Origin of the sequence: Thermococcus radiotolerans (assembly GCF_002214565.1) — an archaeon.
Taxonomy (GTDB): domain Archaea; phylum Methanobacteriota_B; class Thermococci; order Thermococcales; family Thermococcaceae; genus Thermococcus; species Thermococcus radiotolerans.
The window spans coordinates 1,702,810-1,759,804 of record NZ_CP015106.1; the positions used below are offsets into that span (position 1 = coordinate 1,702,810).

Sequence of the window (56,995 nt, forward strand, 5' to 3'; positions counted from 1 at the left end):
TATAAATGGCTGGCGATGGTTTCAATCGCGTTTGAAACAAAATGGGAAGAGGGGATCAGAGAAGAGCCAGGGCCGCCATGACCTTGGCGTCCTCGACTAGGTTCTTTATCCAGGCGTACTCGTTGGGCTGGTGGGCCATCTCGTCAAGCGTCGCCCAGACAACCGCTGGAATTCCGAGCTTTCTGAAGTATGCCGCGAAGGTTCCGCCGCCTATTCCTCCGACCTTGGCTTCCTTTCCGCGGAGCTTCCTGAGCGCCTCCTGGAGGAGCTTCACTATCTCGCTGTTCGGGTCGGTTGGCTCCGGGGCGTCCATGCGCTGGAGGATCTCGAACTCTATCTCCGGCAGAACCTTTCCATCGAACTCCTTTCTGTACTTCTCTTTGATCTCCTCGGCCAGCCTCTCGGCGTCTTTCAGAATTTCGTCTATGCTGTACCTCGGCAGAATCCTGCAGTCGAAAACTACTTCGTGCTCGCCGGGAGCTATGTTCGGGCTGTCGGCCGGGCCGTGAACCATCGTCGGCTCGAAGGTGCTCTCCGGTGGGTCGAAGAGCTCGTCTCTCTCGCCGTACTTCTCGTGGAGGAGTTTGTCGAGGTGGTAGGCGAAGTCAAGGGCGACGCGGTGGGCGTTCAGGCCTTTGTCGGGCATGCTGGCGTGAACCTGCTTGCCCCTAACCTTCACCCTGAGCCAGAGGATGCTCTTCTCGGCTACCTCGATGAAGGTTCCGTCCTCGTTTCCGCCGTCGGGCACCAGAACGAGGTCGTCTTTTCTGAACAGCTCCGGGTGCTCCCTCATGAGCCACTCGACGCCGTACTTGCTGCCGGTCTCCTCGTCGCTGACGAATGCCAGGATGACCGTTCTCTTCGGCCTTATCCCGAGGTTCATCATGGCCTTTACCGCGTAGAGTGAAGCCACCAAGCTCTGTCCGTTGTCCTCGCTTCCGCGCCCGTAGACCTTGCCGTCCTTGACGATCGGCTTGAAGGGCTCCGTGACCGTCCACTTGCTCATGTCCCCGGGCGGAACGACGTCTATGTGGGTAAGAATCCATATTCTCGGGCTCTTCTCGCCGTCCCGGCCGTAGTAGTAGGCCAAAATGCTCGGCCTGACGCCGTTCTTGGCCCTTTCATCGGGTGCGTTGTAGACCTCAACCTTGTCGAAGGGCCAGTCCTTGATTATCTCGAGCAGCTTCTGGGCCTTGTCGTACTCACCCTCATAGCCGTAGTCCGGGCTTATGGCGGGGATTTTAATCAGTTCGACGAGGGTGTTAACCATCTCGTCCTGGAGCTTCTCAATCTCCTTTGAGATTTTTTCAAGCTCTGTCATTCCTATCACCACCGTAGATTAGCTCGTTTCCGTTTTTAAACTCAACTAGGTACCTTTTCCCCAGTTCGAAAAGAAACGTTATCAGACGCTCGTAAAGAGGCTCAACTTCGTCCCCAAAGCGTGCCTTCAGGGCCTTTCCTATTTCTTTGACGGTTCTCCGCCCGTCGCAGAGCTCCCACGTGTAGGCCCCTATCTCATCGAGCTCTATCCTTCTGTGCTCGCCGTGGAGCTTCCTCGCCAGAAAGTCAAGCTTGGATTCCATCGGTATGAGAAGGTAGTACTTTCCCTCGATCTTCTTCAGCTCGACCTTCTCGTTGCGCACTGGCACGAGGTTCATGTATTCCTCCATGCTCATTCCTCCGGCGTTCAAAATTTAAAGGTTGGGAAAGGGAAAAGAAGAAATCACTTCTTCTTGCCGGTCATGTAGAGCCAGACCGCTATTCCGGCCAGAAGGACGACACCGAGGACGTTGCTGCTGAAGCCGAAGCTCGGTGCCACGCCTGCAACGATGAGGGCGGCGAAGAATATGCCCATGAGGGCCTCACCAGCGATGAGTCCGGCCGCGCCGAGGACTCCTGGGTCGGTCGGGCTCTCCTCGTCGCTGCCCCTGGCCTTGCCGACGAAGTGTCTGACGAGACCGCCGATGAATATCGGAACGCCGAGGCTGAGCGGCAGGTAGATACCGACCGCGACCGGCATGACAGGGGTCCTGAACTTGGAGCCCTTCATGGCGAGTATCTCGTCGAGGATTATGAGGATTATGGCTATTCCTGCGCCGATGTATATCATGTTCCACTCGAGGTTGCCGGTGAAGACACCCTCGGTGACCTTGGCCATGAGGAACGCCTGCGGGGCAGCCAAGGCGTTCTCCTTTGCCGTCGGGGTTCCGGCTATACCGTAGGCCTGGATGAGCAGGTTGAGCACCGGGGCCATGACGAGGGCCGCGAAGAAGGTTCCGACTATCTCGAAGACCTGCTGCCTCTTGGGGGTGGCGCCGACGAAGTAACCGGTGGCGAGGTCCTGCATAGTATCACCGGCTATAGCTGCAGCGGTACATATGACGGCCGCGACGAGTATGGTCGCTGCCATGCCCTCCATTCCGCTGAGGCCGAGCCCCTTGAGGACGAATGCCGTGAAGAGCAGGCTCATGATGGTGATTCCAGAGACCGGGTTGTTGGAGGAACCAACGACACCCGCGAGGTAGCCGGCTATCGAGCTTCCGAGGAAGCCGACTATGAGGAGTATCACCGCCATTATTGCCGCGATTCCGATGGAGCCGATGATGTGGAAGTAGAGCAGGAACAGCGGAACGACGAATGCTCCTATGAGCACCAGCACGTAGTTGAGCGGAAGGTCCTCCTCGGTCCTGAGTATGGCCTCTCCCGACTGCTTCCTCTTTGCAACCTCAAGGCCTGCCTTGATACCCCTCTTTATCGGGTTCCTGAGCTTGATGAGGCTCCAGAGACCACCGACGACCATCGCACCGACACCCATGTAACGGATCTTGGTGCTCCAGATGGTCCACGCGAGGTCAAGCGGGCTGAGGTCTGTGTGACCCATCTGGCCCGCGTAGAGCGGGATGGCTATGAACCAGGCTATGGCACCTCCGAGGAAGACGAGGAATGCTATGTTGAGGCCGACGATGTAACCGACGGCTATGAGCGCCGCTGAGAGGTCGCTTCCGAGGTAGTAAACGCGAGAACCGACCATCTTTGCGGCCTCGACGGTTCCAGACCAGAGGCCCGAGCTTCCGAAGAGCTTGAAGATGCCGCCGAAGATTCCACCGTAGAGTATCGGCTTGGCGTGGCTTCCGCCCCTGTCACCCGCTATGAGAACCTCTGCACAGGCGGTACCTTCAGGATATGGGAGCCTCTCCTCGACGATGAAAGCCCTCCTCAGCACGATGGTGAAGAGCGCACCGAGGGAACCGCCGAGCGCTGCTATCAGCGTCACGATGTAGTACGGGAAGGTCGTGTAGTAGCCGAGAACGACCAGCGCCGGGAACGTGAAGATTACTCCCGCCGCGAGCGACTCACCGGCTGAAGCGGCAGTCTGGACCATGTTGTTCTCCAGGATGTTTCTGTCCTTGAACGCGAAGAGTATGGCCATTGAGATGACTGCCGCTGGAATGCTGGCGCTTACCGTCATTCCCGCGTACATTCCAAGGTAGGCGTTCGCTGCGCCCATTACTATCGAAAGGACTATACCCAAAATAAAAGCCTTGACGGTGTATTCTGGGAGTGATTTTTCAGGTGGTATGTACGGTTTTAACTCCATAACCTACACCTCCCGAATGGTGGCGTAGTGAGTGAACACTTCTGATGTTAAAAATGTTTTGCTAAATCGGCATTTTTACAAGTTCTACAAAATATTTGTCATTGTAGTGTAACATTTAGTAATACAAGCAGATGTAGTCATGTATACCCTTGGACCAAATGTTATAATGTACTCATCTGATCCTAACTTATGTGTCAAAAAATTCATATTGGTCTCAGCGGCATGGGGTAATGCCTTATATACCCTCACTGTGATACCCCTACGTCTGCAAAAGAAATCGGGGGTGTATGGGTGATTGAGATAACCTTCCTCGGCAGTGGGGGCGGTAGGTTCATCACGATAACGCAGTTCCGCTCCACCGGGGGCTTCCACATCCGCGCCAGCAGGAACATCTACGTTGACCCGGGGCCTGGTGCACTGGTTCGCTCCTGGCGCTACAAACTCGACCCCAGAAAGCTCGATGCCATCTTCGTCTCCCACCGGCACGTTGACCACTGCAACGACGTTGAAGTTCTGATCGAGGCCATGACGGGTGGTGCACTCAAAAAGCGTGGCATGCTGATAGCCTCGAAGAGCGTCGTCTACGGCGACGATACTCATACTCCCGCGGTCAGCAAGTACCACATGGACGTCCTTGAGAGCATACACATTCCCGAACCTGGGAGCAAGATAGCAATCGGCGAGGAGGAGTTCATAATAACTCCAACCGTTCACTCCGACCCAACCACCATAGGCTTCCGCATGAAGACCCGCTGTGGGGATATATCGTACATCCCGGACACGGCCTACTTCGACGAGCTCTTGGAGTGGCATGACGGCTCAAGGCTGATAATCGCCGCCGTAACGAGGCCCAGGGACATGGGGATTCCATACCACCTGAGCACAGACGACGTCGTCACGATGCTCAAAAAGATGGAGGAAAAGCCTGAAACCCTGATCATGAGCCACATCGGCATGAAGATGCACTTCGCGAACCCCTACAAGGAAGCCAAGTACATCGAGACCGTCACCGGCGTCAAGACGTACGTCGCCAAAGAGGGCTTCAAGGTAATGGTGGAGAAGAACGAGATATCGGTGAGAACGCTGAGGCCGGCGAGGTTCGTTTGATTGTATTTGGCCGATACGGGGGTTCTTGCCTTCATTTTTCCTTTTCTCTCTTGTCCCTCGATTCCCCTCAGATTTTTAGAGTCGTTTTGATGCTCGAGACATGATCTACAAGTAAAAGAACAAAGGCTCAGCCCTTTCTCATGGCTTCCTCGGCGGCTTTTCTGACCGTTTCATAGGCCAGCTCGAAGAGCTCGTCGCGCCTCTTCTCGCTCGGCGCCTCGACGACGACGCGGATCTTCGGCTCCGTGCCGCTCGGCCTCACGAGGACCCACGAGCCGTCTTTCAGCTGGAAGCGGTATCCGGAGATCGTGAGAACTTCCTTCGTTTCATCCATGAGCCTCTCTTCGAGGACCTTGTAGGCCCTCTCCAGGGTAGCCTTCTTGAACTCGTCCGGGCACTTCACGTTCTTCTTTGTGAGGTAGTAGGTCGGTATCTCCTCCCGGATTATCTGGGAGAGCGGCTTTCCGCGCTCGTCTATGAGCTTTATGAGCAGCCCCATGGTCACGAAGCTGTCTATCCACGGCCCGAACTTCGGGTGGACCAGCTTCCACGGCTCCGCCGCGAATATGGCCCCATACTTCTTTATTCCATCGTGGGGCTGGCCGAGGGGAACCCTAACGACCCTCCCTCCAGCGTTCTCAACGACGTGGTCTATCCTTGAGCCCGTATCTATGGAAACGACCACCGTCCCCCCGCCGTGCTCCTCCACGTAGAGCTTCGCGAAAAGGGCTATGACGGTGTCCTCGTTCACGTACTGGCCCTTCTCATCGAAGATCGCTATCCTGTCGGCGTCTCCGTCCTGGGCGACGACGAGGTCAACGCCGAGCTCCCTCGCCAGCTCGCCGAGGTAGGCTATGTTCTCGTACCTCGGTTCGGGTTTTCTTCCAGGGAAGTGGCCGTCAACGTGGGCGTTCACGCTTATAACTCTCGCCCCCATCTCGCGGAGCAGGTATGGGGCAAGAACGCTTCCCGCGCCGTTGGCGCCGTCGTAGAGAACTTTGAGCTCAGTCTCGTGATTCACGAAGTCGAGAACGGCCCCAATGTACTCGTCGATCACATCGAGGGTTTTTACGGTCTTTATCTCATTCCATGCGGCCTTCCTGAAGTTTCCGGAGAAAACAAGTTCCTCAAGCTCCTTCTCCTGCTCCACATAGAACTCGGTTCCATCGCCATTGAATACCTTTATCCCGTTGTCGGTAGGCGGGTTGTGGCTCGCCGTAATCATCACGCCCGCGTCGCCGTTTTCCCTGGTCGCCCAAGCTAAAGCTGGCGTTGGGATTAAATCAGCATCGAGAACCTCCGTTCCCGTCGAGAGGAGTCCCGAGATGAGGGCGTTCTTGAGCATCACGCTGGATGTCCTTCCGTCCCTCGCAACGACGACGGTTTCTCCCTCGATGTACGTCCCCACTGCCTTTCCAATGTCCATCGCGAGATTCGGGGTGACCTTCTCCCACAGGGTGCCCCTAATTCCAGCGGTACCGAAGAGCCTCATATCACCACCATGACTACTTGGGAGGCGACTTAAATACCTTTAGCCACGTAGATTGCCAGCCCGCGGTAGTTCACCAGCCTCATCCCCCGGGGCATCGTATCGCCCGCCAGGGGCAGGATGTAGACGGGGAGTCCGAGCCTTTTTCCGAGGTTCAGGATTGGTCTCACTATCTCCGGCGTGGGTCTGACCGAGTAGAGGGCGTTGGCGTTCCTGTACAGCTCAAGCCTCGGGGTGAATAGGTCATCTCGAACCGCGTTTATACCCAGTTCCTCGGCCCTCTTAACCGACTCGGGGTTCCAGTCCACTGCCAGAACGTCGTATCCAAGCTCCTTTAATCTGAGTGCGACCTTGAACTGGAAGCCTATGCCCAGCTCCACAATCTTTCCCTTGGGCACTTCTCTCGCGAGAAACTCCGCGAAATTCTCAATGTGCATGGAAGAAAATGGGAGAGGAAGTTTAAAAAGCTTCAGAACACCGCTTTTCCGGTGTCTTTTTTGAAGACGTGGGCTTTGTTCATGTCGAAGACTACGTCGATCTCGTGTCCTTCCCTGACTTTTGACTCTGACCTGAATGCACCCAAAAACGTCACTTCCCCAACGTGAAGGTGCACAATTTTCTCGCTTCCCAGGTTCTCGATGATGTCAACCATTGCCCTAGTCATGTTCTCCCCCGGAATCTTGACCTGCGCGAACATTGCGTCATAAATGTCCTCCGGGCGAATTCCAAAGATGACCTCCTTTCCGATCAGGTTTTCTTCCCTCAAAACTTCAACCTGGTTCGGCAACAGTTTGAGCTTGAACTCTCCGAAGTCTGCAAAACCGTCCTCGGTGATTGTCGCGTCCATGAAGTTCATCGGCGGGCTTCCGATAAAGCCTGCAACGAAGGTGTTCGCCGGTTTGTCGTAAACTTCCTCTGGCGTGCCCACCTGTTGGAGGACTCCAGCGTTTATCACTGCGATCCTGTCGCCCATCGTCATTGCCTCGACTTGATCGTGGGTGACGTAGATGGTTGTGACCCCGAGTTGCTTCTGAAGTCTCTTTAATTCCGCGCGCATTTTCACCCTGAGTTTGGCGTCCAAGTTGCTGAGTGGCTCGTCCATGAGGAAAACCTGAGGTTTTCTCACGATTGCCCTGCCCAGGGCGACACGTTGCCTCTGGCCGCCGCTTAATTCTCTGGGCTTTCTCTTGAGGAGTTCGGTTAATCCGAGCATTTCGGCAACTTCTCTAACGCGCTGGTCAATCTCCTGCTTGGGGACTTTTCTCAGTTTAAGCGGGAAGGCAATGTTGTCGTAGACAGTCATGTGCGGGTATAGAGCGTAACTCTGGAAGACCATGGCGATGTCTCTATCCTTTGGTGGGATGAAGACACCTTTCTCCGGATCTGCGACGAGTTTATCCCCAATGTAGATTTGGCCTTTGGTTGGTTCTTCTAAACCGGAAATCATTCTCAGCGTCGTTGTTTTTCCGCAACCGCTCGGCCCGAGGAGGATCATGAACTCCCCATCCTTAACGTGAAGATTCATATCCTTAACAGCCGTGAAATCACCGAACTGCTTCCACACGCCGATGAGCTTTACTTCCGCCATGCTCTCACCCCTCAAAGGGAAAAGTAGGAGGTCAGCGCCTCCTCTTGAGGAGGAGCGGTATCAGGGCCAGGCCCGCTATGATGCCCGGACCGCAGATTCCTCCGCCCGGTGTGGTCGTGGTTGTTGAGCTCGAGCTGGTGGTCGTTGGAGCCGTGGTGGTTGTTTCGCTGGGAGTGGTTGTCGTCTCGCTCGAGGTAGTGGTGGTTTCCGTTGGGGTCTCCGTCGGCGTTGGCTGCTCACCGCCGGTTCCTTCAACGAGCGGTATCATGAGCACCGTCGCCAGGGTCTTCTTCTCAAGGTCGTAGCTGCTGAGCTGCTCCTCCTGAGTTGGCTTGAAGCCCTCCGGCACGAGTTCGTCAACGACCCTCGGTGCGAGGTTGTCTATGACCGCCTGCGGATCTGCTCCGCCCAGCTTCCACTGCTCTGCCTCAACAGCTACCGGCCTCCACTTGTCCGGACCGTAGCCGTCCTGGGAACCAACGATGACCGCGGTGTAGAGTCCGTAGTCGGATATGTTCAGGTACTTCTTCGGGACTTTTACTATTATGGCGTTCTTGACCGGGTCGGCCGAAATCTGCATCTCACCCTGGTAAACAGTTCCGTCAGGGAGGACTATCAGGTTTCCGTAGTCCCAGCCGGCTATTCTCAGCGCGAGGTCCCACGGGTGGTTCGGGTCGAGCTGGACGTTGCTTCCCGGCCCATCCGGGAACATCTTGATGGCGCTCGTGTTGCCGCCCTCCTTGAAGTCGAAGTAGGCCTCGATTATCTGGAGGCTGAAGCCGTTGGGTCCGTTCCACGGGTTGCCTCCAAGCTCTTTGAAGTAGAACTCCAGCGTCCAGTCGTCGCTTCCCTCGACCATCTTGAACTTGAGCAGGTCGAGGTGGCCCGGAACGAAGACCTTATCGGTGGCGTGGGTGTAGGTTCCCGGCCCGTGGTCGTCTCCCTCAGGGTCGTTCACGACTATGCCCTGCTTGAGAAGCGGCAGTGCCTTGACCGTGGCGAGCTTTATCTCGTTGGCGTCGTAGCTGCTCAACTGCTCCTCCTGGGTCGGTTTGAAGTTGACGGAAGCGAGGAGGTCCAAGACGCGCGGGGCAACGTTGTTGATTACAGCCTGTGGATCGGCACCTCCAACCTTCCACTGCTCGGCTTCGACTGCAACGGGCCTCCACTTGTCCGGACCGTAACCGTCCTGGCTTCCTGTGAGGACAACTCCCCAGAGACCGTAGTCCTCGTTTATCCCGATGTACTTCTTCGGGACTTTTACTATGATGGCATTCTTGACCGGATCGGCTGAAATCTGCATCTCACCCTGGTAAACAGTCCCGTTCGGCAGAACTATGAGGTTGCCGTAGTCCCAGCCCGCTATTCTGAAGGCGACGTCCCATGGATGGTCTGGATCGAGGTTAACGTTGGCTCCCGGTCCGTCGGGGAACATCTTGATGGCCGAACTGTTTCCGCCGTCCTTGAAGTCGAAGTAGGCCTCGATTATCTGCAAACTGAAGCCGTTCGGCCCGTTCCAGGGGTTACCTCCGAGGTCCTTGAAGTAGAACTCCATGACATAGCTGTCCGTCTGCTCGAGCATCCTAAAGCGGAGGAGGTCGAAGGCACCCTCAACGAAGACTTTGTCCGTCGGGTATGTGTACGTTCCAGGCCCGTGATCGTCGCCCTCCAGGTCCGTTATGTCTGCTATGACGACTCCCTTGACCTCGGTCGGGAGCTTGAGCTCCACCGGGGTGCTTATCACCTCAAGGTTTCCGTTCTTGACCGTCGAGACCGCGAAGTAGAAGTCAGAGGGGGTTTCTATGTAATCGAAGGGAAGGACAACTTCGATTCCCTCACTCGTCTCCTTAACTGCGGCATCCCCGAGCTTCTCGCCCTTCTCGTAGTCGGTCGCACCGTAGATTTCCGCCTTACCGTTTCGGTAAACGATGTGCTTGGTTATCATCAGGCCGACGCTGTCCTTTGAGAACGGGAACATGGAATAGCGCAACTCGCTCGGCTTCTCCTGGAGGAGCGTGAAGGTGTTTCCTGCCCTCTTGCCCTTCTCCCAGATGCTCACCTCGAACTTGTCCAGGCTGCCCTTAACGACGAAGTGCACCCCATCACCATCGAAGTAAACGCTCACGCCGCTTGAGCTTGGTGACATGCTGGAGAAGTTCTTTACCTCTCCCTCCTTGAGCCCGACCAGGCCCCTCGTGGTGTAGGGCTCGCCGTCCGGGAAGTAGTTTCCGAAGAGGTAGCTCGGCGGCTCGACTCCAGCCAATTTGTACATCTCATAGAGGTAGGTCTTCAGGTAGCGGTCGAAGGTGTAGTCCTGCCCGCTGTCCTGGTCGCTTCCGTACCACCAGAACCAGTCGCTCGCTTCAGCCCTCAGCAGGTACTCATAGGCCTTGTTCCAGTCGGCCTGGCTCATTTCCCCCTTGTTCTCCATCAGGGTCTTTCTCGCCAGGTAGAGCCAGTACCAGCCGTAGTTCTCCTGGGGCTCGCCTATCCACGTGGAGAGGGTTCCGTCTATCCAGCTGCTCTCGGGCCACTGCATCTCCTCCTTGACCCCTGTCATGTCGTAGAGCTCGCCGAGGCTCTGGGCTTTGAGGAGGGCGTTAACGTTGTCGCCCGTGAGGTTCAGCCTTTCCATCATCTGGGGCGTGAGCTTGTTGGCCTTGTCACCGTAGAGCTGGATGTACTCGCTCGGGGTGAGGGTTCTTATGAGGCCCTGCTCCTGGAGTTCGGTCAGCTTCTTGTAGAGCTCGGTGAGGAAGAGCTTGCCGTCGTACGGGTAGTGCTCCCACGGGTTCTCGCCGTCGAGCGTAACCACATAGACGAGGCTGCCATCGTAGTTCTGCTTCTGGAGCTTGAGGAGTTCGTTGACGAAGTCCTCAACGGCCTGGTACTGGTTCATTCCGCCGTAGGTGAAACCAACACGGTCGCTGAGCGCGTGGTCACGCGGGAAGAGGTAGATCTTCTTTCCATTGAACTCGGCCACCCAGGGCTTGTAGTAGTTCTCGACGGTTCCCTCGATTCCGAGCTTTCCGAGAACCAGCTGGTCGGTCATGACCCACTCCCAGCCGTTGTCGGCGAGTATTTCGAGGGTCTTGTCGTTGAGGGCGCTCTCAGCCGCCCATCCCCCCTTTGGAACCGCGGTTCCGCCGCCAAGGTACTGTTTGTACAGCTCGTCCGCCTTCTTGACCTGGTCGTTGAAGTCGCTCTCCCATCCGAAGTCGTTGAGTATCGGGCCTATCGGGTGCGCGTAGGGAACTACCGTAACCTCGACGTTGCCGTTTCCGAGGAGGAGGTTTATCTCCTCGTGCTCCTCGAAGGTGTGGTTGAGGAGCCACATCTGGGCGTCAAGAACGGTTTTGACGTCCGCCCTTGTATAGCCGCCCTCGTCAACCTTGTCGTAGAGGGCCTTGAGCTCGGGGTGGGTCATTATGTAGTTGTAGTCTATCCAGGCGAGGTTGAAGAGCACGGCGAGGTCTATGTAGTCCTGCTCTGTGAACTCGTTCGTAACTGCCACCTTCTGCTCCTCAAGTGGCAGATTGGCGTACTTTGCCTTCGCCTGAAGCATCTTGTTCTTCAGCTCGGTGTAGCGGTTCCAGAAGTCCCTTATCGGGTTGCCGTTGGGGTCGGTTATCGGCTCGCCGTTCCAGGGGATGGTGTGGTCGAAGAACCCTCCCGGTGCCTGGAGCATGAACCACTTCTCGTCAACCGTCAGGGGTTCTCCGTTGGCTATCTTCTCGGTGACTATCTGATAGTTGTCCTTGGCACCGTTCATGTAGTCCGCCAGCTGGGCTATGAGGGAGCCCGATAAATCAATCGTGGCGTGAACGTCCGGATACTGGCTGAGGTAATAGGCCATCTTCCAGTAGTTGTTCGCCGCGTGAAGCCTGACCCACGGTCTTGTATATATCCCCTGAATCGGGTCGTAGTAGTAGGGCTGGTGCTGGTGCCACACTATTATGACGTTGAGCGGCTTCGGCTCCGCCGCTCCAACGGTCTTAACGTTCGCTCCAACGATGCTTCCAAGCATCAAAATTGCAATAAAGAGGGCAACCACCCGTCTCATGATATCACCTCATTCCTTCAGGCCTCCGATCGTGAGGCCGCTCCTTATGTAGTTCTGGGCGAGCATGAACATCACGAACACCGGCAGGGCGAATAGCAGCGCAGCCGCTGCGAAGTAGCTCCAGTCTATTCCCCTGCCTATGCCGCCCATGAGCAGGTATATCCACACGGAAAGCGGCTGGTTCTTCTCCGTCAGGAGGAGGCTTGCCAGGATGAACTCGGTCCAGCCGCCTATGAAGGCGAATATTGCAACGGTCGCTATTCCAGGCAGTGCCATCGGAAGGAGCACGTGCCGGATTATCTGGAGGTAGCTGGCGCCGTCGACCAGGGCTGCCTCGTCGAAGTCCGGGCTGATTGAGTCTATGTAGCCCTTCAGGAGCCAGGTGTTGAAGGGAACGCCACCCGCGGCGTAGATGAAGGACAGCACCGGCAGCTTGTCGTATAGACCGAGCTTGACGATCATACCGTAGAGAGCTATCAAGCCCGCTATGCCGAGACCCCCGGCGACCTGGGTGAACATCAGGTAGAAGTACAGCACGTGGTCCCTTCCGAAGAACTTCATGCGCGAGAAGGCATACGCTGCCGGGACGACGAAGATGAGGGTCAGCAGTACCGCCAGGCCGGCTATTATGAGGCTGTTCTTGAGGTAGCCGAAGAACAATGAATTGACGAACATCCCTATATGGGTGAAGGTTACCTTTCCGGAGTTCCTGACTACGATGTAGTCCCTCCCGGTCGGTCCCTTGAGGAGTATCCCCGAGAAGGACGTTCCGTCGAGCTCGCCGCTCGTAAGCTCAAGGTTTCTGACGAGTCCAAAGCCGATGCTCCCGTCGTCGTTGACCTTGGTGAGTACGAAAAGTCCCTTAACGTTCCCCTTCAGCTGTCCCTGCACGTTTTCGCCCGCGGAGACCTCGAAGACCGCACTGGACAGCGGTATCTCAAAGGTAAGCCCCGTGAAAGGTCCGTATTTGACCTTCCCTATGAGCTTGCCGTTGATAACGTAGAGCTTCCCGTCCTCTATGTGGGCCGCCCCTTCGATGGTTCCCGTGAAGTTCTCGCTTATCCTGCTGCCCTTGAAGCCGAAGAGCACATCCCTGTAGGAGTCGAGGCTAACGTTCTGGGGTATGAGCCGGAACTCCGTTGTGGCCAGGGTCGAGCCCGGCGTTATTGAGACCACGAATATGTAGTAGACCGGGAAGAGTATTATGAACATGACGAACACTGCCAGTGCCGTGAGCACGAGGCTCCTCAGAGCCTCACCCTTTCTCATGCCCCTCATCCTTTGGCACCCTCCTGGAGCTTGGTTATCCTAACGTTGACGTACATGTAGACCGCCAGAACGAGGGTCGCTATTATCATGACTGCCGCTGCCCTTCCGTAGTGGGGCGTTGCGCCGAAGGCCTTCCTGAAACCGTAGAGCAGTATGAACTTGTCCTCGAAGAGACCGGCGTTGTAGATATAGGGCACCATGAAGTACTGGAAGCTTGCCGCGCTGGTGAGTATCGTCGCGAAGGCTATCGGTTTTCCAACTATGGGCAGAACCACGTGCCTTATTCTCTGCCAGTAGCTGGCGCCGTCTATTATCGCCGCCTCGACAAGCGTATCTGGAACCGACTGGAGTGCGGCGGTTATGACGGTTATCATGAACGGGTACGCCAGCCATACCTCGATGATGTTCAGGGCCAGAAACGCCCAGAGCGGATCGTTAATCCAGTTTGGGAGCGTTTGAACCCCCAGGGATTTGAGCATCTGGTTTATGGGTCCAAAAATGGGGTCAAACATGAACTTCCACACGGTGACGGAGAAGAGCAGGGGCAATGCCCAGGGAATTATCAAAAGCGAGCGGTATATCATCTTGCCCTTCACGTACTTGTTGTTGTAGAGCAGACTGAGGAAGATTCCGGCGAGGACCTTGAGGGTGACGCTCGTCAGCACGAACAGCCACGTCCAGAGGAAGGCGCTCCTGAACTTCTCATCGCTCAGTATCCACCTGAAGTTGTCCAGCCCCACGAAGGTCAGCTTCGGAGCCTGCGGCGCCTGAATCGGGAAGTTTCCGAGCTGGGCGTTAGTGAAGGCGAGGTATATCGAGTAGATTATCGGCCACAGGTTGAAGAAGAGGAACGCTGCTATTCCTGGCAGGATTAGAAACAGGGCAATCGTTGTGGTCTTTTTCATCCTCATCCCTCCAAAAAGGTAGGAAAAGGGAAAGGACTTCAGCCTCCGATGTTGTTCAGAATCTCCTGCTGGTACTTCTCGAGTATGGCAGGTATGTCAGCGTTCTCTGGGTCCTGGAGTATCTCGTTGATGGCCCCGTCAACGCCGCCCCAGACGGCGCCCATCTTCGGGCTCTTCGGCATGAGGTAGGCGTGCTGGACGGCCTGTCCGAAGCCGTAGATGACCGGGTCGTTCTGGATGTCCGGGTCGTTGAGCACCGGCGTGAGAACCGGGATGTAGCCGAGCTGGAGCGAGAGCTCCTTGATGACCTCGGGGCTGGTGGTGAACCACTTGACGAACTTCCAGGCGGCCTCCTTGTTCTTGATTCCCGCGGCGAAGTAGATGTCCTTGACTCCACCGTAGGGCCTCGGCCAGTACTCCTTGCCGTCCTTGGTTATGGGCGGGAGCGGGACGACGCCGAAGTTGATTCCCGCGTCCTTGACGCTTCCAATGCTCCACGGGCCGTTGACCATCATTGGAGCGCGGCCCTCGAGGAATATGCTCTGCTGGGTGTTGTAGTCAGCGGTCGGGGCCATGTACGGCCAGATGTTCTGGAAGAAGAACTCAAAGCCCCCTATGGTCTCCGGCTGGTCGAGGCCGGGCTGCTCGGTCTTGTCGTCAAAGTAGTAACCTCCGAAGGCCTGGGCCCAAGCCGAGAGGAAGTAGGCGTTGAGCGGATACGCTATTCCGTACTTCTCGTTGTCGGGGTCGTTGTACTGCTCCATTATCGCCTTCATCTCGTCGAAGGTCTTGGGCGGCTCGCTCACCATGTCCTTGTTGTAGATGATCGCGACGGTCTCGGCCGCGAAGGGCATGGCGTAGAAGTGGCCCTTGTACTGCATGGCCTCCTGGGCCATCGGAGCGAACTCGTTGAGGATGTCATCGGTAACGTAATCGTCAACAGGCTCTAGAAGTCCCGCATCGGCGAACTTTCCAATCCAGTCGTGGGCCCATATGAAGAGGTCCGGTCCCTGGCCGGCAGGAATTGCGGCCTTAAGGGCATCCTCAAGGTTGGGCTTCTGCTCGAAGACTATCTCGACGTCCGGGCACATGGCCATGTACTCCTCGGCCAGGCTCTGGAAGACCTGAAGCTCGTTGGGCTGCATGGCGTGCCATATGACGACCGTTCCGCTGCCGCACTCTGTTTCGGGCGGCGTTGTCGTTGTAGTCGTTGGAGTGGTTGTTGTTTCGCTCGGCGTGGTCGTTGTCTCGCTTGGGCTTGAAGTGGTCGTTTCACTGGGGCTGCTGGTGGTCGTGCTGCTCGGGCTCTCTCCTCCAGGGGAGATACAGCCGCTGGCCACGACGCTCAAAACCAAAACTCCAACCAAAAGCAGGGCAAATAATCCCTTCTTCATATCCTTATCACCCGCCTAGATTTTGGGTGATATAGTATCATCGGCAGTGATATATATACCTTGCGCTTTCCTGTTCAACCTTGTTGGGCATGAGCACGATGGGGCCTCAATGAAAAGATAGGTTCATTTGGTCAGCACGATGAACGACCATGGCGCCAGTTCTATGCGTTTGCTTCCGTTCTTCGCTGGGGTGTACTTCTCGGGGATTTCGATCGCTGCCCTCTCCCCCGAGTAGTTTATTCCCACGAGAACGCTATCGTCGCCGTGAACCCTCTCGTAGAGAAGGAGTCCGTTTTTGAAAGATATGGGCCTGAACTCACCCCGCTGGAGGGCTCGGCTCTCCCGCCTGAGCCTGATTAGCTCCTTCGTGGCCTTCAGTAGGCTGAGATTCCACTCTCCCTCGTCCCACTTCATCGGTGTCCTTCCGGCGCTCAGGCCCTCGCCGCCGCCGTTTAGGCCAATCTCATCGCCGTAGAATATAGAGGGAATTCCCCTGTACGTCATCAGAAAGGCCAGCGCGCAGAGGTATTTCTTTTCATCGCCGACTAAATCGATGAAGCGCTCTGTGTCGTGGTTGTCGAGGAAGTTGTACATCGCGTACTCCGCGGGCCCCAGGTGAACGCTCAGCAGCTCCAGCCCGTTGAGAAACTCCTCCGTGGTTATTTCGCCCTCCACGAAGAAGCGCAGAATGAGCTCGTAGAGTGGGTAGTTCATGGTGCCGTGAAAGACGTCAAAGAGCCAGAGCCTCGCGTCGTCCATGACCTCCCCAACGAGGTATGCATTTCCCGGCATGGCTTTTCTTATCTCCCTCCAGAGCTCGGGAGGAACGCCGTGGGCGACATCAAGGCGCCAGCCGTCAGCGCCCCTCTCGAGCCAGTGTCGCATAACATCTTCTACTAACTGTCTAACCTCCGGGTTGTCGTGGTTCAGCCTCGGCATCAGCCAGACGGAGTAGAAGCTCTCGTAGTTCCATTTCAGCCCCTTGAGCTTCCTGTACCTCTCCGGCCAAGGCTCGCTCGATTTCAGAACCTCCAGGAATTCCTCAGAGACAACAGGGAAGCCGGTAACCCTGTAGAAGTCCCGGTACCGGCTCTTTTCTCCGTTCAGGATGACGTCTTGGAAGTAGGGATGGAAGAAGCTCGTGTGGTGGAAAACCCCGTCGAGAATCAGCCTGATGTCCCTCTTTTTGAGCTCCTCCACAAGCTTCCTGAAAACTCCCCATCCGCCGAGCTTTCTGTCGACCCTGAAGTAGTCCGTAACGTCGTAGCGATGGTACGTCATGGACTCGAATATCGGGGTGAGGTAGAGCGCGTTTACGCCGAGACCCTCGATGTGGTCGAGCCTCTTTATTATCCCGGCCAAGTCTCCGCCGTGGAATCCCTCGCCCCTGAATGCCCTCCCCCTGGGCGTCCCAGGCAGGCCTCTATCGAACCGGTCGGGCATTATCTGGTAGAAAACCCGACCAAAAACCCATTCCGGAGTCTCGGACTTGTAGGGTTCGGCATCAAACGGGCCGTATTCGATGGTTTTTCCTTCGCATTCTACGAGGAAGGAATACTCGATTGGTCCCTCACCGGGTAGAACTGCCTCGAAGTACTCGAAGAGGTCATCGTGCGCCTTGAGCCTCATCTCGATTTCCTTGTCTCCGGTTCTTAGAACAACCCTTGGAGCCTTTCCCCTCAGTGCGCGGAAAACCACGTGGGTTCTCCCGGCGAAGGAGTAAAGATAGGTGGCGCTCGGCCTGTGGAAGAATTTCCCCTTCCCGATTATTCTCGCCACGCTTACTTTCTTCTCGAACTTGTACGAGAGGCGTCGGTAGGTTGCCTTCTCCGGATTTTCCGGGTCGGGCAGGAACTCCCCGTCCACCGAAAAGCCGTAGTGCCAGATTCCCTCGGGGAGCTCCAGCTTTACGCTCCATCTTTCCCCTTTCTGCCTCATTCGAAAGCTTCCCTCGTTGAAGGCGTTGAAGCTTCCCAAGAGATAGGTGTAGCTTCCCTTCGCGGGTATTGAGAACTCCACCTCGGCGACCCTGCCGAAGCGGTCGTCCGGTTTGAACCCGAAAATTTTATACACCTTCCCCACCCAAGTATCACTACTGATGAATAAACTATTGCGAGTGAAACTTAAAAGTTTGGAGGTCTCGGTATGAAGGAAGAGGAAATCATTGAAAAGCTTCAGAAGCTTGGTCTCACCAAGTACGAGAGCCTGGCGTACATAACCCTTCTCAAGCTCGGCCCGAGCAAGGCCACGGACATAACGAAGGAGAGCGGCATTCCCCACACGAGGGTTTACGACGTCCTGAGCTCCCTCCACAGAAAGGGATTCGTTGACGTCATGCACGGCTCTCCGAGGCTCTACAAGCCGGTTAACCCCGGGGTGGTCCTTGAGAAGATAAAGGAGGACTTTATAGAGGACATCGAGAACCTCAAGGTGGCTTTTCTCGACCTCTACCGTGAGGTTCACGGGGAGGAGCTGCCCGAGATTTGGACTATTCAGGGGTTCGACAACACCGTTGAGAGGGCCGAGTACGTCATAAGAACCGCCAAGCACGAAGTTCTCATAAACACGCCCTTCGAGTTCCTCAAGCTCCTCAAGGGCGAGATACGCGCAAGGAAGGACATAGTGTTCGTAATCATAAGCAACTTCGAGGAGATACCCGACTGGCTGAAGAGGGACAACATAATACTCGCCAGAACCGGCGGCGCCCCCTGGCTCATGGCCAGCTGGATAATCGGCGACCTAAACTACGCCCTCTTCTTCGGCGCCCTTCCGAGGGACAAGAGGCGCGAGAAGTTCTACTCCTTCTGGGCGAAGAGTCCCAAGATAATCCAGAACTACATGCACTGGTTCTACACCATTTACTTCGACAACAGTGAGATGGTTAAGCCAATCAACTACGAATCCCTGCCTAAGCCGCTCTCGCTCGTGAACATAAGGACCCTGATAACCCTCCTGAAGTTCGTTGAGCTCCCCAAGAGGGCGGAGATAGTCGGAAGGCTCGTGGACACCAAGGAGCCGGTAACCCTGGACGGGGAGATAATCGCCTACGAGTACACGCCGCTGATGGCCAACGTGACGGCCAGAGCCGACGGCAGAGAGTGGAAGGTCGGTGGCATAGGCAGCTACTTCGAGGACATCGAGGGGGAGAAGTTCATCCTCCTCGAGTGAAGTTCTCCTTTTCAATTCATTGATTCACGGGAGTTGGTGATGCCAATGCGGATTCTTATCCTTGGGTTTGAGTATTTGCCCGTTAAGGTTGGCGGCCTCGCCGAGGCTGTGACGAGCATAGCCGAGGGACTCGTTGAACTGGGAAACGAGGTCGTCGTTTTCACCCCCGACCACGGTAGAAACCTCGGTGAAGTCGCCGGCTCCTTCAGGGTCTTGGCCTTTGGGGAGCCTGTCACTGTAACCGTCAGGAAGAGGGAGCAGAACGGGGTGGTTGTCTACTCCCTCGGCGGGGGGCTTCTTAGTGAGGCCGATGTTTACGGCCCGAGCTGGGACGATCTGCTCAGGAAAACCGTTCTCTTTGGAAAGGCGAGCGTCGGACTGATGAACGAGCTTATCGAAACCTTCAAGCCGGATGTAATCCACTCCCACGACTGGCACACCGTCTTCGCCTTCGGCCTCTTGAAGAAGTACTTCGGTATAAGGGGCGTTTTCACGGTTCACAGGCTCAACAAGGCCAGGATTCCGGGCCACTACTTCCACGACGCGAATCTCGGCGAGCTTGCACCGTATCCGGACATAGACCCCGAGCACACCGCCGGGTACATAGCGGACGTCGTAACGACCGTCAGCAGGAGCTATCTGTGGGAGGAGTGGGATTTCTTCAGGCACTTCGAGGGCAAGGTTACGCACGTCTTCAACGGCATAGACTGCTCCTTCTGGAACGAGGAGCTCATGGAGACGAAGGACCTCCCCAGAGAGGAGAGACGGAGGCGCGTCTTGGAGCGCTTCGGTCTGAGCGATGGGAAGGCTTTCATGTTCATAGGGCGCTTTGACAAGGCCCAGAAGGGGGTTGACACCCTTCTAAGGGCGATAGAGGTTCTCTCGGCGGATCCGGCCTTTAGGGAGATGAGGTTCATCATAATCGGCAAGGGCCATCCCGAGCTTGAGGCGTGGGCGAAGGCCGTGCAGAACCGCTTCCCCGAGAACGTCAGGGTAATTACCGAGCTCCTCAGCAGGGAGACCGTTCGCGAACTGTACGGCTCGGTGGACTTCGTGATAATCCCGTCGTACTTCGAGCCCTTCGGTCTGGTGCAGCTTGAGGCCATGTGTCTCGGCGCGGTTCCCATAGGCAGCGCCGTAGGTGGGATAAATGACACGATAATAGACCTCAACTCCGATCCGGAGAACGCCACGGGACTGCTCGTTCCCCCGAGGGACGCCTTTGCCCTCGCCAGGGCGATGGTTCTCGCCAAGGAGCTGGACGATGCGACCTTGAGAAAGCTCAGGGAGAACGGGAAAAAGAGGGCAAGGAAGGACTTCACGTGGGAGAATGCCTGCAGGAGATACATGAAGGTTTACGAGGGGGCCGTTGACAAGGCCGTTCCTTTCCTCCGCTAACGCCAGCCGTACTCGGCTAAAAATTTCTTTTTCAGCCTTTTTATCGTTCCGGAAACACCGAGGGTTCTGAAGATGGCCCTTGAGCCGTTTATGTGGGTGACCAGCGTCAGGGCGAAGCGCAGCTCCTCCACGTGCTTCCTGTCGACTCTTACAATTCCTGTCTGGCTCTTCTCGTCGAACTTGATGAACCAGGGTTTTGCCCTCGCCGAGCCGAGGGTTCCCAGCGTTGAGAGGCTCGCGTCCCATATGGCCCTCTTTATCTCATCCTTCTTAAACGGCCTCTCCCCGATGACCTGAAAGGCTATGTAGCGGTGCTTGTCCCTCAGGGTGGGCGGCAGGTACTTCGGCTTTTCCCTCATAGGCATCTGGACAACTTTGCCCGCCAACCTTTTTAAGCTCTCCCCCGCGTTTAGGGTTAGCGAGGTGAGTCGATGGTCTGGGAGACGCCTTACTTTTCGTACGCTGTGAGAGAGCTCCCCAGGGGCTGCCAGCTCTGCGTTAGGGGTGAGAAGCTCGTCCTCTTCACGACGGGGGTCTGCCCGAGGGACTGCTTCTACTGCCCGCTGAGCGAGATGAGAAGGGGAGACGTTGTCTACGCCAACGAGAGACCCGTCAAAAGCCTGGACGACGTGATCGAAGAGGCCCTTCTGATGGAGGCCAAGGGGGCAGGCGTTACGGGCGGAGACCCGCTGGCGAGGCTTGACAGGACGGCTGAGTATATACGGGTTCTCAAGGAGGCCTTCGGCGAGGACTTCCATGTTCACCTCTACACCACCGGAGCTTTGGCCACGAAGAAAAACCTCGAAAAGCTCTACGATGCCGGCCTGGATGAGATACGCTTTCATCCTGATCTCTTCAACCCGAACTCGAAGCTCTTCAAAGTCGAGATTGAGAATATGAAAAACGCCTTCGACTTCGAGTGGGACGTCGGCGGCGAGATTCCATCGATTCCGGGGCAGTTCGAGAGGATGAGGTGGTATGCCGAGTTTCTCGATAATCTCGGAGCGAAGTTCCTCAACGTGAACGAGCTTGAGTTCAGCGAGACGAACCTGAGGGCTATTCTCGACAGGGGCTACAGGCCGATAAGCGACGAGAGCGCCGCCATAAAGGGTTCCCTTGAGCTGGGCCTGAAGCTCCTTGAATGGGGCGAGGAGAACACCTCGCTGAGCTACCACCTGTGCACGGCCAAGCTGAAGGACGCCGTCCAGCTCAAGAACAGGCTGAGGAGGATGGCCAAGAACGTGGCCAGACCCTATATGGAGATAACCGAGGACGGGACGCTCCGGTTTGGCATAGCTGAATACGACGACCTCGACGAGCTCTACGCGCTCCTCGTGGAGGAGGCGGAGGTTCCGCCGGAGTGGCTGTATATCAACAGGGCGAAGGGCAGGATAGAGATGCCGGAGGAGGTCGCTGTCGAGCTGGCTGAGGCAATAGAGGGCGATGTGAGGTTCTTCATCGTCGAGGAGTACCCGACCTTTGAGGGGATTGAGGTCGAGAGGATCCCGCTGCCTTGAATTTCTCTTGGTTTGTTCTTTTGAGTTGTTACTTATGGGGGCGTAAGTAACTTACGGGGGCATAAGTTCAGGCACCAAGTGCGATCCTGAGGTCTACTGAGGTAATACAGAAGAAGGAAATGAGAGGGCCTCAGCCCTCGACCTTCTCAATCCCTATCTTTGCCTGAACCTCGGGCCACTCGACGATGTAGCCCTTAGCCTGGCCGAAGATTACTTCCACAGCTCTCGTCTCCCTCATTATGTAGTTGAGGTTCTCCTCGAGCAGTTCGCGGTTCTCGTCGGTGGTCTCTATGGTGACGACTATCCTGTCGTTGACGTCGAGGTCGAGCCTCTTCCTCATCTCCTGTATCCTTCTGACGAACTCCCTGGCGAGTCCCTCGGCGAGGAGCTCCCTCGTGAGGGTCTTGTCCACGAAGACCCTTCCGCCCTCGAACTCTTCGCTCACGAAGAAGTCCGGCAGCTTCTCCTCTATGCTCAGGTGCTCCCTCGTGAGGTGGAAGGTCTTGCCCTCGATTTCCACGTCCATCTCGCCGGCCTCGTAGAGTTCCCTGCCGTGCTCGGCTATCCACTGGGACACGAGCCTGGCGTCGCCCTTGAACTCTGGGCCAACTTTCGCGAAGTTGGGCTTGATGAGGAGCTCGCGCTCGACTTTGCCGACGATTACTTCCTTGGCGTTGAGCTGGTCGCGCAGGATTCTGTTGAGCCTCTCGACGGCTTTTGCAACGGTCTCGTCCTCGGTCTCGACGATTATCCTCCTGACGGGGTAGCGGAGCTTTATCCTGGCCCTCTGCCTTGCTGAAGAGCCGGCCTCGACTATCCTCCTGACGTACTCCATCTCCCTCTCAAGCTCCTCGTCCCTTGCCTCTTCCTCGACCTCCGGCCAGTCGAGCATGTGGACGCTCTCCACGCCGAGGAACGGCCTGAGCATGTTCTGGTATATCTCCTCCGCTATGTACGGGGTAAACGGTGCCATGAGCCTCAGCAGGACGTCGAAGACCTTCCAGACGGTGTAATAAGCTGCCAACTTGTCCGGGTCGTCTCCTTCAACCCACATGCGCTTCCTGATGAGCCTCACGTACCACCTGCTTAGATCCTCAACGACGAAGTGGTATATCGCTCTCGTCGCCTTTGTGAGCCTGAAGGTCTCTATGCCCTCGGTGACGTCTCCCACGAGGCTGTTGACCCTGCTGAGTATCCACCTGTCCTCCTCGCGGAACGGCAGTTCCTCGGGCTTGAGCTTCGTCGGGTCAAAGTTGTCGAGGCTCATGTAGGTGGCGCTGAGAACGTAGACGTTCCAGAGTATGTTGAGCATCCTCTTGACTTGCTCAAGGCCCTTCCAGCTGAAGCGCAGGTTCTCCCACGGGTTGGTGGCCCAGAGCATGTAGAACCTGAAGGGGTCTCTTCCCTCCTTCTGGACGACCTCCTCAGGCCTTATGATGTTGCCGAGGCTCTTGCTCATCTTGTCGCCCTTTTCGTCGAGGACGTAGCCGTGCATAGCCACGTGCCTGTAGGGGACGGTGTCGAAGGCTATAACCGAGGCAGCCTGCTGGGAGTAGAACCACTTGGTGACTTGGTCCTCACCCTCAACTATGAAGTCCGCCGGCCAGAGCTTCCTGAAGTTCTCTTCCGTTCTCGGGTAGTCGAGGGAAGCCCAGCTCGCTATTCCGCTGTCGAACCAGACGTCAACGACGTCCTTTACACGGCGCATCTCCTTGTCGTTGACCTTTATGACAAAGGCATCGACGTAGGGCCTGTGGAGGTCCTCCGGGCCGAGCTTCTCCTCTATGACCTTGAGCTTCTCCTCGTAGTCCTCAGGGAGGTCTATCCTCTCGCCGTTAACCTCTATCGCAACGCTGAGCTCTACCAGCTCCTTGAAGCTTCCAACGACGTGTATCTCGCCGTCCTCGCTCTCCCATATCGGGAGAGGTATTCCCCAGTAGCGCTGCCTGCTTATGACCCAGTCGCCGGAATTCATGACGCCGTTGTCGTAGCGCACCTTGACCCAGTCTGGGTACCAGGTCACCTTCTCGTCGTTCTCCTTGATTATGAGGTCCTTCACCTTGCTGACCTTGAGGAACCACTGGTCTGTTGCACGGAATATGAGCGGGGTCTTACAGCGCCAGCAGTGTGGGTACTTGTGCTCTATCGTTCCGGCCTTCACGAGGTAGCCCTTCTCGCGAAGGTGCTCTATTATCTCCGGATCGGCGTCCTTGACGTAGGTTCCCTTCCAGTAGCCCTCGGTGTAGCGTCCCTCGTCGTCGACCGGGCTGTAGACCGGCAGGCCGTACTGTCTTCCTATCTCGAAGTCCTCCTCACCGTGACCTGGGGCGGTGTGGACAAGGCCGGTACCTTCTCCCAACGTCACGTGCTCGCCGAGGATTACGCGGTGTGCCCACTCGTACTTCTCGCGGAACTCCTTCTGGGTTGGATACTCGTCCATGAGGACGTGGACGTAGCGGAGCCCCTCAAGCTCCTCTCCCTTGAACTCCTCAACTATCTCGCCCTTAACTCCAGCTTCGCTCAAAACCCTTTCAACGAGGGCCTTCGCTATTATCCAGTACTCCTCTCCGTTCTCGGTCTCGACCCTAACCTTGGCGTAGTCGTAGTCTGCGTGAACGGTGACGGCAAGGTTGGCCGGGAGAGTCCACGGTGTCGTCGTCCAGATGAGAAGGTACTCGTTCTCCTTCCCCTCGACCGGGAACTTGACGTATATGCTCGGGTCCTCCCTTATCTTGTACTCGCCGCGGACCTCGTGTTCAGCCAAAGCCGTCTCACAGCGCGGGCACCAGTGGAGGACGCGCTTGTCCTTCTCCAGAAGTCCCTTCTCGTGGGCCCTCTTGAGCGTGAACCAGCCTGATTCGATGTACTCGTTCTTTATGGTCATGTAGGGGTTGTCCCAGTCCATCCAGACGCCGAGCATCTTGAACTGCTCCGTCATGACCTTGAGGTTGTTGAGAGCGAACTCCTTGCACTTCCTTATGAACTCGTCAACGCCTATCTCGGTCTCTATGTCCTTCTTTATCTTGAGCCCGAGCGCCTGCTCGACTTTGACCTCTATCGGGAGGCCGTGCATGTCGAAGCCCGGCTGTCTGCGGACGTTGTAGCCCTGCATGGTTCTGAACCTTATCACCATGTCCTTGATTATCTTGTTCCAGGCCGTTCCGAGGTGTATTGCACCGCTGACGTACGGGGGCCCGTCGAGGAAGTAGTACTTCGGTCCCTTTGCCCTGTTTTCCTTCACCTTCTCATAGGTGTTGTTCTCCTCCCAAAAGCGCTCGACCTTTTCCTCAAGCTTCCCTGGGTTATACTCCCTAAACTCCGGTTCCTTTATCATGTCAAAACCCTCCAGAAATGATCTTTAGGATGGACTACCCTAGAACAGGGGGACTCAAGCCGCGAAACGGGCGAAGCGAAGGATAAAACACTCCCCCCTCATGGGCATCGGGGCAAAATTGGGAACTTCCCTTATAAGGTTTTTGGGTGGGGTGTGCCCTCCCCGACCGACCCCAGGTCACTTCTCCCCGGGGCGTGAGGGGGAGGGCCCGGCTGAATTTAAGGTGAGGGTGATTTAAACCTGGCGCTCCTCCTCGGGCTCGCCTTTACGCCTGCTCTCGTTCTTTATGACCTGAATCACGTAGTCTATGAACTTCCTGACCTCCTCGAGGTCCTCCTCCGGAATATCCTGGATTTTCTTGTTCTTCGTCTTGTACGTCAGCAGCTTGAGGAGGGCCAGCCTTCCCAGCGCGGTCTTTGTTCCTATCTCTCCCTCCTTCCAGTCGTGCCAGATGGCGTTGGCTATGCCGTAGAACTCCGGGATGCTGTCGAGCCCGGGGTCACCGACGTCTATGACCTCCTTTCCGAGGTACTTGTAGCGCTTCTCCTTGTCCTCCTTCGAAAACTCCTTAGTCCTCTCCTTGATGTACGCGTGCACCATGGCCATCACCTCCGGGAGATAATTTTCCCCAAGAATTTATTAACTTTTTGTTTCTAAATCTTTCCCAAAGGCTTATATTCACGCTTAAATTGAAATATTATAAAGGGCCGTGGCGGGAACTGGCATGGGCATTGAGAATCTGATAGCCAAACTGCTTGCCTCCGGTGCTGACCTGAGCACGAGGAGTGCCGTCAGGGCGGTTCTGTCTCTCATGGGCGAGGATGAGGAGCTGGCCGACCAGATATACATCGAACTCAAAAACAGGGCCTACGCCGAGGATTTTGCAAAAGTTCCCCCTGAGAAGAGGGCTGTCTTCATTCCCCAGTGCCTCAGAAACTTCCGGGAGTGCCAAGCCGAGCTTGGGGAGTACGGCTTTGAGTGCGTGAAGTGCGGGTGCTGTCCGGTTGGTTCAATAATCGAGCTCGGTGAGAGGCTTGGTTACAAGCAGTTCTACATAGCCCCCGGAGGGAGCCTCGTCAAGAAGATTCTCAAGTCAAAGGTTCCGAAGGGAGAGATCAAGGCGGCGGTTGGAATCGCCTGCTGGCCGGAGCTTGCTGAGGCTGCCGAGAAGCTCTCCCATCTCAGAATCCCCCTCCAGGCAGTGCCTCTCCTTCGTGCCGGTTGCATCAGCACTCTCGTGGACGTCAAGCGCGTGGAGCAGACCCTCAGTCTTGGCATAGGGTCTGGGGTGCGGGGGAGTAAGGTGCCCTCCATCGAGTCCAACCCTACCCCTGGTTTCTAATCTCGTTCCAGATTCCCGCCATTATCAGCGCCGCACCCAGGTAGCCTTTGGCGCTTAGGATTTCCCCTATCGTTATGAACGCCGCTATGTGGCCGAATATTGGTTCCGCGGAGTAAATCAGCGCCGCCTTGTGCGCCCTCGTGTTCCTCTGGTGCTTCACCTGGAGTGTGAACGCTATCACCGTGGCGAAGATGGAGGTGTAGAGCACCCCTGCCCACGGCAGCGGGTCCGTGGGGAAGGTGAACGGCTCGGCTACGAGGGCGAAAACCAGCGAAAAGACGAAGTTCCATGTTATCTGCCAGAAGGCTAAGCTTAGGTAGTCCCTTTCCCCGAACTTCTGGACTAGGACTATCTGGAAGGCGAAGCTGAGGGCGCAGAGGACGGTGAGCATGTCACCGTAGTTGAAGTTCAGGCTCGCCCCCGAGATGAGGTAGAGGCCGGTTAGCGCTATTGCGAGTGAGGCGGCGTCCCTGAGCTTGAGCCTGTCCCTAAGCAGGAAGTAGGCTATGAAGGGCGTGAAGACGACGTAGAGGGACGTTATGAAGGCCGAGTTCGAGGCTGTGGTGTATTTGAGCCCGACTATCTGGAAGCCGTGACCGAAGAAGAGGGTAAGCCCGAGGATGAAGCCCTCCTTGAACGTTTCTCTCCTGAGGACCTTCGAGCGGAAGAGTATGAGCATCAGGAGGGACGCTATTCCGAAGCGATACGCTAGGAAGAGAATCGGGGGGAGGTAGTCGAGACTAACCTTCATAGCGGGGAACGTGAAGCCCCATATCGCAGTGATGCCGAGAAGCACTAGTTCGGAGCGGTTCATCGCATGGATTAAGGGAGAGGATTTAAAAGATTATTCACCTGGCCCGTTGACGCAGGACATGTTCATCGCCAGAAGGCTTTCCACGTACCCTGACTCGAGGTTTTCCTTTATTTTGTCGGCCAGTGCTTTGAACTCCTCGAGGGTGAGAGGTCTTTTGGTCTTCAGCCACTTGATCTTCCCGTCGTTCTTGTCAAGGATCACTATCTCCCCTTCCGTGATGAGGGGCACGTAGTTCATCTTTATCCCGTACAGCTCCTCGGCGAAAGCTAGCTTTGCCCTCATGAGCTCGAGGTAGTTGGCCAAGTCTTCGCCCAGAATCTTCCTGAATTCGCGCTCCATCTTCCCACCGTTGGAATCTTAATGCACAGGTTTATTAATCTATCGGACATATCTGGGTAAAAATGCCCTCCAATTTCTCCGAAACCCAAATAAGTGTCCGCGATGTATCACTCTCGGTGAGACAATGCGGATGAAGTACGCGCACCACTTCCACGCCTACCAGCCCGGTGATATCGTCTACGTTAAGGACGGCGACGGCTCAAAGCCGATAGAGTACGAGGAGAGGAAGAGCCCCGTCGCGATAAAGATCCGTGGAGAGGAGGTCAGGGGCGAGAACTGGACGAGGGCGATGCTCTATTCCTACGAGCACATAGCCGACACCCTCTCGCGCATGAAGGGGGTGAGCATGGACATAGAACCTTTCACGTTTCTGATGCTCCTCCGTTACCATAAGGGTGCATTTGAAGAGACCGTCGAGCTTCTCAGGAGGTTTGACGCCGTCCCCACAACGCCGTTCCACCCGATAGTTCCCCACCTCGACGAGTTCGAGCAGAGGATTCTGGCGAGGGTTTCCTTCGACTTCTACTCCCCGCTGATTGGGGACAAGCCCGTAATCGGCTACTGGCTTCCTGAGGCTGTGATAACGAGAAGAACCGCTCAAATAATTGAATCCTTAACGGACAAAAAGCTGGTATTTCTCCTCGATGAGAGACAGCTCCTTTACGACTTTCCCCAGGCGAAGCACTCCTGCAACCGCTATTCAAATTCCTTCGTCTTCGGAAGGGAGTGGGGCATAAGCGACGCCTTTGCCTTCAACACCCTCGACGTTCAGGGTTTGGTCTCGGCGACCCTATCCTACCGCGATGACCACAAGGAGAACCTCGGCGTTCCCTATCTAATCTTCACCGCCAGCGACCTTGAGAGCCTCCTCGGAAATCCGGCACAGCTCGACCGCTTCACCGCCTGGATGGAGGGGCTTGAGAGTAACGGCGTGGAGAGGATTTCCGCCATGGAGTTTGTGAGGAGGAAGCTCTCGGGCGAGTTCAAGCGCCTCGACGGCGAGTGCTCCTTCGAGATGGGGGTTAAGGACTACTCCTCCTGGAGCGACTACTTCGATTTAAGCCTCGACGGAAAGACGAGCGATTCCCGGTGGCTCGGCTACCGCAGGGCCGACGGGAAGGTTTTTGAGAGGAGAGTGAACGGCAGGAAAATCTCCCAGCTCTGGAAGGTGGCCTTCACCAGGCTCTTCGAGGAGCTCAACAGAACCATCCGCCTCGGCGTCCTGAAGGGCCTCGTGGAGCTTGGGGCCAATGCTAAGGAGTTCCTCGTCCGCTACGCGAGGGTTTTCTTCAGGGACTACTACGACTACTTCGGCATGGAAACGTCTCCCGATTACGTGCTTGAGCCTGCCAACGGCGAGGGGAAGGCCTTCAAGCTCGGCAGGATTTACTATCTTGCCCTCCTCGCCAACCACTCCTGCCCGCGCTTCTGGGAGAACTTAGATACACGCGTCGCCTTCGGCAACGTCTCGGTCATGGCGAAGGCCCTCATTGAGCTGATGGAGTACTTCGACGGCAGTGAACTTCAGAGCCTCTTCATCGAGGCCTATCTAAGGCTCCTCAACTTTGAGAACCTCTACCACCTCTGGAACCTCGGAGCAATGCCCTCCCTGCAGGGCTGGGAGACGGGCGAGAAAGCGTGGCTCGATGCGTTAAAGCCCGAGGTTCCCAACAGCGGCTACAACGTCGTGGCGAGGGCGGCCCTCTACGTTGGAGAGCGCGACCTGCGGGGTGAGCTGAGGAACCTGATAGGGCACTACAACCTCGACTGGGCCGTTGCGGATACCGGCCACATCCCGGGCGAGGTTCACGGTGACTGGGAGAATCGCAGGTGGTGTGAACACAGGGGATGATGTACTGTCCTTCCCGGGACGTTTGGTTATTTAATTTTGTTAGCCTAATCTTTAAAACTGGGCCAACCCCATACAGAAACGACCCAGAGATGGAGGGATGGGATTGGAGGAGAAGAAACGTCGTGAGGAGGAGTTGTCCATCCTTGGTCCCGTGTTGATGAAGCTCGGTGGGAAGGAGTACCTGAGGCTCAAGCGCATACTCGAGGACGCGGAGAAGAAAGGGGTGGGTAAGAAAACCCTCCTGCTAGCCCTTCAGATTCCACTTCTCTCTGCTCAGGAAGAGGTAGGCCTCGTCCTCCAGCTCCTTCGGGACGTAGTCTAGCATTATCTTGGCGTTCCTGATGTTTTCCCTAACGCTTTTCCCCATGGCAACCTGGTTCTTCTCCAGGAGTTCGAGGATAACCTCTGCTATGTCTTCCTTCACGGTCTTTTCCGCGAAGAGCCTCTTCCCGATGATCCACACCCTTTCGTTCTTCCTGTAGAAGTCCTGGCCCCTCTCGGTGAAGAACTCGGGTCCGGGCTTTATCCTCACCTTTTCCCTTTCCCTCCTGTCCACCTCGAGCATTATGAAGGCTTTGCTGCCCTCGTGCCCAACGTTCCAGCCGAGGACTTTGAAACCCTCCCTTGAGAGGGCCTTCTCAAAGCCCCGGGCGCTCCTCTCCAGCTGGGGGAGCAGAATGTCCTCCACAAGGTCAGGGGCCCCAAAGACCAGCGTCACGAGGTGGGTTCCCTTCCGCCTGAGTTCCGCGAGATAGCTTCCACTTTTCTTAGCTCTCCCAAAGAAGAACCCCTCGGATGGCTTCTCCAGGAACTGATGTGCCTTGAAGTAGAAAACCCCATAGCGCTCCCAGCTCAGGTTTGCCGCGACATTTCTCCTAGGGTCAACGGGGTCGATGACTATCAGAGGCCTATCCGCCTCGGCCTCGCGCCTAACGGTTCTCATGGCTACCTCGTGTTCATGCTTGAGCCAGTTTCCGGGGTCTATTATCTTCCGTCTCAGCATGAAATCGGCGTTTTTGAGGACTTCGAGGAATGAGCCGTACCTGATGACGAGGATCTCGGCAAGGTAGCCGGAGAAGCCGCGGATGTATATCTCGCTCCCGTAGGCGTTTATACCCTTCAAAAAGCGCTTGAGCAGTCTGACCTCGTTGTTCCTGCCCTCGAGGTTCTTAATGACCCAGCGGTTGTGGAGTATCGAGCGGTCCACGGCCGTCTTCACGTCCCTCCAGCTCTCCACGTCGTAGCATGGGACTATGTCGACCTTTACGCCCTTATATCTCGCCCTCACGTAGGGATGCTCGGCGTAGGCGATTTCGTAGGAGCCGAGCCTCTCGGCGATGGCCCTGCCGAGTTCCAGACCCTTCTCCCTGAGCTCTTCCAGTGGGGTATCGAGGGGAAAAGCTAGGAAGAGGTCAACGTCGTGGTCTCCGGCTAAATACGTATCCTTCGCGAGCGAGCCGACGAAGTATGGCTTAACGTCGAGGCCCAGGCTTTCGGTGGTCTCCTCAGCTATACCCCTCAGTTCTCCCATCAGGCCTTCCACGAAGGCCCTCTCCTCGTCCGTCGGGCGTATTCTCTGGAGAACTTTTTGAAGCACGGCCTCGACGTCCATTTTCACACCTCACTCGGCCAGCTCGAACCTCGCAACGGTTTCGTAGATCGGCCCCTTCGGCGTCAGCGTGCTCTTCTTCAGCTCTATGGCCTCAACATCGAACTCTCCGAAGTCCTCGTTGGCAAGGTCTTTGAGCGCCATCGCCAGCTCCAGTTTGTCCCTCACGAACTTGACGCGGCCGATGGTTATGTGGGCCACGAAGTCCTTCTCCTTCTTGAAGCCCAGCCTTCTCATCTCCCGCTCAACGTCGGCCGCTATCGCCTTTATCCCCTCGTCGTTCTCTATTCCAGCCCAGATTACGCGGACGTAGTTCGGGTTCGGAAAGACTCCTATCCCCTTAACCCTGGCGCGGTGCTTCTTGTGCTTCTTCGCTATCTCCTCCAGGGCCCTCTTGACTTCCTCTGCGGTGACTTCGTCGATCTCTCCGAGGAACTTGAGCGTGACGTGGAAGTTCTCGCGCTCGACAAACTTTATTTTGGCCGATTTGCTCCCTATCCTCTCCTGGGCCTTCAGAAGGTTGTCGCGGACTTCGTCGTTAACCTCAATGGCTATGAACGCCCTCATATCACCACCGAGAAAAGTTGGGGGAGGAGGTTAAAGAGGTTACTCCCTGACAACGACCGGGAACTCCTCCCAGGGGAAGACTATCCACTTGTCGGTGCGGAAAACGTAGAAGTCGGGAACCACCTTCGTCCAGGGCTTCATGCTGAGGCAGGCGATTCTGACGTCTTCCGCGCCGGCCTTCTTGACCTCCTCGATGACGACTTCGAGGGTCTTCCCCGTGTCGCTGACGTCGTCGACTATGACGACCTTCTTGCCCTCCAGCGAGCCGTGGAGGGGTATCGTTATGACCGGCTTCTCCATCCTCTCGTCGATGTCCTTGTAGAACTTGACGTCGATGACCTTGACCTCTAGGTCACCGAGGATGTGGCTGAGTCTCACTGCCGGAATCAGGCCACCCCTCGCGACTCCGACTATGACATCGGGCACAAAGTTCTTTCTAAGTTCGTCCGCGAGCGAGAATATTGCCCTGTCCACCTGCCACCAGGTGAGGTAAACTTTGTCCATCTCAACACCTCCGAATAGCGTGAGCTCTGAAGGCCACAACTTAAGGCTTTCGGCTGATGGGTAGAAGTTAAAGTCCTTCGCTTAAAAAGCCTCCGTTGGCAGAAAAATGTTAAAAGCATTGAATGAAAATATGAACTTGGGAGGCCTATGAGGGAGGGCATAGGTAGCGTGGTTGCTGTGTATCCCCTTCTCCTGGTGATTTTTACAGCGTATGTGATATTTGTCCCAACTGCGGAGAGATGGCCGGACGTTGGAAACTTTATGCTATGGGCCGTTCTTGCTGTTGTAATTGTGTACGTCGTTAATTCATTAAGGGACGATAAGCTTCACGGGGAACTCGCGGCAAAGTTTCGTAACAGTGAAAGAACTATGATTACTGGGGCGATTCTTACCTTCTTGTGGGCAATCCTTCCTATCCCTGCCAGATACTCGTTGCCCGTTCTTTGGACGTTGATCGCCTTTTCATTCTACAGGACTTATAAAATACGCCTCGAAGAAATGGGGTATAAAGGCTGAGGATGACCTCAGCTTATCACACACTTGCTCCAGCCGCAGCGCGGGCAGGTTGCACAGCCGCTCTCCATCCTCAGCTCGACGAGTTCTCCGTCCTGCTCGTAGCAGACCGGGCAGTAGGCAACGCCGAGGAGCTCCCTTATCTTCTCCTCGGGCACGTCCGGCTTCTCCGCGTGGTGCGGGTGCTCGTGCATCGGTTTTGCCGCGACGGGCCTGCTTATAGAGAAGGTTATGCCAACGCTCTCTGTTTTCTCCTTCCCGTTGGTGCCGTTGAGTATCGCCTCAACGTTGATGAACTTGGAGAGCCAGGGCTCGGCCTCAACAACTGCTTTGAGCTTCTCCACGGCGTACTTGCTCGGCTTGGCCTTGACGCGCTGCTTCTTCTCACCCTCGACGCTGTAGACCTGCACCGAGAGCGAGCCGTCGCGGTAGACGGTTATGCCCTTACAGCCGAGCTTGTAGGCGAGTAGATAGGCAGCTTTGACGTCCTCAACCGTTGCGTCGTTGGGCATGTTTATGGTCTTGCTCGCGCTGTCGGTCAGCCAGAGCTGGATGTTCGCCTGGGCCAGTATGTGGTCGAGCCAGTGGATGTCCATGGATGTGACGAAGATCCTCTGCATGTCCTCTGGAATCTCCTCAAGGCCCTGGATCGAGCCGTAGTTGTCGCTTATCTTCCTGAGTATCTCGTCGCTCCACAGGCCGCGCTTCTTCAGCTCGGCCTCGAAGACGGGGTCGACGTAGTAGAACTCTCCAACGGTAACGCTCTTCTTGTAGACGAGCGCGAATATCGGCTCGATTCCGCTGGATGTGTCGGCTATCATTGAAACTGAGCCCGTCGGCGGGCAGGTCGTGGTCATTCCGTTCCTGACCCCAAACCTCTTGACTTCCTCGGCCAGCTCGTCCCAGGGAAGGCTCCAAATCTCGCGGTGGTAGTAGCCTTCGACCGGGAGTTCGCCGTCTTTGTATGCAGACTTCTCGTAGAGCGGGAAGGGTCCGCGCTTTTTGGCGGCCTCGACTGAGTATTTGTAGGCGTAGAACGTGAGGTACTCGGTGGCCTTCCTCATGAAGTCGTAGCCCTCTTTGCTGTTGTATGCTATGCCGAGCTTGAATAGCGCATCGGCGAGACCCATTATTCCAACCCCGATGCGCCTCGTCAGCTTGGTGTTGCGGTCTATCTCCGGCAGCGGGAACTTGTTGACGTCTATGGCGTTGTCGAGGTACTTGGCGACCTTCTGAATGACATAGGCGTACTCGTCCCAGTCGAAGTATGGCTTGCCTTCCTCGTCGTACTTCACGAACTTTGCGAGGTTTATGCTCGCTAAATTGCACGATTCGTAGTCGTAGAGCGGCTCTTCTCCGCATGGGTTGGTCGCACGGATTTTTTCGCCCTTTGCGGGCTCAAGAACGTTCCTCTTGTTGATAACGTCGAAGAACACCACACCGGGGTCTGCCTTCGCCCATGCCATGTAGGCGAGCTCCTCGAATAGGCTCTTGGGGTCTATCTCCTTGACCCTCTCGCCGGTCCTCGGGTTGACGAGCGGGTAGCGCTTGCCTTCTCTAAGGGCCTCCCAGAAGTCGGCCCATATTCCGACGCTGATGTTGAAGTTGCTGAGCACGTTGGTCCCGATGTTCTTCTCCTTGGCGTGGATGAACTTCTCTATGTCCGGGTGCCAGACCTCGAGGATGCCCATGTTCGCTCCGCGCCTTACGCCGCCCTGCTTGATGACGTCGCTGACGGCGTCGATGAGGTGCATGAAGGAAACGGGACCGCTCGCGGCTCCGGTGGTGGTTCCTACGAGGTCTCCCTCCGGGCGGAGCTTCGAGAAGTTCAAACCGGTTCCGCCGCCCATCTTCTGTATCATGGCAACGTCATGGGCCGCCTTCATTATGCTCTCCATGTCGTCCTCTATCGGCACGACGAAGCACGCCGAGAGCATGCCGAGCGGCCTGCCGGAGTTGATGAGCGCCGGCGTGTTCGGCATGAATACCTGGCTCGTCATCAGCCTGAAGTACTCCTCCACCTCGTCCTCGTAGCGGTCGAAGGCGCCGTTTTCGAGCATCTTTATTACATCGTCTATTGGAACCTTCATCTGGCCCTTCTCGGCCAGCTCGCGGTAGAGGTTGAGGAGCCTCTCGAAGTGGTACCTGTTGAGCTTGAACCTTCCGATGGAGAGCTTCCCCTCGTACTCGTCGAGGGTTCTCAAGTACTCCTCCACCCTGCTCAAGTCCTGCTCATGGTTTCCGTCCCTATCAAAAATCCTCTCGTCGTAGAGCAGGTCAGGGATGACCGAGAGAACGGCGACGCGCTCGAAGAGCTCCCTGGGGCTCTCAATTATCTCTCCCTTCTCGTTCTTTATCAGGTAGCGGGAAGCCAGAACGCGGAGGGCGTTGATGGAGAAGCGCTTGTCTATCTCGTCCAGCTTGTCCTTGTTGAGGATTTTCTTCTTCTCTTCACGAATCTCGGCCTTCTTCTTGCGGTAGAGGATGTAGGCCTTTGCAACATCGAAGAGGCCTGCGCGCATGAGTTCAAGCTCGACTATATCCTGAATGTTCTCTATGTGTGGGGTTTGACCGTCGTAGAGTTCGTTGACCCTCCTGACGACCCTTCTAACCACCTTGTTGAGGAGCTTCTCGTCGCGGACGCCGACTTCAAGCATTGCCCTTTGTATAGCCCATTTTATACGGTCTTTATCGAACGGGACAATTCTGCCGTCCCTTTTCATCACTTTTTCAACCGGCATATAAACACCCCTGACATACAGCTGTTTATCGTTGCCCCCATTAGTAGAAGCATCAGCAGAACTCTATGCCGGCCACTCCTACATATACCTTACCCCGTTGGAAGTTGCCGGGGTGACGAATTTATGCCCCGAACTTTGCCTCCCGGGTAAAGGGGTAGAAAAGGGGAATGTCGGATAATTTATCCAAATGTCAAAGGCCCTCGTAGACCAACTTGAGCCTGTAGGCATGTTTGAGCTCCTCCCCAGCCATCATTTTGAAGATGTGCCCCAAAGATCCGTCCAGTATCTGGGAGAGCCTCGTGTAGAGCTCGTAGGCGTGTTTCTCCCTCACGAGGGCTTCGAGGACCAGCTCCTCAAGGGTCTTCGGCTTCGCCCTCTCGTCGCTCAGCATGGGTTCCAGGGAGAGGGATTCGAGGTAGTCTATGACCGCGGTTTCCTCCAGCGTTCCCTCTGAGAGCATCTTTTCAAGGGTTTTCCTGTGCCTCAGCTCCTCTTCGGCCATCAACTGGAATGTCTCGACGAGTTCGGGCCTCTCGAAGGTGGCGAAGGTCTCACCGAGCTTGTGAAGGTTGTAGAGCTCGTTCTCCTGCCATATCAGTCTCTCCAGGAGTTCTTGGAGCCTCATTCCGATGCCTCCATGAAGGTCTTCAGGTAGTCGAGCAGTTCCTTAACGCTGGGGAGGACGAGGTCGGGCTTTATCCTGGTTTCTTCAACGTCTTTCAGCGTGTTTACACCGGTTAGAACCATTACCGCCTTCATACCGAAGCGCTTGGCGAAGACCATGTCTGTGTCAAGTCTGTCACCGATCATCCAGATCTCATCAACGCCATCGAGCTTGCTCCTCGCTACCTCGTAGGCCGGTTCGTTGGGTTTGCCTATTATCAATGGCTCGACGTCCGTTGAGGCCTTCAGCGCGGCTATTATTGAGCCCGCGCCGGGGTAGATGCCCTCCTCGGCGGGATACGTTGTGTCCGGGTTGGTGCCGATGAACCTCGCGCCGTTCCTTATCGCCAGCGTGGCGTATTTGAGCTTCTCGTAGGTTAAACCGGGGTCGAGGCCGACGACGACGTATTTTACTTCCCTCCAGGCTCCTTCTCTGGCTTCGTCGACGTCAACGATTCCCCAGCCTAGGCGCTCCATCTCCCTGTGAAGCCCCTCGCCGCCGATGACGAAAACCTTCCCGGGCTCGAAGTGCCTCTCCATGTAGAGCCTCGTGGCGAGGCCCGAGGTGAGTATGACATCCTCCGGGACGTCGATGCCCATCGAGAGGAGCTTCTCGCGGTACATAGAGGGGTCTTTGGTGGAGTTGTTGGTTAGAAAGATGAATGGAACGCCCGCCTCCTTCAGAAGGTTTATCAGTTCCCTCGCTCCATCAACGGGCTCGTTTCCCCGGTACAGAACACCGTCCATGTCAAAGATGAGGGCGATTTTTCTCCGCATGGAAAAAGAATGGATGGAGGGTTTAAAAGTTCACTGCTCCGCGTTGAGCTTCATGTTGACGAGAACCCTGTCGGTCTGGCACTCGTTGCCGGCTTCCTTCGAGAACTCCACCGTCATCGTGACCCTGAGCGTTTCGCCCTCCTTGAGCGGCCTGTCTATGAGTTCTATTTCCTCTCCGCTGAGTTCCTTCAGGCTCTTTCCCTTTACCGAATCGACTGTCCATGAATCGTTGCCGAGGTAAACCTTCAGCTCCTTCACTATCAGGTATTCGCTGAGCTCCCCGACATCGGTCGTGTTGTCGACGGCCTTCTCCGCGGGACTCATCGTACCGTCCTCGAGGTCGCTGACGTGGAGAACCATCGTCAACCTGGAGACGTCTATGTCCCCGCGGTTCTTGACGTAGAAGCTGAAGGTTCTCTCGTCGCCCGGCTTGAGGTTCGAGAACTCGAAGAGTTTGGCATCGTTGTAGAACCTGCTCCCGTCCTTGCTTATGGCTATGTCGAACTCCCCGGAGCTTATCTCGTTGTTCTCCGAGAGGGCAACGTCGGTGAAGAGGGACCTGGCCGGCCCGGCGAGTATCAGGAGGGCCACAAGGAGGCCAATCGCTACAACTTTCACATGTTTCATATTACACCACCCAAGATAGTATTCTCGGAAGGATTACGCAGAAAGAGCTTATAAAATTTTCTCTCAAAATGGTAAAAATTGGGTCACGGTTTTACGTTGACGTTGAGCTTGAGGGACTGTATCGTCCCGTTAACAGCCTTCAGGATGAGGTTCTTGGCTTCAGTTTCCGCGTAGTTGCCGTCGGGTGGGGCAGGGGGCAGTTCCGGCGGTTCGTCCTTGAAGAGCAGGAACCACACCTGCCATTTTCCGGGCTTGTCTATGCTGAAGGTGTAGTTTGTCTCGAACTGGGGCGTCCAGTTGCCCTCGATGTTGACCGGAACGTTCGGCAGAGTCACGTTGAACCAGCCGGGCATCGGGTACATCTCGTGAATTATAGTCGTGTTGGTGGTGTTGTCCCACGTTAGGTTGACCAGCCATATCTGGACGTAGTAGGTTACGTTGCGGTGCTCGTGGTTGACTATGCCGATGATAACCGTCCCGTTCTGGCCGACTTTGAGGTCCGTCGGATAGTTGTCGGCTATTCCGTCCGGGCCGAGGATGTAGAACTCGGTGAAGGCCTCGCTGGGCTTTGGGTGCGTTACCACGTAGGCGAGGGTTCCGATGGATGTGATGATGGCGATTATCAGGATCACCGTTAGGGCCTTGTCGAGCTGACTTGAGCTTTCCCATTCGAGTTCTTCCTTGAGCCGTTTGACTGTTATCCAGGGTATCCACGGCTCGAAGGCCTTCGAACGGCGGTATATGGCTATTATCGCGAAGGCAACGTTGAATATTGTGAGGCTGACGAGTATTGGAATGAGCCTTATGCCCCAGGGGGTGTAGTTCAATCCGAGGCCTATGAGCGGGACTATCGCTATGCTCAGGCCGAAGCTGAGGGCGAGCCTTTCGAGGTTGTCCAGCTCCTTCTTTTCGGGGAATAGGGCGGTTATGAAGACGTAGCCTGGGAAGAAGAGTACGAAGGCCAGGCCGAGGGCCTTTCTCGCTAGACTGTCCGGAGCGTAGAATATGAGTAGGTCTAGGATTATTGAGAGCACTATGATTGTGAGCAGATCCCAGTGTTTCTTCCAGTTCATTTCATCCACCCGGTGATGATACTGCTGTTTCTTTCGACTTTAAAGCTTTATCTCGCCTCTGCAGAATTTCCAGAGGGGCACGAATCTGATCTTTTGACCTTCGATGGTTTCTTCTTCCTCGTAATCGTAGGTCACTACAGTGGTGCTTTTTGTTGGAACTAGTTTTGATGCCTTAATGAGTCCGTTGACTTCTCGTTTCCATGTGTCTGGTCCTTCGACTGTGTAGGATACTTGGATGAGGTTGAAGCCGTTTCCTTCTCTAACTGCGAAGTCAACTTCCCAGGTGGGGGTTTTAATGTAATAGACTTCCTTTTCAAGTCTTCTTAGGTGGAGGTATGTGAGGTTTTCCATGAGCCTCCCAAGCTCGCTCTTGGCTCTGGGGGTTGATGCTGTGATTATGCCGTTATCGATGATGTAGATTTTTGGGAGGCTTTTCTCGCTTTCCTTGATGGGGCCGAGTTTCTTGAGGGGGAAGACGAAGAATGCGTCCTGTAGGTATCTGAGGTAGTCGGATAGGGTGTTTCTGCTGACATCTACGCCGGTTCCCTTCATGTACTTCGCGGTTCTGCTGAGGGAAATTTCTCGAGCAAAAGAGCCGGTTAGGAGCTTGATAAACAGTTTCAGTGCGCGGAGGTTCTTGACGCCGTGCCTTTCCACGATATCCCTGTAGAGCATGACTCCGAGGTATTCCTCCAGCAGTTTTCTTTTTATTAGCCTGTTTTCTTCGAGGGCAACTTCAGGAAAGCCGCCCCAGAGGAGGTATTCTCCCATAGTCTTTTTAATTGCTGCTCGCTTTTTTGTTGATGCTCCAGGTTCAACCCCTTTGGCGTTAATGAACTCGTTGAAGCTGAAGGGAAACAGTTCAAAGTGAATTCCTCTGCCCCTGAGCTGGGTTGCTACTTCGCGCGAGAGCAGTTTTGAGGATGAACCGGATATGAAAACCGTGAATCCCATGCTAACTGCCCGTTTCACGAAGAGTTCCCACTTGTTTACTTCTTGGATTTCGTCTAATAGGAGGATGCCGCTTTTTTCTCCGAACTCCATGTGGAATAGGTCCAGGAGCGTGGAGAGTGTTTTGGTGTTTGGGGGGTACAGTCTGTCATCATCAAGGGGTATGTAGAGGGCTGGTTTTCCTTGGGAAAGCAGGTCCTTGTACATCTGGAGCAGATAGAATGTTTTTCCGGCTCTTCTTGGCCCTATAAGTGCTATGGCCTTGGGGAGGCTGGGAATGGGTATTTTGAGCTCTCTTTGGACTCCAGAAACTTTAACCTCCCTGTAGTCCTCGACGACTTCTCTTACCGTTTCAATCATGGCATTTGTTATGATGCAAGAATTTAAAAAAGTTGCTATTTTTAGAGTGCAAGTTTATCCACCAGTGATGATCGAGTACACCTTTCCCATTACGATTATCGCGAATATAACTATTAGGAGCTCGACGAGAGGCTTCACGCTCTCCTTCTGCTCCCTGCTGAGGAAGAGACTTCCCACCTCTATCGTTATCAGGAGGCCTATCAGCGTGAGGGTTAGGAATACGCCGACGCTCTTGGCGGCGAGTGCCGCTATGAGGACCCAGAGTGAGAGGAAGAGGAGCATGTAGTCCTCTACATCCATTCCTGGACTCCCCCGAGTTTTCTCGCGGTTATCTCGATGCCGTAGTCCTTTGCCTCCACCCTCTCCGTGAGCAGCAGCTCCCCCGTGGCCTTCGCGAGGGCCAGGAGCACGGAGGCGCAGAGGGGGCAGGGTGTTTTCTCGCAGTTCTCGGGCTCGCACTTGATATCGGGCTGGATGATGATTCTGAGCCCCTCACCCTTCTCTTCAATGTAAACCTTCTTTGCCAGCCCCAGTGCCCTTAGGACCGAACCCGCGGCGCTTTCGACCGTTGGTATGCCGGAGGAATCGAGGGGACCTTCAAGGTGTTCCTCGTACTTCTCGACGAGTGATGCTCCGAAGGGGCCGAGGAAGAGTCCCATTGCCTTTTCGTTTGGGACGTCTGTTAGGAAGACCGTTTTCTCATCCAGTCTCGCCAGATCTAACTCGAAGTTCTCGTGGAGGGGGATGAAGACTCCTCCCCTCGGGAGGTTCTCGTAGGGGGGTATGTAGACGGCGTTTCCGTTGAGGGCCAGGTTCTCGGAGAACGATGAGAAGACTCCGGCGTAGGGCTCCATGAGGTTCTCAATGGCTTCTTTTTTCACGTATTTGGATGATTTGAACGTGAAGACCACTGCCCCCAGGAACGCCCCGGCTATTCCTATGTTCATCAGGCTAGTGTTTGTGCTGAGGAAGCCGTGGAGTGCAAGTGCACCGCCGCCTAGCACCAGTGCAGCGCTAACTAGGTCCTTGATCTCCATCTTTACCCCGACTTCACAACGACCACTAACCTTATAAAAGATTTCCCCCGAGAAGGCCTTGATTGATATGAGGGGCTTAATTCCGTTGTTCTTGGTCTCGCTGCTCGTAACGGCGGGTTTACAGGTGGTTTCCGCCTCTGGAACCAATTACTACTCGGCTAGTTCGAACGATCATGGTGCCTACGTTTATTTCACGTCTCTCATATCCGACTTCGAGGCCCTCTACGATCAGGTTCTGGCCGAAAATGACTCGGCTTTAAACGTCTCCTCGCGGCTTTACGGGATTACAAACTCCACCTACGAGACGCTCATAGTCTATTCCTCAATCGGGATAAACGATAAAGTTCTCTCCCTGGCGTCCGAGTTTCAAAAGCTCGGTGAGTGCTCTTTCTACGTATCCTCAGGCAGCCTATCCTTCCGGAGGGGCATGGAGGAGGGTGATTACGTTTCGGCCAGAAACGCCCTCCTGCTGATGGAAACTGGCCTTTCCTCCTGTCGGGAGGCGGTTAACTCGATCTCGTCGGTGGAACTTGTCGGGGAGAACAACGAGAGCCTGAGGTTCGATGTAACCGGTTTATCCTCCAAGCTCGATGGGGTTGAAGACCTAATCGGGGAGTACAGACGTGCCCTCGATGCCGCGGAGGTGCCTTCGAACTTCTCGGTCTTCATCTCCAAGGAATCGCCTATGGTTCTGGACAACGTCACGATATTCGGATACGCCCCCAACATGAGCTCGGTTCTCCTCGTGGTGAACGGAACCCTCTACACGCCCGAGCTCGGCAACGGTACCTTCCGCCTCGTGTACTCCTTTCCCCGAACGGGCACCTACGAGATCTATGCGGTGGGTGTTAACTCCAGCGGCTCCTTCAGGTCGAACGTTCTCCTGGTTAACGTGACCAGAATTCCGACGAGGATAATCGCGGAGGAGAGCCGCGGCGAGGCGGTTACGGTTTCGGGATATCTCCTCGACTACTGGAGCAGAGGGGTAGATAGAGTGCCGCTAAAGCTTGTCGTTGGCGGTGAGGCTTACCCCCTCGTGACTGACCCCGAGGGGTTCTTCAACGCCACGGTTAACGTTTCCTCCGAGGTGAACGCGACCGTACTGTTCGCTGGAACCTCCCTCTATGCTCCCTCAAACGTCACCCTGCTTCTCCTTCCGGCCAAGCTGAGGCCCACCATAAGGCTCTTCTACGAGGGTGGGAGCGTCAAGGCCGGCGATACGGTCACGATAACGGGAACCGTTACCCCTGACCTATCGATCCCGCTCGTGATCTACGTTGATGACTCTCCTTACACCACAATCACCGCCCGCGGGGACTTCTCCTTCCAGGTTCAGCTTGGCGAGGGAACGCACGAGGTGTACGCGTACTTCCCGGGCAGCGATGAGCTCCAGGCGAGTGGATCCAACGTGATTCAGATAACCGCGGCTCCTATCAGTTACACCACCAGGATTCTGCTGTTGCTGGCCTTCCTTCTCCTTGCGGGGCTTGGATACAAGTTCCTGACCCGGGAGAAGGTGCAGCCTGCGGTGGAAGAGGTGGCCGGGGAAAGGCCAGTGGAGGCTGAATTCGGTGAAGCTCCCCCGGACGTCCTTGGAGCCTACAGGGTGGTCTACCGCTTCCTCAGGAGACTCTATTCGTTGCCCGGTTCGATCACCCCCAGGGAAATGCTCTCGAGGCTCAGGGGTGAGCCCTTCTACAACGACCTGGAAAAGCTGACGGTGATGCACGAGAGGGGTCTCTACGCGAGGATGAGGTTCGGGATTTCAGAGGCTCTCGGTGCAGTCAAGAGGGCCTCCCGCGTGATAATAACCGCCATCGTGAGGGATGAGCTTTGAACAAGGTGGCCTACGCGATACTGCTGATAATCGGGGTTTCCCTCCTGGTCATGCCCATGTCCGTCCCCCGCTTTAAGAGCGATGCCGCATACAGCGTGCTCAACACGGAATGGAACGGCCTGTCGAGCTTTGGAAAGCTCCTCTACAAGAGCGGGGAGATAACCCCGGTTCTCGTTCCCTACGATTCCCTCGGTCTCGGGAAGATGAACGGCACCCTCATCGTGGTGGGCCCCGATGTGGACTTCTCTCAGAGGGAAATAGAACAGGTTAGGACGTTCCTTGAAGGTGGAGGGACGCTCATACTGGCCGATGATTTCGGCACCGGCAATGAGTTGCTTGAAGGGTTGGGACTTCCCCAGCGCTTCTCGAAGAAGCCCGTGACGGGCCTGACCTACCTCAAGAACTACGAGTTCCCGGTAACGAGGGAAATAACCGACGACGCACTCTCGACGGGGGTTAACTACCTCGTGATGAGCAGGCCCGCGGTCGTCCTCAACGCCCAGAACCCCGCTGTCTACACGAGCAACGCTTCAATGCTCAACGGCGAATACGGTGCCTTTCCGCTAATGGACGTTGTTTCCTATGGAAAGGGCAGGGTGATCCTTATATCGGATCCCGACATCTTCACCAACGCCCTCTTCCCCCAGAACGAGCCGTTCCTCCGGAACCTCATTGGCTCGCTCCCCAAGAAGACCTTCTACGTAGACGAGGCTCATCATGCAGACTTCAATCCCTACTCAACGGGAACCATCGTCATCAGGCGGGCGGTCAACAGGGAGCTGGTGTTCTACTACGTGCTGTTCATAGCTGCTCTGGCTTTCTTCATCGAGAGCGGCCTCTTTGGCCTCCTGCTGGATAAGCTATTCGCCCTCTTGGGCCGCTTCTTCCGGGAGGAACGGCAGGGCCTCGACGAGATTATATCGAGGCTTGAGGAAAGCGGCCTCGATGGGGATAAGTTAAAAAAGATACTCCAAGAAATCGAGACTGGGTCGAAGCTGGGTGGTGGTCATGGACGGTAGGGAATTCATGGGGAGACTGAAGAAAGAGGTGGGCAAGGCCGTCGTTGGTAAGGAGGACGTGATAGAGCTCCTCACGATAGCCCTCCTCTCCGAGGGGCACGTGCTCATCGAGGGAATCCCGGGTGTGGCGAAGACGACCATAGCCAAGGCCTTCTCGAGGGCCATAGGGTTAAGCTTCTCAAGGATACAGCTCACCCCGGACCTTCTTCCGGCGGATATAATCGGCGTCTTCTACTACGACCAGAAAACAGGGGAATGGACGACGAAGAAGGGCCCGATATTTGCCAACGTTGTCCTGGCGGACGAGGTAAACAGGGCCCAGCCAAAGACCCAGAGTGCACTCCTGGAGGCAATGCAGGAGATGCAGGTAACCATCGAGGGCACCACTTTTCCCCTCCCCAGGCCGTTCCTCGTGATAGCCACGATGAACCCCTTGGAACATGAGGGCGTTTACGTTCTCCCTGAGGCCCAGCTTGACAGGTTCATGCTGAAGATCGAGATAGGGTTCCCCAGCAAGGACGAGGAGATGGCGCTCCTCAGGAGGAAGAGCCTCGGGGACTTCTCCGACGTCGAGCCTATAGTCACCCACGAGGAGCTAGTTGGGCTCATATCCGAAGTGAAGAAGGTTGAGGCCAGCGACGAGATACTGGAGTACATCTACTCGATAATCTCCGCCACAAGGAGCGATGAGAGACTTCTCTTCGGAGCCTCGCCGAGGGCTGGAGAGCACCTCCTCTACGCCGCCAAGTCATCGGCTTTCCTCGACGGCAGGAGTTACATCATCCCAGACGACGTCAAGAAGGTCGCTCTACCCGTGCTCACCCACAGGCTCGTCCTCAAGGTTGAGTACGAACTCGAGGGTGTGAAGGTCAGGGACGTTGTGGAGGATATCCTCAGAGAAACCGAGGTCCCGGTGTAGTCGATGACAAGGGAGGACTTTCTCTTCATCCTTGCCTTCCTCCTCATGGTCGAAGGTTATCTGGCCGAGACGGTGTTCCCGGCGGTTCTGGGCATGCTGATAATCCTCTACATCTACGGGGTTAGGAGCGTCGTGGATCTCTCAATCGAGGGTGAGGTAATCCTGCGGGAGGCAAAACTCGAGGAGGGGAAGTGGCAGGTAGCGGAACTTCACGTTAGGAACCTGGGCGGAGATGCAGTTGTGAAGCCCCTTGTGAAACATGAGGATTTTGAGGTCGAGGGTATTGAGCCGTTTTTCCTTCCTTCTGGGGAGGAGCGCCTCATCGAGTACCGCTTCAGGCCCCTCAGGAAGGGGAAGTTTGCCATTGGCCCGGTTGAGGTAATCGCTGAGGATCCGCGTGGGCTGTACGTTGAGAGGTTCTCCATAGGTCCTGAGGTAGAGGTTAACGTCTATCCCTCCGTGGAGAGCATAAAGGACGCCGCCAGGGTGGAGCACAACCTCCGCCTGGCCGAGATCTACCGGAAGGGCCAGCTCTTTGGAGCGGAGGGTCTCGACATCAAAGATCTGAGGGAGTACCAGCACGGCGACGACTTCAAGAGGATAGACTGGAAGGCCAGCGTGAGGCTCGGCGAGCTTATAGTCAGGGAGTTCATAAAGGAGGAGAACGCCGACGTTTACATATTCCTCGACAACACGAGGGAGATGCGCAAAGGGCTTAAGATGGCAAAGATAGACTACGCCGCGGTTCTGGCACTCCAAGTGGCCTCAAACCTCGTGAGGCGCTACCGCGTGGGACTGGTTGTCTACGACGATGTCAGCGCCGATATCGTGAGCGCTGGAAAAGGCCCCGCCCAGCTTGAGGCAATTAGGAGGAAACTCGGCCTTAAGGGTGAAAAAGGAGCCATGAGCCTCCGCTTCGAGACTGGCTTCTCGATCGGTGAGAAGGCGCAGGAGTTCCTCAGGAAGGTCCTTCCGCTGAGGAAGGGCAGGCAAGGACCCCTTGGGATCTTCGAGGCCCTGAGCCTGCTCAAGAATCCCTCCTTTATAATACTCATCACGGACCTCAGCAATCCAACCCAGACCTACCGCGCCGTGGCGAGGGCATTGAGAAGCCACAGGGTGCTGATACTCTCCCCGAATCCGGTTCTCTTCTACAGCGGCGAGCTGGACGAAACGACGCTCAGGAGACTGTACCGCGCGTACAGTGAGAGGGAAGGGCTCCTAAGGAAGTTCAACGCTCTAGCTCCTACCATAGACCTCGGCCCGAGCGACTACATAAGGGAACTGGCGAGGGTGGTGTGAATGATAGGTGTCGTGGCATCGATACTTGCGGGCTTTGTTGCCGGAACGTACATCACGCTGCTCGCTCCACTCGTCTACATCCTCGCCCTGAAGAACCGAGACCTTGGACTCGTGGCGTATTTGATATACATCCTCTACCTTGGAGGTTCCGTTGAGGCTTCGACACTCTACTCGTACTCCGGACTCGTGACGACACTGGCGCTTTCCCTGGCGTCGATACTGCTCCTCGACGACGTTCTTAAGAGAAAACCCACATTCGGGAGGGTAGAACTCCTGACGACCCTCTTCATGGTGGTCGGTCTAGTGGTGCCGGAGGCGTTCCTGGCAGGGGTTATGTTCTACTTCCTGCTCAGGTTCAGGCTGGGCGTTGGGATTTTCGCGTTCCTGGTCGCAATGGTTTCCGTCTTTCTGATCTTCCGTTCGTCCCTCGATTTCCCAGGCTCTGCGGCAACTCAGGCCTTGGTGGTGTCAGCGTTTGGAATATTTCTGGCCGTTTCGAGCCTCGTTTGGAAAAATCTTAAAAAGAGGGAGATGTTCAGATTATACCGGAACTTCGGGCATTAGACTAACCCTTAGTTTCATTCAACTAACTCGGTGATACCATGCGGACTCTGATAGTGATTCCGGCTTACAACGAGGAACTGATGAATACTCTACCTTGTGTCTGTCATTTGGAGGCGTGGTAGATGCCAGAGAAAAAATTAGACTCTCAAAACATTACGATACTGATACCCACGAAGAACGAAGAAGGGGCTATTGGCGAAGTTATAGATGGTTTTAAGGAGCTTGGCTACACCAACATTTTTGTTATAGACGGCCACAGCACCGACAGGACAAGGGAGATAGCAGAGAAAAAGGGTGCCACTGTCGTTCTCCAGAGCGGTAAGGGTAAAGGCCAAGCCGTTGCAGAGGCATTCAAGATGATTGATACCGACGTAGTTGTCATGATAGATGGGGATGGAACCTACGATCCTAAAGACGTTGAGAGGCTCATTCAGCCGATTGAAAGGGGAATAGCTGAACATGTTATTGGGAATCGGCTGGAAAACTTTGAGAAGGGCGCCTTTACAAAGTTGAATCTCGTTGGAAATAAAGTTTTCAATTTTCTCTTCCGTTTCATGTATGGTGTGGAGGTTCACGACCTCCTTACGGGGTATAGGGCCCTTACTAGGGAAGTTTATAAGAGTGCTGAGCTTGAGAAACATGGTTTCGAGGTTGAGACCGAACTGACAGTTGAAACGATTGCCAAGGGCTTCCGCATTGCAGAGGTTCCGATAAGCTATCGTAAGAGAAAGGGGAAGGCCAACCTCCACCCCATAAAGGATGGCTGGAGAATAGGGAAAACGATAATAGAGTTGATGGTGAGGTACAATCCTGGCAAATACCTATATCTCTTAGGTTTCCTCTTCTTGATGATTGGACTTGTTACGGGATTCTACGTTGTTGAGGAGTGGCAAAGAGGAGTTACCCACTACCTACTTGCCCCGCTCACGTCGATTTTTGTTATAACTGGAATTAACCTTGTTATATTCGGTTTCGTCCTAGGGTACATCTTCAAGAGCATGGCAGGGTTAAAACGGGAGTTAAGGAGTATTCAATACTGTACCAAAAGTCGAGAATCAGAACGAGAAAACAGGTGATGTGATGCAAAAGCCCAAGATTGCAATAGTTGGTCTGCGGGGAATTCCATCAAAATATGGGGGGACAGAGACATTTGTAGAAGAGCTAACTACCAGATTAAAGGACAGATTTCAATTCTACGTTATGCACGAGGACACCAAATTCTTCGAAGATGAATATGATGGGATAATAAGAGTGCATTCTCCCGCAGTTGAGAGCAAAAGCACGAGTATACCTTCCATCAATGATTTTCTTAACGCCGCATATACTCTATCAAAACACAGGGAAGAAATTGAACTGTTGTACTTTCTCGGACCCGATAGCTCGGTAGCAGCTATCTTAGCAAAGCTAGCAAAGAAAAAAATCCTTATAAATCCTGACGGCGTTGAATGGAGGCGTTTAATAAAAAGGAGCCAATTTGTACCTTTCCACATCTTCCCGGTGTATCTTGCGACGATGGTTTACATGTACCTGATGGAATACCTGTCCTGTAAGCTACCAGATATCGTGGTAGCGGATTCCATTGGGATCAAGAAACATCTTGAAAAACGCCATAATCCAAGAATGGTCGTCTACATCGCCTACGGTGCGAGGGAGCTTCTCCCTTCGACTCTTTCCACAGATGAAGAAAGGAATATTCTTGAGAAATTTGATGTGGAGCCCAACGGCTATTACCTGACGGTTGCTAGGATTGTGGCGGAAAACAACATTCACATGGAGATCGAAGGATTCCGCAAAGCCAAGTCTGCCAAGAAGCTTGTTATAGTCGGAAATTTCAATAGGAAAGACCCGTACACGAGATACCTCTTCAAACTGAAAGGTGACAGGGAGGATATACTTCTCCTCGACCCAATATATGACAGAGAAGTCCTTGGAGTCTTGAGGAAGAACTGCTTTGCTTACATTCATGCCTACGAAGTTGGGGGAACGAATCCCTCCCTGCTTGAGCAGATGCTGTTTAAGAGGCCGATACTGGCATATGATGTGCCGTTTAATAAAGAGGTTCTTCAGGAAGGGGGGGTATACTTTAAAGATGTTGAAGATTTAGCTGACAAAATGGAGATGCTTGAAAAAGGAGAGCTTGATTTAAGGAATATAAGGAAGACACAGGTCACGAGGATAAGGAGGCAATATAATTGGGAGAAGGTTGTAGGGGAATATGAGAGAGTGTTTAGGGTGTTGATTGGGAGGGGGTAGTAGTGAATATAGTTTCTTGTGATATTCTTATTAATCCCCTTAGGATACATAAAAATGAAGGAGCTTCCGAGTATTTAGTTAGAGTTATTAGTCATGTTTGTGGAGATAGCCCTAACTTGTTTGTTATTACTCCAACGGATGCTGTTGATGTGCCATTTGCAAGTACTATATTTCAATTTAATCCTCTTGGAGGAATTGGCATTGCCTTTTTAGAAGTCAATATAAGCTACTGGAAGTCGGTATTTAAGTTAATAAAGGAAACAATGGTCAAGTGCAATAACACTATACTTTTTCATAATTTCCATTTCGGATCAATTGGATCAATTATTCTTTCTAAAATCTTAAAAACAAGACTCGTTTATATAGCTCATGATGTTGAGGTGGACAGATATGCTCAGGACAGTATATCAATTGAAGAACAAAAAGTCGTGTCTGTACTTAAAATTCTGACAAAAGTGTATGAATTTTTTGCCACTCGCGCCGACAGGATAATATCTATTTCTCATAGTGACAAGCGTAGGCTATCAGAGTTATACGGTCTCCCCTTGGAAAAAATTACCGTAATCTCCCCAAAAATCTCAGATAGTAGAATTTCCCCCAAAAATGAAAAAAGGATCATGACTAAAAGATCTGATATAGCAGTTGTTTTCCATGGCTCATACAAATACCTGCCAAATAAAGAGGCTATGGAAATTATCCGGGGAGGTATATCCAAGAATATATCTTACGAAAATGTTCAATTTTTAGTTTTTGGTTCTGGCTCTCCGAAGGTTCATGAAGGAAAGTTTAGGTCATTGGGATTTGTTGATAATATTTACGAACTCTTATCCTCCTGCGATATAGCGATTGTCCCCTTGAAACGGGGCGCAGGAGTTAAGCTTAAGATGCTGGATTATATGGCTGCGGGATTGCCGATAGTGACGACTAAAAAAGGGACCGAGGGGTTAGATTTAGTGAATGGCAAGCATGCAATAATCGTGGATGATGTAGATGAAGGATTTGTAAAAGCAATTGAATACTTGATAGAGAATCCAAAAATAAGAAGAAAGTTGGGGCACAATGCAAGAAACTTAGCCAACATGAAATATTTTGAGGGGGAACAATAATGAGAAAAGACTTGTGGAAATTATTAATAGTAATTCTCCTCCTTATCAATACAATAACTATATGGACGTATCTCCTAAGAAAATATTATATAATATACTACAACCTTCAAATATACAATCTAATATCCCTTGTAACCTTTGTGCTTGTTGTGATGGGGATAATTGTTCATAAAAGAGACATTAAAGGCACTGGCATACTACTTGCGGGTGTTATGGGGATCTCTCTTCTTCTTGCTGTTCCACTTTCTTTTTATCCTTATGTAGTTAATAACCCCGACGTAATAAAAATGTTGCAATTGACTTCCCTCCTACTAAACAGAGAGTTTGAACTAGCGAGGCACATTGACTATAGTGCATTTCCAGGATTCTCATACATTGTTGGTACAATTAGCGTCATTATTGGGATGCCACTGAGAGTAAAACTTGCATCGCTCGTGTATATTCTTTCCTCTTTTGTCTTCCTGTTGACAGTAATTGCTCTTGGTAAGTACTCGAACTGGATTGGTATGTATCTTTTAGTTTTGTTTTCTTCAGGCTTTATATACTCCTTCGATTATCTTTCGCCTCAGCTGTTTGGTCAGATTCTGCTTATAACTTCCTTAATTATGATACTAAATAACAAACTCACAAATAACACCCGCTTTGTAATAATATTTCTGAGTTATTGCGGAGCAATCTTAACACATCCGGAAAGTACATTAATGTTACTTGTTGCGTTTTCACTGTATTTCGGGATCACTACTTTTACTACTGGAAAATCTGTGAGTATTACATTGATGGGAACAGTATTGTTACTCATCACGCTTATTGCGTATGCTACATTCTTTGTATCCTCAAGCGGTCCAGGATATATTTTAAAGACTGCTATGGCCTTTCTTCTGAATATAAACGAAATCATACTATACCTGTTTACACGAGGAAGCAAATCTGTTGTCACGTCTGCTTCAATAAAACCTCAGTCTATTATCGTGCTTTCTCAAGCTAATATTTTATATAACGCCTCTCTACTATTGCTCGCTATTTATGTTTTCTGGAAGCACAGAAGGGAATTCCTTGGTTATGGGATTTTAATGTTTTCCTTTATTATTTCTGCTGGCATATTCCTATTTATATTTGGTTTTTCATCTGGGCAGTTTGTTGGCAGATCCGCATTTGGTGTCTCTTTAATTCTGGCTATTTTAGTTGCTCGATATATAATAAAAAGGCAGGACAAAATAACAATACTCTTTACAATATTTTCAGTACTCATACTTCTTTTTGCAACATTTCCAGCTCGTGTCGCGCCACAAGAATGGAACGTTCATGCAGAAAATTATTATCCACCAGTATACTTTATCGTAAATCATTACACTAGAGAATACAAAACGATATACTATTTTTTATATCCCAACGTTGGTGTATCCATTCGAGAGGCAAACTATGTTATCCTACCTACTGGGCAAAAAGTATATGTCTCTGGAATGGGGAGGTACCTTGGATGGGATGCAGAAAAGATCATTCGTAGATTAACAGTTCAAAATAGTATTGTATATTCAAACGGATTATCTAGTATAATAATTTCAGAGCTTAAGTAATAAACAATCGGGGGGATATACGGTGAGATACACAAACAAATTGGCAACAATTAAAAGATACTACAAAGATTTCAACTGGTGGAAAAATACGTTCATATGGTATATAAGCCCCTTAGTTTACAGAAAAAACGAAGGATTTTCTGTAACATCGGAATACTGGGATTATTTAATAATTCTTGATGCGTGCCGTTTTGATATTTTTAAGGAAGAAATCAAAAAAACAGGGCTATATAATCAAGGTACACTTGAATACCGGATCTCCAGTGGATCAATGACAGCAGAGTTTCTACTAGAAAATTTTGAAAAAGGAGAATTCAAAGATATCGTGTACATAACTGCTAATCCCTTTGTTGACATGCTTCTTAAAGGGAAATTCTATAGGATAATCCCCGTCTGGAAGGATGGATGGGACAGCAAGCTGAATACTGTACACCCCAAAACAGTTTATCAGTACACATTAAGAGCATTAGAGAAGTACCCAGAGAAGAGATTTATAATACATTTCATGCAGCCACATTTCCCATATTTGACCTTTAGGCCACCTGGCGATACAGGATTTTCAAAACATAGAGAAGCCGCTCTAGCGGGGCAATCACAGTGGAGAGACAAAACTATCTGGGATCTCGTTATGGACGGCACAGTTCCTCTGGGCAAAGTCAAGGAAGCATACAGAGACAACCTTCGAATAGCACTAAAATACGTAGAATTGCTGGTACCTCATTTAGCGGGGAGGATAATAATCACTTCTGATCATGGGGAAGCATTCGGAGAGAAACTTCATCCGCTAATTCCGCTAAAAATTTATGGACATCCAAGACATGTACGGATACCTGCATTGATAAAAGTTCCTTGGTTTGTTATAAGTAAACCTCCTAAAAGAAAATGGTCCTCAACAGAGGAGATGAAGCTAAAAAGAACCATTAGCGCATTAAGACTAAAGGGTAAAATCTAAACAAACCTTCCCAAAATCTTCTTTACAACCTTCAACTCAACCCCCAATCTTTTCTCTATTACCAAAAGCAACTCAACATCTTCCATATCAATGCTCCCGCTCAGGAGAACCAGGAGCAGGTACACCCCAGTGAACACTACTAAAATAGGAATCGCACACCAGATACTTGAAACTCTCAAGTGCAATCCCAGAACCAGCCCCAGCAGAACAAAACCAATAACCAGCGACTTAAGATAGCTCTGGCCAAGGGGATGAATCCCAGTCTTCTGATAAAGCCTGAGGGAATTTAAAACGTTCATGGCAAAATATGAAGCGGTAGTTGCGACAGCCGCACCCTCAATACCATAGTGGGGTATCAGAAGGATGTTTAATGCCACATTTATTCCAGCTGAGATTAAAGTAGAATACATTATGAAATTGCTCTCCCTGATAACAATTAAACTCCAACCGTTCAGCCCCAAAAGCGTATGGAACATAAAGCCCAAAGCTAGAATTTGAAGCGCTGGAGCCGCCGAAATATATTTGGCTCCAAAGAAGAGGTTTATAGTGGCCGCAGGAAATAGAAAGATCAAAGCAAACAGCGGAAAAGTGCCCAGAAATATCCATTTAGTCAGAATTTGATACACCCTATTAAGCTCATTAATTTTTCCATGGGTATAAAGAACGGTGGCCAAAGGCGGAAAAATCAATCCTGCAGAATTCAAAAATATTGGCAAGAGCTTGGCGATCGGAGCGGCACCGTTATACAGACCAACAACATCAGAACCCAAGTAGTAACCGAGCATCAGAGTATCCGTCCACGTCATTACAAAACCAGCAATACCCGTCAGCATGAGGGGGATTGAGAATTTAACCAGCTCTTTCCCAAGATTTGAACTTAGGGAAATCCTGAATTTAAGCAGGTCATCTTTCCGGATACTAAACATTAAAGCCAGAAATGTCAAACCCCAAGCAGCAACGTGGGCACCAAAAACAAACGCAAACGGCAACTCCAAAAACGCTCCAACAACAACAAAGGCCATAAAAAGCATCGGATAAATTATGTTCTGGAAATATACCTGCTCCCTGACCCTTCCAAAGCCCCTCGATATCGAGATAATGACTCCGGTCAGTGCCCAGAAGGGAAGGGCAAAGACCGCGATTCTCAGCGCTCCCACCAATCTCTCATCGCCGAAGAGCCGAGAGATGCTTTCCACACCGGCGAAGAGGATGGCCGTCCAGACCAAGCTGTTTACCGCCACAATCATTAGTGCTGTTGAGGTCAAATCCCCGACCTTTGATGGCTCTCTCTCTTTGTAAAAAGCAACTTCCCTAGGCAGAGCATTCTGAAAGCCGAGCGTAGCTATGACGAGGACAATGCTCAAAACGGTTAATGCTAGGTTAAAAACCCCGTACTCTCCAGTAGAAAAATATCTTGCTATTACTGCCCTGCTCAGGAATCCAAAGAACATCGAGATAATAGTTCCTGCAAAGACAATCCCCGTCCCTCTGGCGATCTTTTGCAAAATCTGACTTGCCTCGCTCATTGTAGGCACCCGAAATGTAGCAACCCTTTCATGACAGGCCTATTATTCAGCATTCAAAGGGAGGTGTCCGGTCTCCCTTAGATACTCTTCCAATCCCTTTCTCCACTCAGGCATTCTTATGCCAAGTTCGTGAAGTCTCATGTTCTCCAACGCTGAAAACCTCGGCCTTCTAGCCAGCCTGCTTAACTCACTCGACTTAATTGCCCTTATTCTAACCTCCCAGCCCAGGATTTCGAATATCGCCCTAGTGAACTCGTACCACGAACAGTAACCCTCGTTCACCATGTGATAGATGGCCCATTCTGGCTGGATCTTCAAAAACTCCTTCAGAGTTCTGGCGACGTCCCTCGTATATGTTGGACTCATGAACTGGTCGTCGACTATCCTCAGCTCCTCCCCGCGCTTCGCCCTCTTGATGACCCAGTTCGCAAAGTTTCCACCCTTTCCGCTCGCTCCAGCTTTTCCATACAGGCTTGCGACTCGGATAATGTAGTACTTCTTAGAATAATTCTTTGTGAGGATTTCGCCTACGTACTTGCTTGCCCCATAAACGTTTATCGGATTCGGAACATCCTCTTCAGTGTAGGGTTCTCCCTTTTCTCCATCAAAGACGTAGTCCGTGCTGATGTACACATTGATGGCATCAATCTCGCTAGCAACCCTCGCAACGTTCAGAGCGCCAATAGCATTGACCACAAAAGCCTTCTCCGGATAAAGCTCTGCATCATCAACCCTAACATATGCGGCAGTGTTGATAATAACGTCGGGCCTCAACTCTCTCAGAACCTTCAGTGTCTCTGGAATCGTGACGTCTAAGTCAGCGTGAGTTAGAGGAATCACTTCAAACGAGAGGTCTTCCCCCAAAACCCTCACTAAGTCGCTTCCAAGCTGGCCGGTGGCACCGATTATTGCAACTCTCATTGAATCACCTCAGAAAGTCCATCCCTTTTCGATGGCCTCCCTCAGTGTTGGCCATTTCCTGTCCTTCTCAGAGACTGTGGGCTCATCAATCGGCCAGTCTATCCCTATCTCTGGGTCGTTCCAGATTATTCCGCCTTCATAGTCGGGGGCATAAACGTTGTCCACTTTGTAAACCACCTCTGCAACATCGCTCAGTACTAGGAATCCATGGGCAAAACCCCTCGGGATGTAGAGTTGGTATTTGTTGTGCTCCGAAAGTATCGCTCCAACCCACCTGCCAAAGGTCGGTGAATCCCTCCTCAAATCCACGGCAACGTCATAGATGACACCCCTAACAGCTCTCACAATCTTCGCCTGGGCGTAAGGTTCGCGCTGGAAGTGCAGACCTCTGAGCACGCCGTAGTTGGATTTCGAGTGGTTATCCTGGACGAATTCTCCTTTGATTCCGGCCCTTTCAAAATCCAGTTTCTTGTAAGTTTCCATGAAAAAGCCCCGCTCATCCCTGAAGACCTTTGGCTTGATTAAAATAACATCGGGAATTTCTAGCCTTTTAAACTCAAAGGGCATCATCACCACCCAGCTTCCAAGGCGTTGGGTGGAGAACCTTCTCGTTCACTAACGCCCTCCACCATGCCTCATTTTCGAGGTACCACTCCACGGTTAGTTTGATGCCTTTCTCAAAGTTGTACCGTGGACGCCACTTGAGATCCCGTGTTATCTTCCAAGAATCAAGCGAGTAACGGAGGTCATGGCCGGGTCTGTCCTCAACGAACTCGATGAGGGACTCATTCTTCCCAAGGAGCTTTAAAATCGTTTTAACGACCTTGATGTTGGTCTTTTCCTCGCCGGCCGAAATGTTGTATACCTCCCGTGGCTCACCTTTGAGGAGAACTGCTTCAACCCCTCTAACGTGGTCTTCGACGTAGATCCAGTCCCTCACGTTCTGGCCGGTGCCGTATATTGGAATCTTAAGACCCATGCTGGCCCTGATTATCGTCTTGGGGATTAGCTTTTCCGGAAACTGGTACGGGCCGTAGTTATTGGTGCACCTCGTTATGGACGCGTTAAGGGTGTAAGTTCTCGCCCAACCAAGGACGAGAGAATCCGCCGCCGCCTTGCTGGCAGAGTACGGGGAGGATGGCATTAAGGCGTCCCTCTCGGTGAAAGAGCCCTCAAGGATGTCACCGTATACCTCGTCCGTGCTTATGTGAACGAACCTGACCTCGGGATTGGATCTCCTGATGGCCTCCAGTATCGTGTAGACACCGATGACGTTGCTTCTCAGAAAGTGCTCGGGGCTGGAGATGCTCCTATCCACGTGACTCTCGGCGGCGAAGTTCACAACTGCATCGACTTTCTTCACGAGCGCCTTCATCAGCTCGAAGTCCGTTATGTCTCCCTTAATGAATGTATATCTAGGATCGCCTTCAATGTCTCTCAAATTCTCTGGATTTGAGCCGTAGCCGAGCTTATCGAGGTTGATTATCTCCCACTCCTCGTGCTTTTCCAAGGCATAGCGTATGAAGTTGCTCCCTATGAACCCCATTCCACCGGTCACTAAGAGCCTCATCGTTCCACCTCATAGGATTATGCGGGAGTTGTCTCCCACAACGAGCTTTCTACCGAATGGGTGGGAAGTACCATTTATTATCTTCACGCCTCTTCCAATGAGGCTTTCTACTATCCTTCCGGCGTTTCGTATCTCACTTCCCTCTAGTATAATGGAGTCCTCAATTTCGGTATTCTCAATGATGCAATTGTCGCCGACGCTAGTGTAAGGCCCAATATAGGAGTTCCTTATTACGACGTTCTTTCCTATTACAACGGGCCCTTTAATTACGGTATTGTCGTCTATCTCCGTTCCCTCTTCGATTACGACTCTCCCATGGATTCTTGCCCCTGTTTTTACCTTTATGTCTGCTTGTATGTCGTCTAGAATGAGTCTGTTGGCGTCGAGTATGTCCTCCGGCTTGCCAGTGTCCTTCCACCAGCCCGTTACCTTTGTCCAGCCAACGCGATAGCCATTGTCAATGAGCCATTGGATTGCGTCGGTTATCTCAAGCTCGTTCCTCCAAGAGGGCTTGATGTTTTCAACTGCCTCATGGATGACGGGCTTGAAGAAGTATATTCCCACCAAGGCAAGGTTGCTTGGTGGCACCTTGGGCTTTTCGACGAGCCTTTTGATGGTCTTCCCATCTTCGTTCAGTTCGGCCACTCCGAACTGCTGGGGATTGGACACCTCTTGAAGGAGTATGCTGGCATCAAAGTTTCCTTCTTTGAAGTGTTTCAGGTGCTTCACTATTCCTTCTCTAAGGATATTGTCGCCGAGATACATGACAAAGTCATCGTCATCGAGATAGTCCCTTGCGACCTTTATAGCATGTGCCAAGCCTTTTGGCTCTCCTTGATAAATGAACTCTATC

Annotated in this window: 50 protein-coding genes (1 of these 50 cut by a window edge); 18 read left to right on the forward strand and 32 right to left on the reverse strand. The window is 53.5% G+C overall.

The annotated features are described in order from the left end of the window. Positions 1-55: 55 nt before the first annotated feature. From A3L10_RS09420 to A3L10_RS09430, 3 genes are read right to left on the reverse strand one after another with little or no spacing between them, the layout of a single operon-like run. Positions 56-1,321: a M20 family metallo-hydrolase gene (locus tag A3L10_RS09420; RefSeq protein ID WP_088867370.1), complete on the reverse strand. Its 1,266-nt coding sequence runs from the start codon at positions 1,319-1,321 to the stop codon at positions 56-58. After that, positions 1,308-1,670: a PqqD family protein gene (locus tag A3L10_RS09425; protein ID WP_088867371.1), complete on the reverse strand. Its 363-nt coding sequence runs from the start codon at positions 1,668-1,670 to the stop codon at positions 1,308-1,310. Before A3L10_RS09425 ends, A3L10_RS09420 begins: the two co-directional genes overlap by 14 nt. Positions 1,671-1,723: 53 nt before the next feature. Beyond that, entirely contained in the window at positions 1,724-3,598 is a 1,875-nt protein-coding gene (locus tag A3L10_RS09430; RefSeq protein WP_088867372.1) for an OPT family oligopeptide transporter, read from the reverse strand. A 291-nt stretch (positions 3,599-3,889) separates the two neighbouring features. Here A3L10_RS09430 and A3L10_RS09435 point away from each other — a divergent pair, with 291 nt between their 5' ends. Then, positions 3,890-4,705: an MBL fold metallo-hydrolase gene (locus tag A3L10_RS09435; protein WP_088867373.1), complete on the forward strand. Its 816-nt coding sequence runs from the start codon at positions 3,890-3,892 to the stop codon at positions 4,703-4,705. 127 nt (positions 4,706-4,832) lie between these two features. Here A3L10_RS09435 and glmM read toward each other — a convergent pair whose 3' ends face one another. The 8 genes from glmM to A3L10_RS09475 all read right to left on the reverse strand — a co-directional run bounded on the left by glmM (position 4,833) and on the right by A3L10_RS09475 (position 17,486). Further along, entirely contained in the window at positions 4,833-6,197 is a 1,365-nt protein-coding gene (gene glmM, locus A3L10_RS09440; protein WP_088867374.1) for a phosphoglucosamine mutase, read from the reverse strand. Between the two features lie 29 nt (positions 6,198-6,226). Next, positions 6,227-6,631 (reverse strand): UPF0146 family protein, encoded by a 405-nt coding sequence (locus tag A3L10_RS09445; RefSeq protein ID WP_088867375.1) that lies wholly within the window; start codon positions 6,629-6,631, stop codon positions 6,227-6,229. A gap of 32 nt (positions 6,632-6,663) precedes the next feature. After that, positions 6,664-7,782 (reverse strand): ABC transporter ATP-binding protein, encoded by a 1,119-nt coding sequence (locus A3L10_RS09450; RefSeq protein ID WP_088867376.1) that lies wholly within the window; start codon positions 7,780-7,782, stop codon positions 6,664-6,666. Positions 7,783-7,813: 31 nt separating this feature from the next. Then, a complete protein-coding gene (locus A3L10_RS09455) occupies positions 7,814-11,845 on the reverse strand; it encodes a glucodextranase DOMON-like domain-containing protein (protein WP_088867377.1) in 4,032 nt (1,343 codons plus the stop codon). A 9-nt stretch (positions 11,846-11,854) separates the two neighbouring features. Continuing rightward, positions 11,855-13,123, reverse strand: a complete 1,269-nt coding sequence (locus tag A3L10_RS09460) for an ABC transporter permease subunit (protein WP_088867378.1) — start codon at positions 13,121-13,123, stop codon at positions 11,855-11,857. After that, positions 13,120-14,019, reverse strand: a complete 900-nt coding sequence (locus A3L10_RS09465) for a carbohydrate ABC transporter permease (protein ID WP_088867379.1) — start codon at positions 14,017-14,019, stop codon at positions 13,120-13,122. The genes A3L10_RS09460 and A3L10_RS09465 overlap by 4 nt, the downstream gene beginning before the upstream one ends. A gap of 38 nt (positions 14,020-14,057) precedes the next feature. Continuing rightward, positions 14,058-15,413, reverse strand: coding sequence for an extracellular solute-binding protein (locus tag A3L10_RS09470; RefSeq protein WP_088867380.1), 1,356 nt, complete (start codon positions 15,411-15,413; stop codon positions 14,058-14,060). Positions 15,414-15,536: 123 nt separating this feature from the next. Further along, complete coding sequence (locus A3L10_RS09475; RefSeq protein ID WP_088867381.1) at positions 15,537-17,486, reverse strand: alpha amylase N-terminal ig-like domain-containing protein; 1,950 nt, start codon at positions 17,484-17,486, stop codon at positions 15,537-15,539. A 72-nt stretch (positions 17,487-17,558) separates the two neighbouring features. Here A3L10_RS09475 and trmBL1 point away from each other — a divergent pair, with 72 nt between their 5' ends. Together trmBL1 and A3L10_RS09485 are read left to right on the forward strand one after the other, a co-directional pair. Beyond that, entirely contained in the window at positions 17,559-18,581 is a 1,023-nt protein-coding gene (gene trmBL1 / locus A3L10_RS09480; protein ID WP_088867382.1) for an HTH-type sugar sensing transcriptional regulator TrmBL1, read from the forward strand. A gap of 45 nt (positions 18,582-18,626) precedes the next feature. After that, a complete protein-coding gene (locus tag A3L10_RS09485; RefSeq protein WP_088867383.1) occupies positions 18,627-19,979 on the forward strand; it encodes a glycogen synthase in 1,353 nt (450 codons plus the stop codon). On the opposite strand, the gene A3L10_RS09490 is transcribed toward A3L10_RS09485, so the two are convergent. After that, the gene (locus A3L10_RS09490) at positions 19,976-20,338 is read right to left on the reverse strand and encodes a ribonuclease P protein component 2 (RefSeq protein WP_088867576.1); all 363 of its coding nucleotides are present in this window, start codon (positions 20,336-20,338) and stop codon (positions 19,976-19,978) included. The genes A3L10_RS09485 and A3L10_RS09490 overlap by 4 nt on opposite strands. Positions 20,339-20,410: 72 nt before the next feature. Here A3L10_RS09490 and A3L10_RS09495 point away from each other — a divergent pair, with 72 nt between their 5' ends. Further along, positions 20,411-21,496 (forward strand): radical SAM protein, encoded by a 1,086-nt coding sequence (locus A3L10_RS09495; RefSeq protein ID WP_088867384.1) that lies wholly within the window; start codon positions 20,411-20,413, stop codon positions 21,494-21,496. Between the two features lie 130 nt (positions 21,497-21,626). Here the strand turns inward: A3L10_RS09495 and ileS are convergent, their stop codons facing one another. Continuing rightward, complete coding sequence (ileS, locus tag A3L10_RS09500) at positions 21,627-24,830, reverse strand: isoleucine--tRNA ligase (RefSeq protein ID WP_088867385.1); 3,204 nt, start codon at positions 24,828-24,830, stop codon at positions 21,627-21,629. Positions 24,831-25,064: 234 nt separating this feature from the next. Next, positions 25,065-25,430, reverse strand: a complete 366-nt coding sequence (locus A3L10_RS09505) for a hypothetical protein (protein WP_088867386.1) — start codon at positions 25,428-25,430, stop codon at positions 25,065-25,067. A 124-nt stretch (positions 25,431-25,554) separates the two neighbouring features. Between A3L10_RS09505 and A3L10_RS09510 the strand changes: the two genes are divergently transcribed. Next, a complete protein-coding gene (locus tag A3L10_RS09510; protein ID WP_088867387.1) occupies positions 25,555-26,172 on the forward strand; it encodes a DUF116 domain-containing protein in 618 nt (205 codons plus the stop codon). On the opposite strand, the gene A3L10_RS09515 is transcribed toward A3L10_RS09510, so the two are convergent. After that, positions 26,156-26,986, reverse strand: coding sequence for a DMT family transporter (locus A3L10_RS09515; protein ID WP_088181581.1), 831 nt, complete (start codon positions 26,984-26,986; stop codon positions 26,156-26,158). The two genes, A3L10_RS09510 and A3L10_RS09515, sit on opposite strands and share 17 nt — an antisense overlap. A 30-nt stretch (positions 26,987-27,016) precedes the next feature. Beyond that, a complete protein-coding gene (locus A3L10_RS09520; protein ID WP_088867388.1) occupies positions 27,017-27,325 on the reverse strand; it encodes a hypothetical protein in 309 nt (102 codons plus the stop codon). A gap of 124 nt (positions 27,326-27,449) precedes the next feature. On the opposite strand from A3L10_RS09520, the gene A3L10_RS09525 reads away from it, so the two are divergent. After that, positions 27,450-29,177: a glycoside hydrolase gene (locus tag A3L10_RS09525; protein WP_088867389.1), complete on the forward strand. Its 1,728-nt coding sequence runs from the start codon at positions 27,450-27,452 to the stop codon at positions 29,175-29,177. A gap of 97 nt (positions 29,178-29,274) precedes the next feature. Further along, positions 29,275-29,499 (forward strand): hypothetical protein, encoded by a 225-nt coding sequence (locus tag A3L10_RS10305; protein WP_157726931.1) that lies wholly within the window; start codon positions 29,275-29,277, stop codon positions 29,497-29,499. Here A3L10_RS10305 and cca read toward each other — a convergent pair. The 3 genes from cca to A3L10_RS09540 are packed head-to-tail and all read right to left on the reverse strand — an operon-like array spanning position 29,422 to position 31,857. Further along, positions 29,422-30,789 (reverse strand): CCA tRNA nucleotidyltransferase, encoded by a 1,368-nt coding sequence (gene cca / locus A3L10_RS09530; RefSeq protein WP_088867390.1) that lies wholly within the window; start codon positions 30,787-30,789, stop codon positions 29,422-29,424. The genes A3L10_RS10305 and cca overlap by 78 nt on opposite strands. Before the next feature lie 9 nt (positions 30,790-30,798). Beyond that, entirely contained in the window at positions 30,799-31,353 is a 555-nt protein-coding gene (gene thpR / locus A3L10_RS09535; RefSeq protein ID WP_088867391.1) for an RNA 2',3'-cyclic phosphodiesterase, read from the reverse strand. Between the two features lie 39 nt (positions 31,354-31,392). Further along, entirely contained in the window at positions 31,393-31,857 is a 465-nt protein-coding gene (locus tag A3L10_RS09540; RefSeq protein ID WP_088181493.1) for a phosphoribosyltransferase, read from the reverse strand. Positions 31,858-32,004: 147 nt separating this feature from the next. On the opposite strand from A3L10_RS09540, the gene A3L10_RS09545 reads away from it, so the two are divergent. Continuing rightward, a complete protein-coding gene (locus tag A3L10_RS09545; RefSeq protein ID WP_088867392.1) occupies positions 32,005-32,373 on the forward strand; it encodes a hypothetical protein in 369 nt (122 codons plus the stop codon). Between the two features lie 8 nt (positions 32,374-32,381). Here the strand turns inward: A3L10_RS09545 and A3L10_RS09550 are convergent, their stop codons facing one another. From A3L10_RS09550 to A3L10_RS09585, 8 genes are all read right to left on the reverse strand, one after another. Further along, positions 32,382-35,111 (reverse strand): adenosylcobalamin-dependent ribonucleoside-diphosphate reductase, encoded by a 2,730-nt coding sequence (locus tag A3L10_RS09550; RefSeq protein WP_088867393.1) that lies wholly within the window; start codon positions 35,109-35,111, stop codon positions 32,382-32,384. Positions 35,112-35,301: 190 nt separating this feature from the next. After that, on the reverse strand, positions 35,302-35,736 hold the full coding sequence (locus A3L10_RS09555; RefSeq protein ID WP_088867394.1) for a ferritin family protein: 435 nt from the start codon (positions 35,734-35,736) through the stop codon (positions 35,302-35,304). Further along, positions 35,733-36,551 carry an HAD-IIA family hydrolase gene (locus A3L10_RS09560; RefSeq protein WP_088867395.1) on the reverse strand — a complete coding sequence of 273 codons (819 nt, stop codon included), beginning with the start codon at positions 36,549-36,551 and terminating at the stop codon, positions 35,733-35,735. The genes A3L10_RS09555 and A3L10_RS09560 overlap by 4 nt, the downstream gene beginning before the upstream one ends. 30 nt (positions 36,552-36,581) lie before the next feature. Then, positions 36,582-37,178, reverse strand: coding sequence for a TasA family protein (locus tag A3L10_RS09565; protein ID WP_088867396.1), 597 nt, complete (start codon positions 37,176-37,178; stop codon positions 36,582-36,584). 83 nt (positions 37,179-37,261) lie between these two features. Continuing rightward, a complete protein-coding gene (locus A3L10_RS09570; RefSeq protein ID WP_088867397.1) occupies positions 37,262-38,251 on the reverse strand; it encodes a DUF1616 domain-containing protein in 990 nt (329 codons plus the stop codon). Between the two features lie 39 nt (positions 38,252-38,290). Continuing rightward, a complete protein-coding gene (locus tag A3L10_RS09575; RefSeq protein ID WP_088867398.1) occupies positions 38,291-39,562 on the reverse strand; it encodes an ATP-binding protein in 1,272 nt (423 codons plus the stop codon). A gap of 54 nt (positions 39,563-39,616) precedes the next feature. Next, a complete protein-coding gene (locus A3L10_RS09580; RefSeq protein WP_088181499.1) occupies positions 39,617-39,862 on the reverse strand; it encodes a hypothetical protein in 246 nt (81 codons plus the stop codon). After that, the gene (locus A3L10_RS09585; RefSeq protein ID WP_088867399.1) at positions 39,853-40,599 is read right to left on the reverse strand and encodes a hypothetical protein; all 747 of its coding nucleotides are present in this window, start codon (positions 40,597-40,599) and stop codon (positions 39,853-39,855) included. The genes A3L10_RS09580 and A3L10_RS09585 overlap by 10 nt, the downstream gene beginning before the upstream one ends. A 58-nt stretch (positions 40,600-40,657) precedes the next feature. On the opposite strand from A3L10_RS09585, the gene A3L10_RS09590 reads away from it, so the two are divergent. The 10 genes from A3L10_RS09590 to A3L10_RS09635 all read left to right on the forward strand — a co-directional run bounded on the left by A3L10_RS09590 (position 40,658) and on the right by A3L10_RS09635 (position 52,125). Then, positions 40,658-42,436: an Ig-like domain-containing protein gene (locus A3L10_RS09590; protein WP_157726933.1), complete on the forward strand. Its 1,779-nt coding sequence runs from the start codon at positions 40,658-40,660 to the stop codon at positions 42,434-42,436. 5 nt (positions 42,437-42,441) lie between these two features. Further along, on the forward strand, positions 42,442-43,455 hold the full coding sequence (locus A3L10_RS09595) for a DUF4350 domain-containing protein (RefSeq protein ID WP_232461031.1): 1,014 nt from the start codon (positions 42,442-42,444) through the stop codon (positions 43,453-43,455). Then, entirely contained in the window at positions 43,445-44,374 is a 930-nt protein-coding gene (locus A3L10_RS09600) for an AAA family ATPase (RefSeq protein WP_088867402.1), read from the forward strand. The genes A3L10_RS09595 and A3L10_RS09600 overlap by 11 nt, the downstream gene beginning before the upstream one ends. 3 nt (positions 44,375-44,377) lie before the next feature. Beyond that, positions 44,378-45,676, forward strand: a complete 1,299-nt coding sequence (locus A3L10_RS09605) for a DUF58 domain-containing protein (protein WP_088867403.1) — start codon at positions 44,378-44,380, stop codon at positions 45,674-45,676. Then, positions 45,677-46,240 carry a hypothetical protein gene (locus A3L10_RS09610; protein ID WP_088867404.1) on the forward strand — a complete coding sequence of 188 codons (564 nt, stop codon included), beginning with the start codon at positions 45,677-45,679 and terminating at the stop codon, positions 46,238-46,240. 122 nt (positions 46,241-46,362) lie between these two features. Continuing rightward, complete coding sequence (aglJ, locus tag A3L10_RS09615; RefSeq protein ID WP_088867405.1) at positions 46,363-47,316, forward strand: S-layer glycoprotein N-glycosyltransferase AglJ; 954 nt, start codon at positions 46,363-46,365, stop codon at positions 47,314-47,316. Positions 47,317-47,320: 4 nt separating this feature from the next. Then, entirely contained in the window at positions 47,321-48,493 is a 1,173-nt protein-coding gene (locus A3L10_RS09620; RefSeq protein ID WP_088867406.1) for a DUF1972 domain-containing protein, read from the forward strand. 2 nt (positions 48,494-48,495) lie between these two features. Beyond that, complete coding sequence (locus A3L10_RS09625) at positions 48,496-49,599, forward strand: glycosyltransferase (RefSeq protein ID WP_088867407.1); 1,104 nt, start codon at positions 48,496-48,498, stop codon at positions 49,597-49,599. Further along, positions 49,599-51,173 (forward strand): hypothetical protein, encoded by a 1,575-nt coding sequence (locus tag A3L10_RS09630; protein WP_088867408.1) that lies wholly within the window; start codon positions 49,599-49,601, stop codon positions 51,171-51,173. Before A3L10_RS09625 ends, A3L10_RS09630 begins: the two co-directional genes overlap by 1 nt. Before the next feature lie 22 nt (positions 51,174-51,195). Then, on the forward strand, positions 51,196-52,125 hold the full coding sequence (locus tag A3L10_RS09635) for a hypothetical protein (RefSeq protein WP_088867409.1): 930 nt from the start codon (positions 51,196-51,198) through the stop codon (positions 52,123-52,125). Here A3L10_RS09635 and A3L10_RS09640 read toward each other — a convergent pair. The 5 genes in view from A3L10_RS09640 to A3L10_RS09660 are tightly spaced (at most 42 nt apart) and all read right to left on the reverse strand, a layout consistent with a single transcriptional unit that may run on beyond the window. Then, a complete protein-coding gene (locus tag A3L10_RS09640) occupies positions 52,122-53,651 on the reverse strand; it encodes a flippase (protein ID WP_088867410.1) in 1,530 nt (509 codons plus the stop codon). The genes A3L10_RS09635 and A3L10_RS09640 overlap by 4 nt on opposite strands. A 42-nt stretch (positions 53,652-53,693) precedes the next feature. Further along, positions 53,694-54,572 (reverse strand): dTDP-4-dehydrorhamnose reductase, encoded by an 879-nt coding sequence (gene rfbD / locus A3L10_RS09645; RefSeq protein WP_088867411.1) that lies wholly within the window; start codon positions 54,570-54,572, stop codon positions 53,694-53,696. A gap of 9 nt (positions 54,573-54,581) precedes the next feature. Next, the gene (gene rfbC, locus A3L10_RS09650; protein ID WP_088867412.1) at positions 54,582-55,139 is read right to left on the reverse strand and encodes a dTDP-4-dehydrorhamnose 3,5-epimerase; all 558 of its coding nucleotides are present in this window, start codon (positions 55,137-55,139) and stop codon (positions 54,582-54,584) included. Continuing rightward, on the reverse strand, positions 55,129-56,142 hold the full coding sequence (gene rfbB / locus A3L10_RS09655) for a dTDP-glucose 4,6-dehydratase (RefSeq protein ID WP_088867413.1): 1,014 nt from the start codon (positions 56,140-56,142) through the stop codon (positions 55,129-55,131). Before rfbB ends, rfbC begins: the two co-directional genes overlap by 11 nt. 9 nt (positions 56,143-56,151) lie before the next feature. After that, positions 56,152-56,995, reverse strand: partial view of a glucose-1-phosphate thymidylyltransferase gene (locus A3L10_RS09660; protein WP_088867414.1) — the 3' portion only. Its footprint extends 215 nt past the window's final position; only the last 844 of its 1,059 coding nucleotides appear in the window; its start codon lies beyond the right edge, outside the window; its stop codon occupies positions 56,152-56,154.

What these genes read in the sequence shown, in the direction of transcription:
- A3L10_RS09430 (WP_088867372.1), bottom strand. Translation starts at nt 3,598, where the DNA reads ATGGAGTTAAAACCGTACATACCACCTGAAAAATCACTCCCAGAATAC.
- A3L10_RS09570 (WP_088867397.1), bottom strand. Translation starts at nt 38,251, where the DNA reads ATGAACTGGAAGAAACACTGGGATCTGCTCACAATCATAGTGCTCTCA.
- A3L10_RS09515 (WP_088181581.1), bottom strand. Translation starts at nt 26,986, where the DNA reads ATGAACCGCTCCGAACTAGTGCTTCTCGGCATCACTGCGATATGGGGC.
- A3L10_RS09580 (WP_088181499.1), bottom strand. Translation starts at nt 39,862, where the DNA reads ATGGATGTAGAGGACTACATGCTCCTCTTCCTCTCACTCTGGGTCCTC.
- A3L10_RS09485 (WP_088867383.1), top strand. Translation starts at nt 18,627, where the DNA reads ATGCGGATTCTTATCCTTGGGTTTGAGTATTTGCCCGTTAAGGTTGGC.
- rfbB (WP_088867413.1), bottom strand. Translation starts at nt 56,142, where the DNA reads ATGAGGCTCTTAGTGACCGGTGGAATGGGGTTCATAGGGAGCAACTTC.
- A3L10_RS09610 (WP_088867404.1), top strand. Translation starts at nt 45,677, where the DNA reads ATGATAGGTGTCGTGGCATCGATACTTGCGGGCTTTGTTGCCGGAACG.
- A3L10_RS09520 (WP_088867388.1), bottom strand. Translation starts at nt 27,325, where the DNA reads ATGGAGCGCGAATTCAGGAAGATTCTGGGCGAAGACTTGGCCAACTAC.
- A3L10_RS09620 (WP_088867406.1), top strand. Translation starts at nt 47,321, where the DNA reads ATGCAAAAGCCCAAGATTGCAATAGTTGGTCTGCGGGGAATTCCATCA.
- A3L10_RS10305 (WP_157726931.1), top strand. Translation starts at nt 29,275, where the DNA reads ATGGGATTGGAGGAGAAGAAACGTCGTGAGGAGGAGTTGTCCATCCTT.
- A3L10_RS09470 (WP_088867380.1), bottom strand. Translation starts at nt 15,413, where the DNA reads ATGAAGAAGGGATTATTTGCCCTGCTTTTGGTTGGAGTTTTGGTTTTG.
- A3L10_RS09585 (WP_088867399.1), bottom strand. Translation starts at nt 40,599, where the DNA reads ATGGAGATCAAGGACCTAGTTAGCGCTGCACTGGTGCTAGGCGGCGGT.
- A3L10_RS09445 (WP_088867375.1), bottom strand. Translation starts at nt 6,631, where the DNA reads ATGCACATTGAGAATTTCGCGGAGTTTCTCGCGAGAGAAGTGCCCAAG.
- A3L10_RS09525 (WP_088867389.1), top strand. Translation starts at nt 27,450, where the DNA reads ATGCGGATGAAGTACGCGCACCACTTCCACGCCTACCAGCCCGGTGAT.
- rfbD (WP_088867411.1), bottom strand. Translation starts at nt 54,572, where the DNA reads ATGAGAGTTGCAATAATCGGTGCCACCGGCCAGCTTGGAAGCGACTTA.
- A3L10_RS09505 (WP_088867386.1), bottom strand. Translation starts at nt 25,430, where the DNA reads ATGGTGCACGCGTACATCAAGGAGAGGACTAAGGAGTTTTCGAAGGAG.
- cca (WP_088867390.1), bottom strand. Translation starts at nt 30,789, where the DNA reads ATGGACGTCGAGGCCGTGCTTCAAAAAGTTCTCCAGAGAATACGCCCG.
- glmM (WP_088867374.1), bottom strand. Translation starts at nt 6,197, where the DNA reads ATGAGGCTCTTCGGTACCGCTGGAATTAGGGGCACCCTGTGGGAGAAG.
- A3L10_RS09600 (WP_088867402.1), top strand. Translation starts at nt 43,445, where the DNA reads ATGGACGGTAGGGAATTCATGGGGAGACTGAAGAAAGAGGTGGGCAAG.
- rfbC (WP_088867412.1), bottom strand. Translation starts at nt 55,139, where the DNA reads ATGCCCTTTGAGTTTAAAAGGCTAGAAATTCCCGATGTTATTTTAATC.
- A3L10_RS09630 (WP_088867408.1), top strand. Translation starts at nt 49,599, where the DNA reads ATGAGAAAAGACTTGTGGAAATTATTAATAGTAATTCTCCTCCTTATC.
- A3L10_RS09550 (WP_088867393.1), bottom strand. Translation starts at nt 35,111, where the DNA reads ATGCCGGTTGAAAAAGTGATGAAAAGGGACGGCAGAATTGTCCCGTTC.
- A3L10_RS09495 (WP_088867384.1), top strand. Translation starts at nt 20,411, where the DNA reads ATGGTCTGGGAGACGCCTTACTTTTCGTACGCTGTGAGAGAGCTCCCC.
- trmBL1 (WP_088867382.1), top strand. Translation starts at nt 17,559, where the DNA reads ATGAAGGAAGAGGAAATCATTGAAAAGCTTCAGAAGCTTGGTCTCACC.
- A3L10_RS09540 (WP_088181493.1), bottom strand. Translation starts at nt 31,857, where the DNA reads ATGGACAAAGTTTACCTCACCTGGTGGCAGGTGGACAGGGCAATATTC.
- ileS (WP_088867385.1), bottom strand. Translation starts at nt 24,830, where the DNA reads ATGATAAAGGAACCGGAGTTTAGGGAGTATAACCCAGGGAAGCTTGAG.
- A3L10_RS09455 (WP_088867377.1), bottom strand. Translation starts at nt 11,845, where the DNA reads ATGAGACGGGTGGTTGCCCTCTTTATTGCAATTTTGATGCTTGGAAGC.
- A3L10_RS09560 (WP_088867395.1), bottom strand. Translation starts at nt 36,551, where the DNA reads ATGCGGAGAAAAATCGCCCTCATCTTTGACATGGACGGTGTTCTGTAC.
- A3L10_RS09605 (WP_088867403.1), top strand. Translation starts at nt 44,378, where the DNA reads ATGACAAGGGAGGACTTTCTCTTCATCCTTGCCTTCCTCCTCATGGTC.
- A3L10_RS09640 (WP_088867410.1), bottom strand. Translation starts at nt 53,651, where the DNA reads ATGAGCGAGGCAAGTCAGATTTTGCAAAAGATCGCCAGAGGGACGGGG.
- aglJ (WP_088867405.1), top strand. Translation starts at nt 46,363, where the DNA reads ATGCCAGAGAAAAAATTAGACTCTCAAAACATTACGATACTGATACCC.
- A3L10_RS09460 (WP_088867378.1), bottom strand. Translation starts at nt 13,123, where the DNA reads ATGAGGGGCATGAGAAAGGGTGAGGCTCTGAGGAGCCTCGTGCTCACG.
- A3L10_RS09510 (WP_088867387.1), top strand. Translation starts at nt 25,555, where the DNA reads ATGGGCATTGAGAATCTGATAGCCAAACTGCTTGCCTCCGGTGCTGAC.
- A3L10_RS09450 (WP_088867376.1), bottom strand. Translation starts at nt 7,782, where the DNA reads ATGGCGGAAGTAAAGCTCATCGGCGTGTGGAAGCAGTTCGGTGATTTC.
- A3L10_RS09490 (WP_088867576.1), bottom strand. Translation starts at nt 20,338, where the DNA reads ATGAGGGAAAAGCCGAAGTACCTGCCGCCCACCCTGAGGGACAAGCAC.
- A3L10_RS09465 (WP_088867379.1), bottom strand. Translation starts at nt 14,019, where the DNA reads ATGAAAAAGACCACAACGATTGCCCTGTTTCTAATCCTGCCAGGAATA.
- thpR (WP_088867391.1), bottom strand. Translation starts at nt 31,353, where the DNA reads ATGAGGGCGTTCATAGCCATTGAGGTTAACGACGAAGTCCGCGACAAC.
- A3L10_RS09575 (WP_088867398.1), bottom strand. Translation starts at nt 39,562, where the DNA reads ATGATTGAAACGGTAAGAGAAGTCGTCGAGGACTACAGGGAGGTTAAA.
- A3L10_RS09565 (WP_088867396.1), bottom strand. Translation starts at nt 37,178, where the DNA reads ATGAAACATGTGAAAGTTGTAGCGATTGGCCTCCTTGTGGCCCTCCTG.
- A3L10_RS09420 (WP_088867370.1), bottom strand. Translation starts at nt 1,321, where the DNA reads ATGACAGAGCTTGAAAAAATCTCAAAGGAGATTGAGAAGCTCCAGGAC.
- A3L10_RS09555 (WP_088867394.1), bottom strand. Translation starts at nt 35,736, where the DNA reads ATGAGGCTCCAAGAACTCCTGGAGAGACTGATATGGCAGGAGAACGAG.
- A3L10_RS09545 (WP_088867392.1), top strand. Translation starts at nt 32,005, where the DNA reads ATGAGGGAGGGCATAGGTAGCGTGGTTGCTGTGTATCCCCTTCTCCTG.
- A3L10_RS09425 (WP_088867371.1), bottom strand. Translation starts at nt 1,670, where the DNA reads ATGGAGGAATACATGAACCTCGTGCCAGTGCGCAACGAGAAGGTCGAG.